This window comes from Nonlabens sp. Ci31, from assembly GCF_012974865.1.
Classification (GTDB): domain Bacteria; phylum Bacteroidota; class Bacteroidia; order Flavobacteriales; family Flavobacteriaceae; genus Nonlabens.
In genome coordinates this window covers 2,206,373-2,264,043 of the sequence record NZ_CP043633.1, presented here as the reverse complement: position 1 = coordinate 2,264,043, position 57,671 = coordinate 2,206,373, and the positions used below count along the sequence as shown (strand labels likewise).

Genomic DNA, 57,671 nt, shown 5'->3' with positions numbered 1-57,671 from the left:
CGCAACATCTTATCATTTTATTAAAACCGCTTTTTAACCACTAACCATGAAAAAAACAATACTACTACTCTTCCCTTTTATTTTGTTGCTATTTTCTTGCAACGATAAAACCGAGCATACCACTTCCAAAACAGAAACGAAATCCTCCTATTTCGATTATTCCAACAGCGATGACCAAAAAACAGGTGGCATCAAAATGATTCCTATAAAAACGCCCAAAGGCACTTTTAATGTCTATACAAAACGTGTGGGCAATAATCCTAAAATGAAAGTGCTATTGCTTCATGGAGGTCCTGGTGGCACACATGAGTTTTTTGAAAATTTTGACGGATATCTTCCCAACGAAGAAATCGAATACATCTATTATGACCAACTCGATTCTCACTACAGCGACAAACCAAATGATTCAACACTATGGACCATAGAACATTTTGTAGAAGAAGTGGAACAGGTTCGTAAAGCTTTGAATTTGGACAAAGATAATTTCTACTTATTAGGTCAATCTTGGGGTGGCATGTTAGCAATGGAATATGCGTTGAAATATCAAGAAAATTTAAAAGGTCTGGTCGTTTCTAATATGATGGCGAGCATTCCTGAATACGAAAAATATGCAGCGGAAGTTTTAGGGCCGCAACTACCACCAGAAGTTTATAAAGAAATCAAAGCCTTGGAAGCTGCGGAAGATTTCGGTAACCCACGTTATACCGAACTCGTGATGGAGCATTATTACACTAAACATGTACTGCATAAACCATTGGATGAATGGCCAGAGTTTGTCAATCGTGCCTTCTCACACCTTAATCCTAATATTTACATCTATATGCAAGGCTATAGTGAATTTGGGGTCACTGGAGATGCAACATTAAAAGGTTGGGATGTTTCTGGCAGGTTAAATGAATTGAAAATTCCAACCTTAATGATTGGTGGCAAATACGACACCATGGATCCAAAATATATGGAATGGATGAGTACCGAAGTGCAAAACGGAAGAAGTGTAACCACCAACGGAGCACATGTATCACAATATGATGATCCGGAAACCTATTTCTCTGGATTGATACAATTTATAAAAGAGGTGGATGATGGTTCCTTTTAAATTTTGAACAGATAACTGACTTACAACCAACTCACATGAAACTTAAAAAATCTTTAAGTATTGCTATTGCTTTAAGTATTTTGGGCATCACAGCCTGGGAAATCTATTGGCGTTCTCAAGGCTATTTTCCAGATCTAGACGATGATAAATACCTTTGGGTAAAAACACGAGCTCTTGTTGAAGATGCTACAGAAGATGATGTGGTTATCGTTGGTTCTTCTAGAGCACTTTTTAATATTCAGCTGGGTCAATGGGAGAAATTAACAGGTATTCAACCCATACAATTAGCAAATGCGGGAGCCACCCCTTTACCCGTATTTCATGATATTGTAGAAAACTCGAGCTTTAAAGGAACTGTAGTTGTAGGCGTAACACCACCACTTTTCTTTTCTACCACCTTTGAACAAGCACCACCTTGGAGTAGAGCATCATCACGATCAGAATTTTATAAAAATCTCACCTATGCTCAACGTCTTAATTATAGTCTATCAATTCCCCTTCAAAATTCATTAGCATTTGTGTCCAATGACGATGAAGCATGGATAGACGACATTAATCTAAAAGCTTTGCTTAAAACCATTCATCTGCCGCCTCGGACAGACAAACCTCAAGAACCTCCATTTAGAAGGTTTCAAGATATAGACATCAACAGAAATGTTAGGATGAAAGAAGAAATGGTGAGTGATACTGCCTTTGCAAATTCTATTAAAACAGTTTGGAAAACGTTACTATCTGGAGATATACCACCACCAGATAAAGAGGCAACCATCGAATACTTTCTGAAAGATGCTGAAAAGTTTACCTCAAGAGGTGGGAAAATTATTTTATTAAGAAATCCCTCAGATGGATTTTTTAAAGATTTAGAAAGTAAGGGCTTGCCTCGATCAGAATTTTGGGACGAATTAGTCACAAAAGCAAATGTACCCGCATATCATTACCAAGACTACAAGGGCTTAAGTGCCTTTAAAACCATAGAATGGTCTCACTTATCGGCTAAAGATGCAGATCAGTTTACAGAAAACTTTGTAAAGATCCTCCTAGAAGACGGGCTCATTACTAACCTTAAAAACCACTAGTTATGCTATTCAACTCATTAACTTTTGTTGTCTTTTTAGTGATTGTTTTGGCACTGTATTATTCAAAGATTCTCAGCTGGACAAGTAAAAAGGGCATGTTGCTCCTAGCTAGTTATCTTTTTTATGGACTTTGGAATCCGCCGCTAGTGATCTTATTATGGATATCAACTATGGTGGACTGGACTGCTGGAAAAAAATTAGCTGCAGAAGAAAGTCAACGCAAAAGAAAATTTTGGCTACTGTTAAGTCTGTTTGTTAATCTTGGGTTTTTAGCTTTTTTTAAATACCGGGATTTTCTATTAGACAATTTTACGAGTGCAGTAAATGCGTATGGTTATGGCTATGAGGCGCAACCTATGGATATTATTTTACCCATGGGTATTTCATTCTACACCTTTCAAACCATGTCTTACACCATCGATATTTATAAGCGAAAAATAGAACCCGCTCATACCTTTTTAGATTTTGCGTTGTACGTAACCTTCTTCCCACAACTCGTTGCAGGCCCCATTGTGAGAGCTCAAGATTTAATCACCCAATTTTATGAAGAAAAAAGAGCCAACTTTAACCAGTTTGCTTGGGGTACTTTCTTATTAACCATAGGCTTATTTCAAAAAATAGTTCTAGCAGACATCCTACTGGCCGATACTTCTGATCAAGTTTTTAGTTCAACAGCTATTCTTCATGGTGTAGACGCGTGGACGGGCACACTCGCATTTTCTGGACAAATATTTTTTGACTTTGCCGGGTACTCAACTTGTGCCATTGGAATAGCATTAATGCTGGGTATTGTGCTGCCAGATAACTTTAAATATCCATATGCTTCTATTGGGTTTTCAGATTTTTGGAGGCGGTGGCACATTACCCTTTCAAGCTGGTTAAGGGATTACATCTACATTCCCTTAGGTGGTAATCAACATGGAATAACCAGAATGTATGCTGCATTAATTATAACCATGCTCCTAGGTGGTTTATGGCACGGTGCGGCTTGGACATTTGTGATTTGGGGCGCTTTGCATGGTCTTTACCTTATAATGGAACGGTTGCTTAGGTCTAAAATTCATATAAAAATCAACGCTATTAACGGGATATTTCTCGCATTGCTTACCTATATCATGGTAAACTTTACCTGGGTGTTTTTTAGAGCGCGAGAGTTCGCTACCGCTAAAAATATGATTATATCCATGTTATTTATAAATGGTGAAGGAGAAAAAATCGTTGAAACATTTGATGTGATCAAAGTGTTTTTACTTATTTCCCTCTTATTTATGTGTCATTGGATGATGAGAAACACCTCTATGAAAGAAGTTTCATTAAAAGTAAACCCATGGATTACGGGTGTTTTCTGGGCATTCATGGTGTTTTTGATTGTCATCTCACAAGGAAGTGGTGAGCAGTTTATTTATTTTCAATTTTAATACTCACGCATCATTTATGAACCCCTTTAAATAAAGCACCATGAATTTAGGACTAAAAGAAAAAAATGCAATCATTACGGGAGGCAGTAAAGGCATAGGAAGAAGTATTGCCCTAGTTCTTGCAGAAGAAGGTGTTAACGTGGCTATTTGTGTACGTGGCGAGGAAGCACTTCAAACAACTAAAGAAGAGCTTCTTAAAAATGGAGTGAAAGTACATGCCCAGTCTTGTGATGTAAGCGATACTGAAAAGTTTAAAGCTTTTCTTGATGCAGTAAAAAGCAAATTTGCCACCATAGATATATTGGTCAATAATGCCTCTGCATTAAGTCTAGGTAAAGAAGATGCCGACTGGGAAGCTTCTATAAACATTGATTTGTTAGCCAGCGTACAAGCTACTAGAAAATTCGTTCCATGGATGATGGAGTCTGGTACTGGAAATATTCTCTTTATCTCCTCAGGTTCTGAACTTGAAGCGGGTTCTCCTGCGGCTTATGCTGCTGTAAAGGCAGCACTGATTAGTTATTCTAAAACCCTATCTGCACAATTGGCTCCTAATAATATCCGTGTCAATACAAATGCACCAGGTTCTGTTGAATTTAGTGGAGGACTTTGGGAAATGATTAAAGCACACGATCAATCTTTTTATCACCATACCGTAAACAGTATTCCCTTAGGCAGGATGGGAAGACCCGATGAAATAGCAAAAGTAGCGGCCTTTTTGGTTTCGCCATGTGCAAGTTGGGTTACTGGAACTTGTCTGTCAGTAGATGGAGGACAGCATAAAGGGAATTGAAAAAAACACTATTAAAACCAGTAAATTTAAAAACCAATATAATGAAAACAAAAAACAAAATGATTATTAAAAAAATATGCTCAGTAGCAGCTGGGTTATTACTAGTAACCTTATTGAATAGTTGCAATGATAAAACAGCTAAAGTCGATGAAATAAGCCCCAAAACTGAATTTAATTTAGATACCGCAAAAATAGAAATAGAAGAAGCAAATGCCAATTTCATGGCACTAGTTGCCGCTGGAGATTCTATAGGATTAGCAAATGCGTATACTATTGACGCAAAATTCATGGGCGCTGGAGCGCCGTCAGTAATTGGGAGAAAAGACATTCAAACGGCAATGGCAGGAATAGTCAATGCGGGCATTACAAAAGTGGATCTAAAACTCGAACATATTTACGGTACCGAAGATTTAATTGCTGAAGAAGGTGAACTTACTCTTTACGCGGGAGACATAGCAGTAGCAGAAGAAAAGTACATCGTCCTTTGGAAAAAAGAAGATGGGAAGTGGAAATTGTTTAGGGATATTTTCAATTCCAATGTACCTGTGGAATAGTAGGCGTTTGAATTTAATGCTTAAGGTATTTATATCTGAGTATCAATTTTTTTTGCAATCAGAAATATATCGATCCACTAACTTCCGTTGAAAAGGATTCAAGTAAATAACTGCTACAGGAAACACACTGGAGCTTAACCCTAAAATTAATTAAAGTATTCACCTTTTAACCCGATAAAAATGAAACTAAAAACAACAAGTTTATTATTACTAACTCTTGCGCTGAGTATAAGCCTTCAGGCGCAAACTGAGAAAGCCAAAGTAATGGAAACAACCAGCAAAGCAACTATTGAAGGACACATCTATTTCCTAGCAGACGACTTGCTTAAAGGCAGAGAAACAGGAACTGCCGAAAATAAAATCGCAGCCTCTTATCTGGCAAATACCTTACGTAGTTATGGAGTGAAACCTAACCCAAAAACAGGAACATTCTATCAGGATGTAGCCTTAAAACGCATCACCCCTCCTAATGATGTTGTGATAGCGATTAACGAGAAACAAATTGAAAATTACGCTTTAGTCTATCCATCTACTATTTCAACACGTACAGATGCAGTTTATTTAAACTACGGTCTAGAAGATGATTATGTAGGAAAAAATGTAAAAGGAAAAATCATTATCATAAAATCAGGAGATGCAGATGCTAGTAACGTTATGGCCGCATATGGTTTGAAAGGAAAAAAACAGGAGTTAGCCAGAGCAAATGGAGTCGCAGCAATCATTGAACTTATAGATACTGATAACGACACTTGGGAATGGATCGATCATAATTTTAATAGTTCACAATTAATGGTTGCAAACGAGTTGAATGAAAAAACTGGTACTAATGATGCTGAACTACCCGCCCATATCTGGGTATTAGATAAAGATCATGATATGGCTACTCGCTTTGTTACCATGAAAAGAATTTCATCATCAGTTAACATAGGCGATAAGAAAGAGGAAATTGTGATGTCTCAAAATGTGATAGGCGTTGTAGAAGGTACCGATCCCAAACTGAAAAAAGAATACATTATTTACTCAGGGCATTACGATCATGTAGGGATAGGAACACCAGACGAAACCGGAGATACGATTTATAATGGAGCTAGAGATAATGCCGTAGGAACGACAACGGTGTTGAGTATGGCTGAGAATTTAGCAAAATATCCGACCAAGCGATCTGCTTTATTCATCCTTTTTACAGGAGAAGAAAAAGGGCTTTTGGGGAGTGAATACTATGTGGAACATCCAGTATTGCCATTAAAGCAAATGGTCTATTGTTTTAATAGTGATAATGCTGGTTATAACGATACGTCATTAGTCACCATCATCGGTTTACCTAGAACCACAGCTGCACAACACATTAAAGATGCTGCAACTGCATTTGGCCTTACGGCTACTGATGATCCAGCGCCAGAACAGGGCTTGTTTGACCGTAGTGATAATGTTCATTTTGCAAAAAAAGGGATTCCTGCACCGACATTTTCCTTAGGCTTTACCGCTTTTAATGGTGATGTTACAAAATACTACCACAAACCAGGAGATGAAGCCGATACTTTAGATTACGATTATTTATTAAAGTTTTTTAGAGCCTATATTTTATCTGGAAGGTATATTGCTAACGACCCAAAAACACCTACCTGGACCGCTGGCGATACATATGAAGAAGCGGCAAAGGCACTTTACGGAAACTGATCTTGTTATCCCTCAATCATAACCATTAACCAACTATCAAAACCAACCAAAAATGAGAACAACGCAAACCTCATTAACCCCATTAAAAGCACTCGACCGTATTCAATCTTTAGATGTAATGAGAGGTATCGTGCTTTTTGGAATTTTATTGATGAACATCAATGGTATGGCATTGGCACATGCTTATGAAGATCCAACAATATCTGGAGGAGCTAAAGGATGGGATCTCTATACTTGGGTCACCACCAATATGCTTTTCGAAGGAACGATGAGGGCTTTATTCTCACTATTATTTGGAGCAGGAATGTTTATTTTTTTAGACCGTCTAGAAAAGAAAGGTGCTGGCATCAAGGCTGCTGATATTTACTTTAGACGTTTACTATGGTTGCTTCTTTTTGGACTCATACATGCCTATCTCCTATTATGGTATGGAGAGATTTTATTTAGCTATGCGCTTATGGGGTTTCTAGTGTATTCGTTTCGAAATATGGCGCCTAAAAAGCTAATCTTCATTGCACTCATTTTATTTTCAATTGGCACCGTTTGGAAATATGCCGATTATAAATCTGATGTTAAAATGATCGAAAACCTTGAATTGGTAGAACAATTCAAATCGGAAGGCAAAGCACTTACCGATGAATTAGAAGAAGCTACAGAGCAATGGGAAGACCTACAAAAAGAGCGTTCGCCTGAAGCCATTGCGGAATACAATTCCAACATGCAAAAAAATTATTTTGGCGTGGTGGCCTTTTTAGCACCTCAAAATTTTAATTTTCATAAGTATTATTTATTCCGTTACGATGTTTGGGATATTTTGAGCATGATGCTCTTGGGTATTGCTTTTTTTAAACTTAAGCTACTTTCTGCAGTAAAATCCTATCGTTTTTATGGCATTATGATGGGTGTGGGTTATGGCGTTGGATTAAGTGTTAATTATTATGAAGTTCAAATGATCATCGAGAACAACTTCTCGTTATTGAGTTTTTCAAAATCCAATATTACCTATGAATTAGGTCGCGTTGCTGTTGCCATGGGACATATAGGCGCCATCATGTTGCTCTGCAAATTACCTGTTTTATCGCTGTTGAAAAATGCCCTTGGTGCGGTGGGTAAAATGGCGCTGACCAATTATGTAATGCACTCAGTCATTGCTATGTTCCTATTTACAGGAGCTGGATTTGGCCTGTTTGGGGAGTTTCAGCGTCATGAACTATTGTACATCGTGTTTACCATCTGGATTTTTCAGCTCATTGCAAGTCCTATTTGGCTTAAGTATCACTATTTCGGCCCATTGGAGTGGCTATGGCGCAATTTGAGCTATCAAAAAAAGCATGCTTTAAAAAAGGAACGTTCAGAATATCAAAGCCTAAAATAGTACAAAGAAACATATGAAAGCCGCCCTCTTAAATACCAAAATTGTAAAATGAAAAAATTTCCAAATGCAATCGTCATCATTCTATCTGTGATACTATTCGCCTGGATACTTACATTTATTATCCCACAAGGCAGTTATGAAAGGACATTAAACGAAACAACCGAGCTAACAACTGTAGTATCGGATTCCTATAAACAACAAGAGTCACCACATCTTTCGACCTTCGATTTACTTCTTGCGATACCCAAAGGCATCGTAGGACGTGCCGATTTAGTGGTTCTAATACTTATACTTGGGGGTTGTTTTTACCTGATTGAGAAGACAGGTGCACTTCAACAAGGGCTAAATCAGCTTATTGTAATCTTAGCTGGTAAAGAGTCTCTCGCATTGGTTATAATTTCAATGCTATTTATAACTGCTGGCTTTACCATAGCCTTACAGGAAGAAATCATAGCCATGACTCCAATATTGCTATTGTTTGGACGTAGCATAGGGTACAATGCAAAAACGATTGTGGCCGCAAGCCTTGGGTCTGCTATCGTGGGTGCTTCTTTTAGTCCTTTCAACCCTTTTGGTGTCGTGATTGCACAAAAAGAAGCAGGTTTAGAGCTTCTTTCTGGATATGAATTTAGGCTAGTAGTCTTAGTTATTGCTTCCATGGTTTGGATTCTTTATGTGCTCCGATATAGCTCTAAAAATCGCATTGAAAAATCAATAAAAGAGGAAGTAACTGAAAGCTTAACTTTTAGAAATAAACTAATTTTAATATTTCTTGCCATTACATTTTCAGTGGTCACTTACGGATTGATTGCTTTAAGTTGGGGCTTTAATGAAATGTCTGCCTGCTTTTTTGTTCTAGGTTTGGTTAGTGGCCTTATTGCTGGGTTCAGCTTCAATAAAACGACTGAAGTTTATATTGATGGTTTTAAAGAAATGGTTTTTGCAGCATTAATTATAGGATTGGCAAATGGCGTATCGGTTATTTTAAAAGAGGGGATGATTATTGACACAATCGTATATGGGCTTTTCGGTCCTTTGCAGCATCTTCCGCCAGCACTATCTGCAGTGCTAATGATGGTATCTCATTCCATATTACATTTCCCAATGCCGAGCACCTCTGGCCATGCTATTTTGACCATGCCTATTCTAACCCCCTTGGCCGATTTGATTGGACTATCGAGACAAATTTGTGTACTGGCTTATCAATATGGTGCCATTATGATGGATTTAATTGTACCCACCAACGGAGCTACCATGGCCGTCATCGCCCTAGCTGGCATCAATTATAAAAACTGGTTAAAATTCATCGTGAAGCCAGTTTTAATAATGATGGGCATTGGCGCACTTGCGATTTTAATCGCCGTACAAATTGGCTATAGTTAAAAGCAGATGAATAATGATGATCTACATAATTCTTCTTTTAAAGAAAAGGAGGATAAAGTCGAAAATGGTCTGGATTACTACCCTGAAACACTTTTTATCGCTTGTGGCACTGAGTTTAGCGCTATGGCTTCGGCCCAAACAGATGACAGAAAAGCAGCTTAGACCGAAGCTAAAAACAGCATTGAGGGCCACATCGCCACATCTAATTTCTGGCCGACGATCTTCTGAAAGGCAGAGAAACTGGAACACCTAAAAATAAAATAGAGCGAAGCTTCTAACATTTTGACTTTCACAATATAATCCTGCCTCAAACGCCAAGACCACATGAAGATGTGATTGATAATTACTGCTTAAAAACCTAATTTAGTATCTGTTGTCGTTCAACAGTTTTAGGCTTCGTTTTAAAAGTGAGCGAAAGCTTATGAAACCATAAATGACATTATTTCTAATAAAAAGGATTTAGAGCCAACAAGAAAATAAACTCGTGAACTACCTAAAAATTTAAAACCAAAAACATGATGAAAAAAACAATTCTATTAGCTCTCGTTGCACTTATTAGTTCAACCGCGTTCGCTCAATGGAACTACCCAACAACAAAAAAGGTAGAAGTAATCGACACGTACTTTGGTGTAGATTATAAAGACAATTATCAATGGCTTGAAGATTTAAACAATCCCGAAGTAGAAACGTGGTTTAAACAGCAAGCCGAATTTTCTAACGCCACCATGAGCAACATTTCTGGAAGGGATGAACTCATTGCCGAATGGCGAAAACTGGATGCCCTACAATCAGAAACGTTTAGCGACCTGAAAAAAATAGGTCAACGCATTTTCTTTAAAAAACGAATGCCTGGCGATAAAGTAGGTAAAATCTATTACCGCGAATCAATGGACAGCCCAGATATACTGCTTTTTGACCCATTGAGTTTCAAAGAAGGTAAAACCTTGTCCGTCGAAAGTTTTATACCCAGTTATGATGGCAAAAAACTATTGATAGGCTATTCTGAAAGTGGTGCAGAAATTTCTATCCTTCAGGTTTTGGATATAGATTCCAATACCTTTTTGCCAGATCTTATTCCTGCTTCAGCTGGAGCGATGGGGTGGACTTTCGACGATAGTGCTTTTATGTATATGTGGATAAAATCTGCGGATAATAAAGATCCAGAAGGCCGATTAAATCCTAAAACCAAACTGCACAAATTAGGCACAGATTACAAAACGGATGTCGATTTTTTCAGTAATGAAGCCTATCCCAATTTGAACATTCCTTCCAAAGCCTATCCCTATATATCACTTTCGAAAAATGCAAAAGACTATGTGTTTGCAGGACAGGGAACGGTTGCCAAAGAATTAATACTGTATTATGCGCCAATAAGCCAATTTAATTCAGAAAATATAGAGTGGAAAACCTTATGTAAAGCAACGGATCAATTGATAAATGGTACACCAGACAATGGAGGTTTGCCAGAAGTTTTTGGCACTAAAGTATATGCCATTACCTATAAGGATGCCCCAAAATACAAGCTGATTGCAACCGATTTGAAAAACCCGGATTGGGCAAATGCAGAAACCGTCGTTGCCGAAACCGATATGAGTTTAACAGGATATACCCGTAGTAAAGATTATCTCTTACTCAATTATAGTGATGGGATCAATTCACATCTTTTTAAATTTAATCCCAAAACAAAGACAAATACAAAGATCACCTTACCCTTTATGGGAATTGCCAAGGCAAAATGTATAGATACCAAAACGAACGACTTTATCATAGACCTTACCTCTTGGAACAAACCGCTGACCGAATTTTCATTCGATGCCGATACTGAAAAATTTACGGCAAGTCCGTGGAATACACCTGTAACCTACCCTGCCGAATACAATGATTTGATTGTAGAAGAAGTAGAAGTAAAAGGCCACGACGGCGTGATGATTCCCTTATCGATTATCTATAAAAAAGGGACAAAAAAAGACGGTTCTAATGTTTGTTTTATGAGAAGTTACGGTGCTTATGGATATAGTATGGAACCTTATTTTAGCACTCTTTACAACGCACTGGTAACAAAAGATGTCGTGTATGCGGTACCTCACGTGCGTGGTGGTGGCGAAAAAAGCGAAGCTTGGTACAAAGCAGGGTTTAAAACTACAAAACCCAACACGTGGAAAGACTTTATAAGCTGTGCAGAATATCTCATTGAAGAAGGGTTTACCCAATCTTCAAAATTATCTGGTATGGGCACGAGTGCCGGCGGTATTTTAATATCGAGAGCTATAACCGAGAGACCAGATTTGTTTGCAGCAGCCATTAATAATGTAGGAACTTCTAATAAAATGCGAGGCGAATTTTCAGCGAATGGCCCTGTAAACGTTCCAGAATTTGGTACTGTTAAAGACCCAGTAGAAGCAAAAGCACTGTACGAAATGGATGGAATGCAACACGTTGTAGATGGTGTCAACTATCCCGCAGTAATCAATATAGCCGGTTGGACAGACTCGCGTGTTGTGGCATGGCAACCCGGCAAATTTGCAGCAGCCCTTCAAAATGCAACAGCATCCAACAAACCTGTTTTAATGAAAGTAAATTATGACAACGGCCACTTTACCGAAGACAGAGAAGTAACCTGGGCAAATTTTGCAGACCAGTTTGCCTTTGTGATGTGGCAAACAGGGCATCCAGATTTTCAGGTGAAAAAGTAGTTAAATAGAAACCCTTGTCAAAAACCAATTAAATAAGCATCTAACTAAACAAACCATGAAAAAACTAATCCTCTTTTTATTTTGTCATTTTGCTATTTCAGCATTTGCTCAATCGGTCGTAAAAGTTCCTCCTGCTGGGCTTGCCGCCATTCAGGAAAACGATTTAAAGAAAGATTTGTACGAGTTTGCAGGTACCTCTTTCAAAGGGCGTGCCGCAGGAACAATCAATGAATTGAATGCCGCTGTTTGGGTGGCGGAAAGGTTTAGAAGTATTGGTCTAAAACCTGCTGGCGATAACAATTCCTACTTTCAGTTTTTTGATATGTGGCGTAATCGAGTAGCCAGTACAAGTACGGTGTCAATTAATGGCCAGCCCCTTTCACTTTGGAGCGATGTAGCAATTGCCCAAATGGCACCAGCCCGTATAGGCCAACCCATTGTTTATTTAGGCAAAGCCTCCGAAATTGATTTATCAACTATGGACGTAAAGGGTAAGGTAGTGGCATTTGATGCCGTTCCCGGAATGCTTGTAAGCGGTATATCATTGCCTACTTGGCGGTATCAAAGATACATGATGAATACCTACGGAAATGCCTTGATAGAAAAAGGTGCCGTTGCATTAATCCTAATTGCTGATAACGACACTGAAACCGTTTGGCCCGACGCCGTAGAAAATTTTAAATTAGGACGATTTGATTTAGAGGGAGGAGCAAATGAAAAAGTTACGACAACCGTTCCTGTTTTTTGGGTGCACGAATCTGCAAAAAAAGAAATAGCCGAAAATAAAGCCGAACTAAAAGCAGATATCATCATTGAACGGTTCAGTTATCCATCTGTAAATATAGTCGGAGCTATTGAAGGGAGTGACCCTAAACTTTCAAAGGAATATGTGCTTTACAGTGGCCATACGGACGCTCATGGTATTAGGAACAGTATTGCCGGCGACAGTATTTACTATGGAGCCGATGACAATGGCAGCGTTAATGTAGCCATGCTTGCCGTGGCAAGAGCTTTTCAAAAAAAACCTGGCAAACGTTCGGTAATTTTTGTCGTTCATGGTGCAGAAGAGGTAGGACTTTTAGGTTCAAGATGGTTCTCGTCCCATCCAACCATACCTATCGAAACTATTGTAGCCGTATTAAATGGTGACATGATTGGCCGAAATGATCCTAACAGTGCCGCCGTATTGGGCATTCAACCACCGCACCTTACTTCAAATGATTTGGCTAAAATGGTACTTGAAGCCAATAATGAAGGTCCAAAATTCAAATTGGACTCCCTTTGGGATAGGGCAGACCACCCAGAAGGCTGGTTTTTCAGAAGTGATCATTTACCATATGCTAGGTTAGGGATTCCGTCGCTCATGTACACCACACTTTTACATCCTGATTATCATACTCCAAAAGACAACGCCGCCAATATTGATTATACCAAGCTAAAAAAAATGACCGAATGGATGTACCGTACAGGCTGGAAAGTAGCCAACGCGGCCCAACGTCCAGACCGAGTTCCGGATTTTAAATTGGAACGGTGAAATGCTTTTTAGTTCAAATAGTTGAGTAATTACCTTCTAGAAAAACAAAGTATGAAAAAGAACATTATTATTTTATTTGTGCTACTTCATCAATCTTTCTTTGCACAAAGTCAAACAAAGATTATAGATATGCACATTCACTCTTACACGGATAGTGACTTTGGAGATAGAGAACCTTCCCAAGATTATTATGGTAAAAAAGGCTCAAAAGATGCTGAATCACATCGAATAGAAACTTTTGCTGCATTTGAGAAATTCAATATAGTAAAAGCCATGGTAAGTGGTAATCCTGAAAGTGTTGAAAATTGGGTAGCAAAAGATGATGATCATCGTATCATAAGAGGAATTCTTATGTTTTCTCCAAATGATCATGAAATGGATTCAGTTAAGTTTGAGCAAATGGTAAAGGATAAAAAAATTGAAGTTTTCGGAGAAACCGCACCGTATTATGGAGGTACAACTTTAAGTGATTCTATTTGGCAACCTTATTTAAGAATTTGTGAAAAATATGATATTCCTGTTGCTGTGCACACTGGCGGCGGAGACCCAGGAGGTACTTATTCTTGGTCACCAAAAGCAAGATTAAAGTTAGGAGACCCATACTTAATTGAGGATGTTTTGGTGAAGTATCCTAAACTTCGAATTTATATGATGCATGCGGGCGGTGAAGATTGGCCAGAGCATGCCATTAGGCTTATGGCTTATTACCCACAACTGTATACAGATTTGGCAGTAATGCTATGGGTTGAACCTAACACACAACGCTATGTTAAGGAATTTCTCCAAAATATTAAAGAAGCAGGTTATTTAAATCGTGTAATGTTTGGTTCAGACCAAATGACATGGCCTTACGCAATAGAAAAGTCAATTAATTTTTTAAATAGTCTTGACTTTTTGACCGAACAAGACAAAGAAGATATTTTTTATAATAACGCTGCGAGATTTTTGAAACTGAAAGAATAACTGGGCAACTGAGTGCTGCATTCAAAACTAATTTAACCGAAACAATAAAAACACCATGACAAAAAACCAATCAAATAAATGAAATCAACACTAACAGCCCTTATTATTGGCTTTTTGCTCGCCAGTTGCTCACAGCCACAAACCTTTGATGTGCTCATCAAGAATGGACAGATAATCGATGGTTCAGGACAACCTTCTTATGTAGGTGATATAGCTATCAATGCTGATACCATTGCAGCCATTGGCAATTTGAAAAATGCAAAAGGTCGTCAAGAAATAGATGCCACAGGTTTAGTGGTTGCGCCTGGTTTTATTAATATGTTGAGTTGGGCTACAGAATCGTTGATCGAAGACGGCAAATCTCAAAGTGACATCAGACAAGGAGTGACCTTAGAAGTCTTTGGTGAAGGATGGTCTATGGGGCCAGTCACGGAGGCTTCAATAAAAGCTATAAGGGAGATTGGTTACGGAAATATAGTATATGATTTTGAATGGGAAACCTTGGGAGAATACCTTGAATTCTTAACGAAAAAAGGAGTTTCCCCTAATGTCGCCTCTTTTGTGGGTGCCACAACATTGAGAATAAATACTGTGGGATTCGAAGACCGAGCTCCGACCGATGAAGAAATGGAGCAAATGAAAAGCATGGTAAAAAAAGCAATGGAAGAGGGTGCCTTGGGCATTGGTTCATCATTGATTTACGCTCCCGCCTTTTATGCAAGCACAGAAGAATTAATAGAACTCTGTAAGGTTGCTTCCGCTTATGAAGGGATGTACATCTCCCATATGCGCAGTGAAGGCAATCAACTTCTGGAAAGTTTGGATGAGTTAATTCGAATTGCCGATGAAGCCAATATTCGGGCTGAAGTGTATCATCTAAAAATGGCAGGCAAGGATAACTGGAACAAATTTGATGCTGTGGTCTCCAAGATTGATTCTGCACGAGCAGCCGGACTGGATATCACAACGGATATGTATACCTACACCGCTGGGGGAACAGGTCTTAATGCTACCATGCCGCCATGGGTGCAAGAAGGAGGCTATGAAAAATGGGCCGAACGCCTGCAAGACCCAAAAATTAGAAAGCAATTGATAAAAGAAATGACCACACCTACCAATGAATGGGAAAATTATATGATGGCAGTCGAATCCTATGACGATATGCTATTAGTAGGTTTTAAAAACGACAGCCTGAAATATTTAACCGGAAAGTCGTTGGCGGAAGTGGCAGAAATGCGTAAAACATCTCCCGAGGAAACCGCAATGGATTTGGTCATTCAAGATGGTAGCAGAGTAGGAACTATATTTTTCTTGATGTCGGAGGAAAATGTAAAAAAACAACTCGCACTCCCCTATATGAGCTTCGGTTCAGATGAAGAATCTTCTGCACCTGAAGGTGTTTTTTTAGAGACGAGTAACCATCCTCGGGCGTATGGAAATGTCGCTCGACTTCTGGGCAAATATGTTCGCGATGAAAAAGTGATTTCTTTAGAGGAGGCTATTTACAAACTCACAACATTACCTGCTACGAATTTGAAAATCAAAAAACGCGGGGCTTTAAAGACAGGGTATTTTTCGGACTTAGCGATATTTAATCCAAATGAAATTCAAGACCACGCCACTTTTGAAAAACCACAGCAGTTCTCCACAGGGATGGTACACGTTTTTGTCAATGGAGTGCAGGTACTTAAAGATGGGAAACATACAGGTGCATTACCTGGCCAAGTAGTTAGAGGGCCTGGATATAAAAATTAAAAAGCCTATAACAATAAATAAACGGTATTGAAACGACTGTTTATTCTGGCGCTGGCAGTAATCGAACTAGCTCACGGACAAAGACTCGTAAACCGCAAAAAGCAAAAAATAAATCAATAATTAATTATCATAAAATGAAGACACACAACTATTCAATGCTAACATTAATCGCTGTTCTATTCCTTTGTTTGGGTTGTCAGTCAAATAGCGGAAGAGAGAACGCAGACTACAATCGAGAGCTTATACTTCAATACCATGAGGTTTGGAACACTGGACAAGTAGAAAAATTAAATGAAATATTAGCTCCTGACTTTGTATGTCATTATTTAACTGATCAGGAGTGGAAAGGCATTGCCGGATCCAAAACTGAAATCGTTAATTGGAGAGCGCTATTTCCCGACTGGCATGAAGAAGTAGTCGATATTATTATTGAAAAAGATAAAGTGGTAACACGCTATAATTCCACAGGAACACATTCGGGAACTTATGAAGGAATTGATTCGACTGGGACTAAAGTGATGATTGCTGAAATATCCATTTACCGAATTAAGGACGGCAAACTTGCTGAACAATGGTGCCTTATGGACGATTCAGCTTTAAAAACACAAATTCTCAATTATAAAGAACAATAGAAAAACCTGTTCACAACACCGAAGACAGATAAGTAAGCTGCGTAAATTTTGCAGACCAGTTTGCCTTTGTGATGTGGCAATATGGGCATCCAGATTTTCAAGTGAAACTTTAAAGAAGTAATAATATGAAAAGAAGAAAATTTATTAAAAACGCAGCATTAACTGGTCTTGGGATAACAACATTTGGGCTGCTGGGCTCAAATGGTAAAATGTTCTTTGGCGACAATCTCAAAGTAAACAGACAGCGTATTGAGGATCGGATTAAAGAGCTGGCAAAATTTGGACAAGACGAAAACGGCCACGGCTACAGAGTGGCTTATACCAAAGGAGACATTGAAGGAAGGGCGTGGTTTATGCAACTGATGAAGAATGCAGGACTTAACCCAAGTATTGACAGTGGTGGCAACATCATCGGCAAACGAAAGGGGAAAAAGCCTTCTCTAAAGCCAATTGCTTTTGGTTCGCATATTGACATGGTGCCTGATGGGGGAAACTACGATGGCACCTTAGGCTGTCTTAGTGCCTTGGAAGTCATTGAAGTACTCAATGAAAATAAAATGGTAACAGAACATCCTCTGGAGGTTATCATTTTCGCCAATGAAGAAGGAGGTCTCATTGGTAGCCAGGCAATGGTAGGTCAATTGACAGATGATGGACTAAAACAGATTAGCCAAAGTGGTTTGGTGATGGCAGAGGGAATAAAAGCAATAGGTGGTAACCCTGCTGACCTCCAAAGTGCGATACGCAAAAAAGGAGACCTGCATGCATTTCTTGAATTGCATATTGAGCAAGGGGGTATTCTTGAAAATGAAGGTTTGCAAATCGGTATAGTAGAGGGGATTGTGGGGATCTTAGATTGCCAGATTACCATAGAGGGTTTTGCAAATCATGCAGGCACAACGCCTATGAAGTTGCGGAAAGACGCCTTATTAGCTGCTTCCAAATTAATCATTGCTGTAAACGAAGTAATTAACAGTGTCCCAGGCAGTCAAGTGGGCACGGTAGGAAAAATCAATGCGCTACCTGGTGCATATAACGTAGTACCGGGCGAGGTTACACTGGGCTTGGAGATACGCGATTTATCGTGGGAAAAGATTGAAATGCTGTTGAATGAAATTGAAAAGCGCGCCACTTCCATAGCAACTGAGTCTAAGACAAAAATTAGTTTTGTCCGTGAAGCAAGTTTTGTGAAACCCGCCTTGACAGATAAATCACTGCAACAAAAAATTAATGAATCAGCACTTTCTCTTGGCCTTAAAACAAAGTTGATGCAGAGCGGTGCCGGCCATGATACGCAACAGATGTCAAATATTGCCCCGGTGGCCATGATCTTCGTTCCGAGCGTAGGTGGCATCAGCCATTCTCCCAGTGAATTTACCACAGCAGAAGACATGACAAATGGAGCTAATGTATTACTAAAAACAATAATGTCAGTTGACAGAGAATAAAGCTGGCCTGCACACAACACAGTTTTTCTGCAATGATGGGTAAAAGTATGAGTTATTATAAAAAAAACAATGTTAATTATGAAAATTAAAAAAACAGCAATAGCACTTATCACAACGATAAGCCTATGTACCGGTCAACTGCTTGCCCAAACAAGCAATTACAGTGAACTCATTGCCAAAAGTGCCGATAAAATAGAGCAAAAGGTGATTGCCTGGCGACACGACATTCATCAAAACCCGGAATTGGGAAACCGGGAATTTCGTACAGCAGAACTCGTTGCCAAGCATTTACAATCCTTGGGTATTGAGACACAAACAAAAGTGGGCATTACAGGCGTGGTAGGTATTTTGAAAGGTGACAAACCTGGGCCCGTTATAGCCCTTAGAGCCGATATGGATGCCTTGCCTGTAGAGGAAATCAATGACTTGCCTTTTGCTTCAAAAGTAAAAACCATTTACGAAGGCAAAGAAACAAGCGTAATGCATGCCTGCGGTCACGATGCCCATGTGGCCATATTGATGGGTGTTGCCGAAGTCTTGGCAGGAATGAAAAAAGACTTAAAAGGAACCGTTAAGTTTATCTTTCAACCCGCAGAAGAAGGTGCACCCAAAGGGGAAGAAGGCGGAGCGGAATTAATGGTAAAAGAAGGTGTATTAGAAAACCCAAAGGTCGATGTGATTTTTGGTTTGCACGTGGACTCGGCAATAGAAGTTGATAAAATAAGTTACCGTCCAGCAGGGTTTTTAGCTGGTGCAGCAGATTTTAAAATTACTGTAATCGGAAAACCCAGTCATGGTGCTGATCCATGGTTTTCGGTGGACCCTATTTTTGTTTCAGCACAAATTATTACCAGCCTGCAGCAAATTGTAAGCAGAAATGTAAATATTACAGAAAACGCTGCTGTGGTTACCATAGGATCCATACACGGAGGAAACCGCAATAATATTATTCCTGCTCAGGTAGAGATGTTGGGTACAGTTCGCACCCTTAGTAATGATGATAAAACATTGGTGTATAATCGTGTAAAGCAAATAGCAGAAAAAACAGCGGAAGCAGCCGGTGCAGAGGCCATTGTAGAGCTCCCTTACACGGGATACAGTCCGGTAACCTTTAATAACGTTGCACTCACAAATGCTGTACTTCCTTCTTTGCAAAAATCGGCTGGAATTGACAATGTACTTTTAGTGCCTGCAATAACAGGAGCAGAAGATTTCTCCTTTTTTTCTGAAAAGATACCTGGTTTCTACTTTATGATCGGTGGCATGGCCAAGGGTAAAGACCCGAAACTAGTAGGGCCTCATCATACACCCGAATTTATTATTGAAGATACTGCATTCAAATTAGGGGTAATTACGTTTTGTAATTTAGTATTTGATTATAAGGATTTAGATGAAAAATAAAAAAGCAAACATCCCTAAATACGCCATTATAATAACAGCATTGGTGTATCAAATGGCACAGATGAATTCACGTTTGACACGTGAAAAATAGGCTTAAATACCTTTGAAGAGAAATAAATTAAAAAAATGAAACAAAACTTAATATTACCCATAATTGCAATAACGCTTTTGCTAGCAAGTTGCAAAAAGAACCAAGAGACCTCAACAGCACCAACTTTAGAAGTCTATGCAGACTCACTATTTCAAACCAGCATTGACAGTGCTCAAATAGCAGGAGCTTCAATTTTGATTTTTCATAAAGATAAAATACTATTAAATAAATCCTACGGCTTTGCAAGTTTGGAACTATCTACTCCAATGCCCACGGATGGTATTTTTGATATTGGCTCTGTGACCAAGCAGTTTACTGCAGCAGCCATTCTGAAGCTAGTGGAAGCAGAAAAGCTCTCTTTAGACGATGATTTTACCGATTACCTGGAGTTCGATACCAAGGGAAGAAAAATCACTATTGCTCAATTGCTTGACCATACCTCGGGTCTTGCAAAAGCTCCTAATGGTAAGGATGAGTTCACTCAAATGTCTTTTGATGAATTTCCACACAGGCTTACGGTGCAATTGGTAGCACCTAAAGAATTTTTACATGAGCCTGGTGAGGCATTAATTTATAATAATGTCGCTTTTGTTTTTTTAGGACTAATTATTGAAAAAGTAACAGGGCAAACCTACGAAGATTATTTAAAAGAAACATTTTTTGATCCTTTAGGAATGAGTAGTACCTCTTTTGGTTCTAATACCACAGTAGTAAAAAATAAAGTGAATGGCTATAATTACGACCCGAACGGCCTTCAAAAAATGAGTTTTCTGAATTATTATATACCCTATTCTGCTGGTTCATTTGTAAGTAGCTCCGAATATTTACTCATTTGGACACGCGCATTACACAATGGCAAAGTGCTTTCAGAGCCTATGTATCAGTCTATGGTTAGTCCCGGCAAATTAAATGATGGTACTACGGTTCGTTATGCGAAAGGCTTGGCCAATTTCTCTAATTATGGACATAAAGAAATCTCTCACGGAGGAGCCATTGCCGGCTTTTCTTCTTTCGTGCAATACTATCCTGAGGTTGATTTATACATCATAACTTTAGTAAACACCATTGGGCCAAAAAAAACAGGACGGTTTTTTGGATATGAAACCGCTTGGGAATTACTGGACAAGCAGGAATATGAACAAGCTACCTTAGATTTTGATACCATCGACATCCAAGGCACATACATTGGGCAAACAAGAGGTGGCAGAGACACAGACGGCAAACAATCCATAGAAATCAATTCCATCAAAAATGGAATTACCCGACAAGTAATGGGAGAAGAAAAAATAGACACCTTAAAAGTATATGTTGGCAGCAATACGTGGATGGACGGAAACGATAAAATCACTATAGAAAATAACGAGTATCGGGTGGATAAAATCTATAATTATTACATCCTTAAAAAGGAGAAGTAACTAAAGACCATAGAAGAAATATAAATCTTAAAATAAAACAAAAAATGAAAAAATATTATTTCACCTTATTGCTTTCCTTTTCAATCACTTTTGGGTTTTCTCAAGAAGCTAAAAAGGATTACACAGATGCTTTCAAACTGGTAGAGGTATGGTTAGAAGCCCAAAAAGATTTTGATAACATACCAGGTTTAACAGCTATTGTAGTGGAAGATCAAAAAGTACTTTGGTCAGGAGCTTTTGGTTTAGCCAATATTGAAAAGAACATTAAGGCAGAAGCATCTACACTTTGTAGTATTTGCTCTATATCCAAGTTATTCACTTCAGTTGCCATTATGAAACTTTACGATGAAGGTAAACTTCGATTGGATGACAATGTGAGCGACCTACTGCCAGCTTATAACCTTCAACAGAAATATCCAGAAAGTGGCCCCATTACCATCAGGTCCTTATTGACCCATTCTTCAGGACTTCCTAGAGAAGCTGATTATCCATATTGGACTGGGCCTGATTTTTCATTCCCAAGCAAAGCACAAATCAATTCCAAGCTAAGCGAACAAGAAACGCTTTATCCAGCTTCTACCTATCTTCAATACAGTAATCTCGGACTTACCCTTTTAGGTGAAATAGTAGAAAAAATATCTGGAGTTCCGTATGAAGTTTATGTTCAAAAAAATATTTTAGACCCCCTTGGACTTACAGATACTCGAACTGTAATGCCCGAGCAATTATACGGAAAACAATTAGCTATTGGCTACAGTGCAATATCAAGAACCGGTAAGCGTGAAAAAGTTAATTTCTTTCAAGCTAATGGAATGACTCCAGCTGCGGGCTTCTCTTCAAATGTACAAGATTTAGGGAAATTTGCTTCATGGCAATTCAGATTGAGGAATTTAACAATTACAGAAATATTAAAACCATCAACTCTGAAATATATGCAAAATGTACATTGGACAGATCCTAATTGGAAAACAACATGGGGACTAGGTTTTATAGTTGAAAAAGATGCTGACGGGAATACATGGGTTGGACATGATGGAACGTGCCCAGGATATAATACGATACTCAATATAGATTTTAAAAACAAATTAGCTTTTTCGGTGATGATTAATGCAAATGGAATTAGACCAGAAAAATATGTAAATGGAATCAATGGAATCATTAAAAAAATAGAAACGCCTAAAAAGCCACAGCCTACAAGCGACAAGATAGAAAAGGTAAACCTACAAGAGTTTGTTGGTTATTATAGTCCAATGCCATGGCGAAGCGAGGAATATATCTCAACATGGGGCGATAAATTAGTAATGCTCCCGCTACCAGCAGACAATCCATCAAAAGCCATGATTTTATTCAAACATATAGAAGGAGATACATTTCGGAGGATAAGAGATAATGAAGAATTGGGGGAAACCCTTGTTTTTGAAAGAGATCAAAATGGTAAAATTATTCAATTTGAACGCCATGGGAATTATTCAAGGAGATTGGAAAGGTAAAAACGATAAAATCACTATAGAAAATAACGAGTATCGGGTGGATAAAATTTACAATTATTACATCTTTAAAAAGGAAATTGAGTAACGAAAGTAGCACAATTACAAATTTTAAAACAAAATGAAAATGAAAAAAGCAATCGTCCTTCTCATTTTAATTCAAAGTTCTTTACTTGTAAATGGGCAAGAAAACAAGGATTTTTCTCTGTCTTTTAATCACTTAGCATTGTCAGTTAAAGACGTAAATGTATCAGCTAAATTTTACACAGACGTTTTAAATTTGGAAATAATTCCATTGCCCCCAGAAGCTAAAAACGTAAAATGGATTTCATTAGGAGATGGAAAAGAATTACACCTATTATCAATTTTCAAAGAGGAGATTAAGACAAATAAGGCTATTCATCTTGCTTTATCTACAGCAAATTTTGATGAATTTGTTCAGAACCTTACCAAAATGAATATTACGTATTCTGACTTCCCTGGTAATCTGAATAAGATAAACATTAGACCTGATGGAATAAATCAAGTGTTCTTTCAAGACCCGGATGGCTATTGGATTGAAGTAAATAGCATTAATGAATAAAATAAAGCCTATGCTTTACCACACGATTTACTTATTGAAACTTTAAAAAAATACAATCGACTTAAAGAATAACGATGTATAACACAGTTTAGCGATAATTAAAACCAATCAAAATTTAAAAATGAAAATGAAAAAAATACATCTCACGCTTTTACTTAGTTGCCTGTTTGCACTAAGCAGCTATGGACAACAATTTAAAGCAAGTTACGAGCCATCAGTATATGACAAACCATTTACAGGACATGTAGTTGTCTATATGTCAAAAGATAATAAAGAACCAAAAAACGGGATGGTCGGCCTAGAAAGCTTTCCAGTTTTTTCGGTAGCTGTAAAAAATATAAAAGCTGGTGAAACTATTACTATAGATGACAAAGCGAAGTCTTACCCCATAGTATTATCTGACATTGAACGCGGAGACTATTATGTTCAAATTGTATGGGATAGAAACCTAGGCGGACGATCCATAGCAGAAAGTCCTGGAAACTTATTTAACCCTTCTGAAAAGATCACCATCACAAAAGACACCAAAGAAATTTTTAGTGTGGCTGCAACACAAATGATTCCAGAGCTTCCTGACTTTAAGGAAACTGAATTTGTAAAAGAATTAAAAGTACCCTCTGCATTACTCAGTAAATTTCATGGAAAATCAATGATGGTTGATGCAGCGGTTATTCTTCCAAAAGAATATTACACAGAACCAGAAAGAACGTTTCCCATACTGTTTACCATTTCTGGTTATGGTGGAGATTACCACAGGTATTCTGGCAATGATATGCCCAGTGCTGAAATGGATAGTATCCCTGTCATTCAAGTATATCTGGATGGAAATTGCTCCTTAGGACATTCTGTATATGCAAACAGCGATAACAACGGACCATGGGGCGACGCCTTAACCACAGAGTTTATTCCTTTACTTGAAAAAAACTTTAGAGCTAATGGTGCTCGCTTGTTAACGGGTCATAGCAGTGGTGGATGGACCGTTTTATGGCTTCAAACGCAATACCCAAAAGTATTTGATGGCTGCTGGTCTAGTGCTCCGGATCCTGTTGATTTCAGAGCTTTTCAAAGAGTAAATTTATACGAAGATAAAAACATGTTTTATGATACAGATGGCTCTCGATTTTTAGTAGCAACAATTGGAGGTTTTATACCTTGGGGTACTATGAAACAGGTGTATGAGATGGAACATGTTGTATATCGTGGTGAGCAAATGAATTCTTTTGATGCGGTATTTAGCCAAAAAGGAACGGATGGCTTGCCCAAAGGTATTTGTAATGCCAAAACGGGAGTCATAAATCCTGACGTGGTATCGCATTGGAAAAAATATGATATTTCCCTAAATCTTAAAAATGATTGGGATGCTTTAAAGTCTGAATTAAATGGGAAAGTCCGCATTTCTATTGGCAATCAAGACAATTTCCTTTTAAACTATGCCGTAATGTCTTTAGAAAAACAGATGAAGGAGCTGAACTCAACATTCCAATTTGCCTATTACCCAGGCGATCACTTTACAGTTTGGACACCCGAATATGAAAAAGCAGGAATGCAATTTCTAAAACAGAAATATGCAGCATGGCTTGCAAAATCTAGTGGAGAAAAAAATTAACTACAAACAGAATTTAAAATTTTAGTTAATGAAACAATTTTTAAAAAGAGTTCTAACATTATTAATCATTGGGTTTCTAATAATTGGTTGTACCGAAAAAACTTCCTTTAAAGAAGATAATCCTTCTGAAATCGCAACCAAAGAACTAGATACAGCATTCAAAAAAATGTGGAAAAACGTAACACTCACAAATGCCGCAAACTATTTTGAAACTGATGTTTCAGACACTTTTTTCACGGTAAATGCAGATGGTATTATTCAAAATAAAGAACAATTTCTTGTAGATACTGAAAGACAGATAATGCTGGAAATTTTAGATTTCAAATTCTTTGACCAACAGATAAAAGTATTTAGCGATGTTGGGATTATCAACGGTAGAATTCAAGCTTTTTCAGAAGACATTTATGTAGGCGAAATTTTTTATACGGCAATATTTGTAAAGTATGGCGACACTTGGAAATATGAAAATTGGCAAGGCACATGGACAAAAGATTCGCCGCCGCCACCGTCTTTTGTTGGAGAGAAGTAAAGAAATGTTTAAAAAAATGAAAAGGAATTTACAAACCGAATATGTCTTGCCCCTCCCGATAGCTATCGGGACTAAAGGGTGGACATATTCTAAAGTTAATAACAAGAATTTAAATATCAATCTTTTAAAAAAAAAATTCAATAATTCAGTTAAAAATTTACACTAGCCAAAAACATAAAAAATGAAACATCTTCTACAATTAATAGCTTTCACCTTCATCATTACGGCCTGCGCCGACAAAAAAAAGGAACCAGAAAAAACAGAACTACCCCCAATTTCAGAAGTCTATGACAGTTTTTATGAAGGCAGTTTAGCGTTAAACCCATTGTACGGAAATCGTAACGGTATTAACAGGTATTTAGATAGGATGCCCAATAACCTTACAGATGAATTTAGAGCTAAAGAAGTTGCCCTTTATCAATCACACCTCGATAAAATTCAGCAATATGATAGAGCCCTGCTCAATGCATCAGACCAAATTAATTATGATGTAATCGTTTGGTATTGTAAAAACAGACTGGCGGTCAACCACGATTTTGTAAAGTATCTACCCATAGACCAAATTAATTCGCTTAATCTGTACGTACCTCAACTGGCTTTGGGCAGCAGCTTTCAACCTTTTGCAACAGTCCAAGATTATGATAATTGGGTTAAAAGAGTAAAAGATTACACGGTTTGGTTAGATACTGCACTAGTAAATATGAAGGAAGGCATCACGCTAGGTTATGTGCATCCAAAAGCTATCGTATTAAAAATTATTCCTCAATTTGAGGAAATGGCGAAAGGTCCTGTAGAAGAGCATTTATTTTACAGCCCTGTTAAAAACATGCCTAAAGAGTTTACACAAGCTGAAAGGTTAGCCATTGAAACTAGGTATCAAAAAATGATTGAAGAAGATATTATCCCGAGGTATCAAAAATTAGCTGAATTTTTCAAAACGGACTATTTAAAAGCTGCCCGATCCACTTCTGGCATTGGCACATTGCCCTCTGGACTAGACTACTATAAAAATCAGATTGAATACCATACCTCAACAAACCTTTCAGCAGATTCTATATTCAATTTAGGAAAATCTGAGGTGGCAAGAATTAGAAAAGAAATGGAACTCGTTAAAAAGGAAGTCGGTTTTAAAGGCAGCTTACTCGAGTTTTTTAATTACGTGCGTGATAATAAAGCCTTGATGCCATTCACAGATCCGCAACAAGTGTTAGATAATTTTGAGAACATTCAAAAACGCATGGCACCCCAACTCGAGAAGTTGTTTGACAAAAAACCCAAAACAGCTTTTATGATAAACCGCACCGAGGCATTTCGTGAAAAATCGGCTAGTGCGGAATATTATCCTGGTAATCCTGATGGCTCAAGACTGGGTGTGTTTTATGTTCCTATACCAGATGTCATTTCTTATAATAGCCATATGGATGAGGCTTTGTTTTTACACGAAGCCATTCCGGGTCATCACTATCAAATGATGCTTGCGTTAGAAAACGAGCACATTCCTGCATTTAGAAAGTTTACATATTCTGGAGCCTATTCAGAAGGCTGGGGTTTGTATGCTGAATCGCTTGGAAAAGAATTGGGATTATACGACGACCCCTATCAATATTTTGGTATGTTGAGTGAGGAAATGCATAGAGCGATACGATTGGTAGTAGATGTTGGCCTTCATCACAAAGGCTGGACGCGAGAAGAAGCTATAGCCTACTCACTTGAAAATGAATCTGCGTCGGAAGCCAGTGTGATCGCTGAAATAGAACGCTATATGGTAATTCCAGCACAAGCACTATCCTATAAAATAGGACAACTTACCATTTTAAAATTACGCAAAGAAGCCGAAACTACTTTGGGTGATTCTTTTGATATTAAAGCGTTTCATAATACAATTCTTGACGCTGGTGATATGCCACTTTCTGTATTAGAACAGCGGGTTCGTTCGTGGATTCAACTAGAAAAATCGAATTAATTTATTAATCAACACATAAAATGAAAAACATCTTATTCTTTATCTGCATTATTGCAACATTTCAACTTACTGCACAATCCATATTACCACCCGTTCAAGATTGGCACGGGAAAAACGAATTGTTAATTGTAAAAGCTTCAAATCCGTGGATAACACCAGCCGAACAATCTGATTTTGTTATTACGCCAACGTATGATGAAACGATGACTTGGTTAAAGAAACTAGCCGATGCTTCGCCTTTAATCGCTATGGTTTCCATTGGTAAAAGTCCAGAAGGAAGAGCTATTAATATGGTAATTGCTTCTACCGATAAAAATGTTTCGGCTGCTGCTTTAAAAAAATCTTCAAAACCTCTTTTATTGGCGCAAGCCGGAATTCATTCGGGTGAAATTGACGGAAAAGATGCTGGAATGATGTTGCTGCGTGATATTGCTTTTGGGAGTAAAAAAGATTTAATAGACAAAGTCAATTTTTTATTTATTCCAATTTTAAATGTGGATGGACACGAAAGAAGTTCTCCGTATAATAGACCCAACCAACGTGGACCGCAAAATATGGGTTGGCGTACCAATGCACAAAATTTAAACCTCAACCGAGATTATACCAAAATAGATACCGATGAAATTCGCGCGGTTATCAGTGTGATTAATGAATACGACCCTTTATTGTATATGGATCTGCATGTTACCGATGGTGCAGATTATCAATACGACATTACTTTTGGCGGATTGGATGGATTGGGATATTCAAAATCAATTTCAAATTGGTTGGCTAAAACTTATAAAAATCAAGCTGATAAAGACTTAAAAGCGGCTGGGCATATTCCGGGGCAATTGTTGTTTGCCGTAAATAATAGTGACTTTTCGAAAGGAAATGTCTTAATGACCGGAGATCCACGATTTTCTGATGCGTATGGTGATGCGCGGCACACGGCAAGTATTTTAGTTGAAAATCATTCTTTAAAACCATACAAACAAAGAGTGCTAGGAACTTATATTTTACTAGAAAGCACTTTGAACATTTTGGCAAAAGAAGGAAATTCATTAAAAGAAAGTACAATAGCAGACAGAAATAAAAGAGAATTAAAACTACCTATGAAATTTAAAGTGCCACAAATGGATGCCAATGTAGCATTTGAAAATTTATCAAATGCTACAATTAAAGAACAGCTAACCGTAGCTCCTGATAGTCTAAAATTAGTAGGAATTGAGGCCAAAATTGTAAAATCAAAAGTTACCAATACCGATTATGTTGCGTGGACGGGCAAACCGCAAACCATGACCATTGTCAATTATAAAGCGTCAGAAGCAATAGATTTTGTGGTTCGTCCGAAAGGATATTACATTCCTGTTTGGTGTAATGAAGTTATCAAAAGATTGAAATTGCACGGCATTAAAATGGAAACTCTTAAAGAACCAAAAGTAGTAACGGTAGAAATGTATCGCATACAAGACGCCAAATTCCAAAATGAATCAGGTGAAATTCTTCCTTTTGAAGGTCACATGCAAGTAAGTGGTTCCGCTGTTCCAGAAACTAGAAAAGAAACCTTTCCAGCGGGTTCTGTTTATATTTCAACAGACCAAACTTTAGGAGATTTAGCGATGTTGTTACTCGAACCTAAATCTGCCGATTCCTTTATAAGTTGGGGATTTTTTAATGAAATTTTTCAACGTACAGAATATATTGAAGGGTATGTTATGGAACCAACCATTACAAAAATGCTTAAAGATTCTCTTGAATTGCAAAAAGAATTTGAGGATAAGAAAGCGTCTGATACTGTTTTTGCTAATGACCCTGATGCCATCTATATTTGGTTTTATAGCAAAACAAAATACTATGACGAAAGGTATTTGTTGTATCCAGTTGGAAGAGCATTATAATTCAGAAAAAAAATAGCTAATATTTTAAAAAAGAAAAAAAATGAAGCAACTACTCGTATTTGTTCTAGCAACAGTTTTACTTGCAACAAGCTGTCAATCCAAGAAAGAGACCTCAACTGCATCACCTCTGGAAGTTTATGCAGACTCACTATTTAAAGCAAGCATTGATAGTGCCCAAATTGCAGGAGGTGCCATTTTAGTATTTCAAAAAGGTAATATGCTCTTGAAAAAAACGTATGGCTACGCAAGTTTAGAACTTTCTACACCTATGCCTGAAAATGCAATATTTGATATTGGCTCGGTCACCAAACAATTCACGGCAGCCGCAATCCTAAAATTAGTTGAAGACAAAAAATTGTCATTGGATGATGATTTTACAAAATATCTAGACTTTGACACCAAAGGAAGAAAAATTACGATTGCTCAATTGCTTGACCATACTTCGGGTCTTGCACAAGCTCCTAACGGTAAGGATGAGTTCACTCAAATGACTTTCGATGAATTTCCTCATAAGCTTACGGTGCAATTGGCAGAACCGAAAGAATTTTTACATGAGCCAGGAGAAGCATTAATCTACAACAATGTCGCTTTTGTTTTTCTGGGTTTGATTATTGAAAAAGTAAGCGGACAGACCTACGAAGACTATTTAAAAGAGACCTTTTTTGACCCTTTAGAAATGCATAGCACGCCTTTTGGCTCCAATACAAAAGTGGTTAAAAATAAAGTGAATGGTTATAATTATGACCCAAACGGCCTTCAACAAATGAATTATCTGAATTATTACATACCCTACTCTGCTGGTTCGCTATCAAGTAGCACCGAGGATTTACTTATCTGGACGAAGGCTTTACATTCTGGTAAAGTTTTATCAGAACCTATGTATCTATCAATGATTACTCCAGGCAAATTAAATGATGGTACGCCTGTAAGGTATGCTAAAGGCTTGGCCAATTTCTCGGATTATGGTCACAAAGAAATTTCACATGGTGGCGCCATTGCCGGATTTTCATCTTTCGTACAATATTTCCCTGAAGATGATTTATATATCATAACTTTAATAAACACCATCGGACCAAAAAAAACAGGGCGTTTTTTTGGATATGAAATCACTTGGAAATTACTGGACAAAAAGGAGTACAAACAAGCTCCGTTGGATTTTGATACCAACGCCACCCAAGGCACATACACTGGGCAAACAAGAGGTGGTAGAGAATCAGATGGCAAACAATCCATAGAAATCAAATCCATAGAAAGTGGAATTACCCGACAGGTCAAGGGAGAAGAAAAAATAGACACCTTAAAATTCTATATCGGCAACAATACTTGGATGGAGGAAAACGATAAAATCACGATAGAGAATGGCGAGTATCGGGTGGATAAAATATACAATTATTATATCCTTAAGAAGGAAAAATAAATAGCTAAATGCTCGCAATATATTATATGCATTAAAACGCATATTACATGAATCATTAGGCTTAATTATGAACAGCCCATAACAATCAGAAAAACTAACCATAAAAATTTAGTCATGAAAAAAATAGTACTTTTTATTTTATTACAATTAGGAATTTTACCAACCTTCGCGCAACACAACCATAGTGAACAGTCTAAAGAAATAAATCATGTGATGGCATGTAGAAGTGGCGTCAATTATATTGAAAATCTTCCTGCACCAAAACTCATGAACGGTGTTGGGTCTTCAACATTAAAAATAAAAACGTCGTCAGAACTGGCGCAAAAGTATTTTAGTCAAGGCGTTAGTCAATTGCATTGTTTCTGGGACTTTGAGGCCTATAGGTCATTTAAGGAAGCTATACGGCTTGATTCTACCGCAATCATGCCCTATTGGGGAATTCTTCACACCATTTTATTTATTGATAATAAAGAGTTTGATGAAGAAAAGAAAGTAGCTGTAGAAAAACTTAAAGAATTAAGTAAAAAAGCGGAAGGATATGAAGCGCTTTACAGCAAAGGAATTCTTGATTTTGTTGAAACAAAAAACCCAGAAGGTTATTTACAACAGTTAGAAAATATCGTTCATCAATACCCACAAGATGTTGATGCAAAACTTTTTTTGGCCCTATTTAACATGTCTGGATATGATGAACATATGGACCCCAAAAAAGGGACAATCTACAGTGAATATTTGTTGAGAAGTCTTCTCATTTCAAATCCAGAAAATCTTGGCGTGCATCATTATTGGATCCATCAAATGGAAAACTGCTGCCCTGAAGAGGCTTTAGCGAGCGCTCATAAACTAGCAGATTTAGGTCCAGAATCAGGACATATCGTCCATATGCCTGGACACATCTATTATAAATTAGGTGATTATAAAATGGCACATGATCAATTCATAAAAGCTATGAAAGTGGACTCAACGTATATGGCCGAACAAAATATTAAGGAAATCGATAACTGGAATTATATTCACAACCTTAATTATTTGTTGGCTAATTGCGCACAAGATGGGCGTTATAAAGAGGGTCTGTATTACGCAGAAAGACTTGAAAAAATGGTCGCCTTTGCAGATAGAATCGAAATGCATCGAGGCGCCTACTTTTATCAAGGCATCATTACCCCTGCAATTATGGAGATGCGCTTTGGCTTTTGGGATAAAGCAGTTAAAAAATTTGAAGCAATAACTGATAAAGATTCTTTGTATGGAGCTGCCGCAATGGATTACAAAACTGCATTTTCCTTATTTTCTTCGGGTATGTCTGCTTTAAAAAAGAATGATATTTCTAATGCAAAATTAAAATTAGATCAACTGGATGCCCTGTTTTGGCGAAATTCACAACTAGAGAATGAAAAAGATAGGCTAAATCCATTCCAATTGAAAACACTGCTCGTCACTTCCATTGAACTAAAAGGAAACATTTTAATTGCTGAAAAAAAATATGATGAAGGAATAGAAGTCCTAATAAAATCGGTTGAAATGGAGAAAGATTTAGGCTATTCAGAACCTCCATATTACCCAAGACCAACGTTGATAAGTTTAGCAGATGCTTATGCTAAAAATGGTGATTATGAAAAAGCCGAGTCTAGTTTGGAAGCAGTACTTAACAAACATCCAAATAGTTCTATAGCGTATTGGGGACTTTTGAAACTTTACAAAAAGATGAAACAACAGGATAAATATGCAGCGATTAAATCAAAATTTGATACTATAACGCAATATGGTGATAAAGATATTTTTGAATAGGATTAACGAAATCATCTTTATTCTTCATTAAAAAAACCAACAGAATATGAAAAAAATACAATTAATCTACATCCTATGTTGCTGTCTTTTCACAGTAAACGCACAGAACAATACTGATATCATTATCGGTAAAATTGACAGTTTAAATTCCACAATTTTAAATGAACAACGAAAGATATGGATTCATGTCCCAGAAGGCAGTTCGAGTGAACTGTTTGAACAAAAAAAATACCCAGTGGTTTATCTGTTAGATGGAGATGCTCATTTTACTTCAGTAGTTGGGATGATTCAAAACTTAAGTTTTGGCGTTTGGCCAGAAATGATTGTGGTTGGGATTCCTAATACTAATAGATGGCGAGATTTAACACCTACAAAGGCAAAGCTTGATCCATCTATGATGGTAGACAGTACGATGGTTGCAAATTCTGGCGGTGGAGAAAATTTTATGTCTTTTATCGAAAAAGAGTTAATTCCTTATATAGATTCCAAGTATCCTACCGATTCCTATCGCATGCTTATTGGGCATTCACTTGGAGGGCTTATCGTTTTAAATACCTTAATTGATAAGCCCGATTTATTTAATTCCTATGTTGCAATTGATCCATCGATGTCGTGGGACGATAAAAATTTGCTTAATAAAATTAAGAAAACACCATTAGATAAAAAATTTCGAAACAAAAAGCTGTTTTTAGGAATTGCAAATACGATGAGCAAAGGCATGGATACGGTAACTGTACAAAAGGATACCACTAAAACAACCGCACATATACGTGCTATTTTGGAACTTAATACCTACCTCAATAATGACACACAAAAACAATTATCATATAAAGGAAAATATTATAAAGACGACAGCCACGGTTCAGTACCTCTAATCACTGAATATGATGCCATGCGCCATTTTTTTGATTTCTATGAACTAAAACTTGATGAGCAAGATTATTTGGATCCTACAAGTGATATAGTAGCCAAATATGAAAATCACTACAAACGATTATCAAAAGAGTTTGGCAGAGAAATGAAACCTGAAGATGATATGGTGAACGGGTTAGGATATCAGTTTATGAATATGAAACACTATGAAAAGGCGAAACAATTTTTTAAACTCAATGTGAAAAATTATCCTGAAAGTTTTAATGTCTATGATTCCCTAGGCGATTTATATGTGGCAACTGAAAATAAAGAAAAAGCGATTGAAAGTTATAAAAAGGCATTAGCATTAACCGAATATCCACAGACTAGACAAAAATTAAATAAACTAATGGAGTAAAAATAAAATTAGCGTACAACATCGTGCATAAAACATAAAACGTTGTACCTCATTAACACAAAAAAAAATCATTCAAAATGAAAAAAGAAATTATACTTTTAATAACTCTTCAATTATCTATTTACTCACTATTTGGGCAAAATATAACCGGAAAATGGTATGAAATCAAAAGCAAGAATAGTAGTTTAGAAGTCAGCATTGACCAAAACAGTAACAATTATTCTGGAACTTTCAGTTGGAAGTGGGGCAATTGGATCAATAAGATAAATGCTCCTATCGATCAAGTGTTGATAAAGAACGATTCACTTTTATTTGAAATAACGCATGCTAATGCTACGTACAATTTCAAATTAAAAAAGGATGATAAAACAGCTAACTATGAAGGTTTTGTTTACAACAAAACACGTCAATTAAGTGCTTTATCCTTCAGTCGGAATCCTATAGAACGGGATATGAAGATGAAAGCTGAAGCTGAAAAAATATACACAAAACAAGATACATTAAGAGGTGCAATTACTCCAGAAAGAGCCTGGTGGGATTTAACGCACTATACACTGGATTTTGAATTAGATATTGAAAATAAACACATTAAAGGATCTAATACTATAACATATACCGTAATAGAACCTAAAAATATCATGCAAATTGATTTGCAACCTCCTTTAAAAATCACTAAAGTTCAGCAATCTGGAACACCTTTAACTTTTAGGCAAGAAGGGAATGCTTATTTCATTCAATTAAATGAAAATCAGGTAATAGGATCTTCAAAAGAAATTGAGGTTTTCTATGAAGGCAACCCAAAAGAAGCACCAAGACCACCTTGGGATGGTGGTTTTACGTGGAAGCAAGACGCAAACGGGAAGCCATTGGTTTATACGTCCTGTCAAGGAGAAGGTGCCAGTCTTTGGTGGCCAAATAAAGATCACATGTATGATGAACCAGATAATGGTATGACGATTCGTATAACTGTTCCTAAAGATTTAATGGCTGTTGCCAATGGAAGACTAACTGCAACAGAAAAAAATAAAAATGGAAAAACAACTTATGAATGGACGGTAGTAAACCCAATCAACAACTATGGCGTTAGTCTAAACGTGGCAGATTATGTCCACTTTTCTGATACCTACAAGGGTAAGAACGGCGCACTTGAATGTGATTATTATGTATTACCAGAAAATTTGGAAAAAGCCAAAGTACAATTCAAACAGGCGCATTTGATGCTAGAAGCCTTTGAACATTGGTTTGGACCCTATCCATTTTATGAAGATGGTTATAAACTAGTAGAAGGTGTTGGCATGGAGCATCAAAGTTCTATAGGATACTGGGGATACCAAAATGGAAGTCCGCGTGATGGTTCGGATTCTTCAGGTTCAGGTTGGGGTTTAAAATTCGATTATCTGATCATCCACGAATCTGGTCATGAATGGTTTGCTAATAATATTACGTACAAAGACATGGCAGACATGTGGGTGCATGAAGGATTCACAACCTACTCTGAAGCCTTGTATGTGGAGTATCATTATGGGAAAAAAGCAGGAGAAGAATATATAAAAGGAATATCCCAACGTATTAGAAACGACACGCCAATTATTGGTGACTACGACGTTAATGATACAGATTACACAAATGATCTATACATTAAAAGTGCTACCTTTTTAAATACCTTGAGGCAAGTCATTGATGATGATGAAAAATGGCGAGGCATTCTAACCGGTTTAAATACAGAATTTTATCATAAAACCGTAACTACATCAGAAGTTGAAAATTATATTTCGCAACAGTCTGGTTTAGACTTAACAGCATTTTTCAATCAATACTTACGCACTACTGAAATACCAACTTTAGAGTATTACTTTAAAGATAACGTGGTTTCATATCGCTGGATAAATACTGTTCATGGATTTGATATGCCGCTAAAAGTAAAACTCGATAACCAAGAGCAATGGATTTATCCGACAACCAATTGGACAGAAGAGTACACAAAAGACACCAAAAAAGAATTGACTATTGATCCTAATTTTTATGTGGCTAGTTTTAAGAATATGGATAATTAATTACTGATAAAAATTCACTTTAAATGCATCAATAATTCTAAATAAATACAAATAACTCACCACGTAATTTCACGAAACTAAAACCAACCAAAATGAAACAAATTTCAAAAAGTCTTCTAACAATCACAATTGCCGGATTTCTGACCATAGGCTGCAACAATCAAACTACAGCTGACAAAAACTCGGATGACAAGGACGTTACTGAATATTCGCAAACAAATGATTCTGAAACCTCAAAGAAAGAACTTGAAGTGGCCTTTAAGAACTTGTGGCCAAATGTAACTTTAACAAACGCTGACGAATTTTTCAAAACAGGCGTTTCCGATGATTTTTATACCATAAATGCCGATGGCATTGTTCAAAACACAGCACAATTATTGGCAGATAAAAAGCGTCTTGAAATGCTTGAAATATTGGATTTCAAATTCTTTGACCAAATCATAAAAGTCTATGGCAATGTTGGAATTATTAATGGAAGACTACAAGCGTTTTCAGAAGGAACGTATGTTGGTGAAGTTTTGTACACTGCCATATTTGTCAAGGAAAACGAGGTGTGGCTTTATAAAAACTGGCAAGGGACATGGTCTATAGATTCGCCGCCTCCTCCTTCTTTTATTTTGGTAGAGTAATTATGAATACCTCCTAAGTTCAACCATAACAGATTAAATATGGCTGATTTATGAGTAACCTTTTAAGTATCTAATTGAATGATTAATTTTTTCAGAAAATTACGTTTGAGTTCGCTTTCGCGAAAGCGATTTCCTAAGTATATGCTCTATGCCATTGGGGAAATAGTACTTGTGGTTATTGGGATATTGATTGCACTCTCCATCAACAACTGGAATGAAAACAGAAAACTGAAACAACAAGAACGTACTTATTACTGTAAGATAAATGAAGACCTTTCTAATGATCTTTTAAATCTTGAAAAATCTAAAGTATCGCTTGAAAAAAGAATAGTAGTGATAGATCGATTTTTAATTAATCTTTTAAAAATCCAAGAAGATAAATCGGTATTGCTTGAAGATTATTTAGCTGCGGTAAGATCATATCGCTTTATTCCTTCCAAAGCTGCCATAATTGATATTACATCCTCTGGAAAATTAGAAGATCTCAAAAATCAAGAGTTGAAAAACTCGATTTTGAATTACTATTCTGAATTAGACAACTCTTTACAAATTATTGAAGCGAACGTTAACGTCTTAACAAGAGTGTCAGAATATAGCAATAACACAGACTTTGGAATTCAAGAAGTACCTTTCTATAAAAATGTCTATAGCAAAGAGTTACAGTCACTATTAAAAAGTGTAGAGTGGCAGAAAGATTCTAATCATCCCATTTTCATTGAATTTAAAAACCAAATGAATTTAGCCATCATAACTTGTGATCGCGAGAAACAGTTAATTGAAAACATAAAGGAAAGAGCACAAACTTTAATTCAAAAAATAGAACCCTTTTGTTTATAAATTATTGATATGATAAAAATCTTTAGAAAAATGAGATACCACCTCATGGAACAGAATAAAACTGCTAAGTACTTCAAATATGCCATTGGTGAGATTATTCTCGTGGTTGTTGGGATTCTTATTGCATTACAGATTAACAATTGGAATGAAAACCAAAAGCAAAAAAAGCAACTCGATGCCATTTATACCACAGTGGCGCAAAATCTTAAAACTGATCTTAAAAACATAAAAGTACCCATTGAATTTTTTGAAACCTTGGACAGCACACTTACAAACATATTGACTAAAAACTATTCGACCTCCTTTTTAGACTCTATAAACGAAACCAATTATTTGCAGTGCATCCCTTGCAAAAGCAATATCAATATGTATGAGCCTTTTGAAAAGCAAGATAATGGGTTTGAATTATTAAAAAAATTGAGTTAGTCATATAGTTTCCGTATCTTGTTATCATTAATAACACGGGTTATGGAAGTATTTAAAGGTCAAAATATACTGAGTTTTGTGAAAGAACTGCCAGATGATGATACTTGTAAAGCATATTTAGCAAAAATAAAATGGCAGGATGGTTTTACATGTACAAAATGTGGTCACACTAAGGGCTGTGAAAAATCTGGTTATAGATATCACTGTTACAGTTGCAATCACGTTGAAAGCGCCACTGCAAACACCTTGTTTCATAAGGTTAAATTTGGTTTGCAAAAGGCATTCTGCGTTGTGTTTGAAATGAGTACTAGTACCAAGAGTGTTTCCAGTGTTCAAATGGGAAAGCGATTTGATATCCGTCAAGGTACCGCTTGGTATTTCATGCAGAAAGTTAGAAAGTCAATGAAAAGCAGTCAAAAATATCCTCTAACCGAAATAGTTCATGTAGATGAATTTACCGTAGGGGGAAAAGAACAAGGCAAGCAAGGTAGAAGTTACGATTCAAAAAAGAAAAAAGCAGTGATAGCGGTAGAACTGAGCGCCGAACATAAAATCAAAAGAGTTTATGTGAAGTCTATAGATGATTACTCAGCTAAATCACTAACTCCAATATTTGAAGAACATATAGATCCCTCTGCAAAAATAGTTACCGATAAATGGAGAGGTTATGCTCCACTTAAAAAGAATTATGATATAGAGCAGAAGCTAAGTAATAACGGAAGTAATTTTAAAGAACTACATGTTGTAATTATGCAGTTAAAATCTTGGTTGAGAGCAATACCTACCCATGTTAGTAAATGGCATGTGCAAAGCTACTTTGACGAATTCTGTTTTAGAATTAATCGATCTCAATCCAAACAGAGCATATTCCATAAAACAATAGAAAGAATGGTAATAGCTAAACCAATTTAGCATAAAGATATAAAACAGATGCTAAGTGTGTAACTCAATAAAAAAATATGAAAATAACGAGTCTATCAAAGGAAACGAATTTTCACAAGACATCATTCAATTTTACATTACGCAAGGAAACGGATTGACCACATTTCGTGATCTTCTCATCAAAGAGACATACTCCAATTTAAAATATTATGAGCAATTCTCTTGGTATTCAGATTATTCTTTAGGCAATTATAATCCTGAAGCGATTGCCTATTTCCTTAACGACCAAATCTATAAAAACAGAGCCGCCAACTTTAAAATTTTTATAGGCAGAAATTATTTGAAAAGACTAAAAGAATATGAAGCATCTGCTACAGATTTCATTAGCAAGATTGAAGAAAGACGTAAAGAATTACAATAAATATAAACTAATCCATGATAAAATTCTTTAGGAAAATCCGCCAAAATATGATTAAAGAGAACAAAGCTTCCAAATACCTACTTTACGCTATTGGCGAAATATTTCTTGTAGTCATTGGGATTTTGATTGCTCTACAAATTAACAATTGGAATGAGAATAGAAAAATGAACCATCAGAAAAATTCATATCTCAAAAGATTAATTCAAGAAAACAAAGAAGATCTCGTCACTTTTACAAATGAAATAGAACGCCTTCAAAACAACAATACTATAATAGTCAATTTAAGCAACGCCTTCAAAGACAAAAACTGTAGTGATTCACTATTGGTTAAAAGCGCAAATAACTATTTGATATTTGGTACACTTTATCCAACCGTTATTCCTTCCACTTCAACATTTGAAGATCTATCTAATACCGGAAATTTAAGTGTTATTAAGAACACCGAATTAAGAGACCAAATTGTAAGTCATTATAAGAATTACGAATTTATGAAATGGACCTTTAAAATAGATAGTGATTGGGCTATACCTATTGATGCAGCGCTTTTTACCGATACAGATGCTCTGAGATTCGATTCTAACAAGACTTCATTTCTTTTTCCTGATGCATCTATTGAAATGCAAGCTAAAGAATTAAGAGAAGAACAAGCCATATACACTCGAAATGCCGCAATTCATTATTGGATAAATGATCATTCCATTAACTATCTAAAAAAAGTAAAAGAGGAGACTTTAGATTTTATTGGTCTTTTGGAAAAAGCTAATAAAAACGAAAGACTAACAAAAAATGATTAAATTCTTCCGAAAAATTCGCCAAAATATGATTAAAGAGAACAAAGCTTCCAAATACCTACTTTACGCTATTGGCGAAATATTTCTTGTAGTCATTGGGATTTTGATTGCTCTACAAATTAACACATGGAATCAAGAACGCATCTTAAAAATTGAAGAAAAAGGCATTGTAAAAAGCTTACATAACGAATATTTACAAAATAAAAAGCTCATAACAACAAGTATTACACAATCCGAGACCTGCATACATACCCTTAAAAGCATAATGAATCTTATTGGTAAAGACGAAGAATTCACTAGGAAAGCAAATAGCGATAGTTTACTATTTTATGCATTTGACCCTCCAATTTTCAGACCATCCGAGAATACAATTTCCGGACTTATCCAATCAGGACGTTTAGAGTTAATTCAAAATAAGGATTTGGTAAATTTAATATATGAATGGGGACGCACCATGAAAGCCTTAACCGATAATTCAAAACGCGTAATGATTAATCTTGATGACCGAGTATTTCCTTATTTATCAAAACATTATTCCTTAAAAGATATGGACGCTTATGGTGAACTACAATGGGAAAACAAAACCATTTTAGCGATAGATAAACTGAAAATTTTTGAGGATATTGAATTTGAAAACATTACTGACGATTTTATATATAGAGTACTCTACAATAAAAACAAGCTCGTAGAATTAGAAACCATTATCGATAGTATTTTAAAGGAAACTGAACAATGATTAAACTCTTCAGAAACCTGCCTCGCCGGCAGGCAGGCATCCGCAAAAATCTTCTCTATGAAGGCAAAACTACAAAACCTGCCTGCCGGACAGGCAGGTATTTTAAATATGCTATTGGGGAGATTGTGCTTGTGGTTATAGGGATTTTGATTGCCGAAAACCTTGCCCCAACCCTAAAGGGAGGGTTTTCTAAATTAGAGATATGAAAAAAGATAAGTTGATAATATCCGGAATGCACGATGGAGCCACACCATCGGTTTTTAGGAACGCTGCCAAATTGAGAGATTCAATGACGGAAGCTGAATTGAAATTATGGGAATATTTGAAAACCAAACCATTGGGTTTCAAAGTGAGGCGGCAGCATCCCATAGCAGGATTTATTTTGGATTTCTATTGTCACAAATTAAGATTGTCCATTGAAATTGATGGTGGTTATCATCTTAAATCCGAACAAAGGATAAAAGATAAGGAAAGAAGGATTTATTTGGAAAAGTTAGGCATTTCTGAAATCAGATTTACCAACCATCAAGTTTTAAAGGAATATGAAAAAGTAATACACGATGTTAATTTCAATTTGAGCGCTGGCACCCTTTGTTGCATCCGACGAGGCTTTTTGGCCGAGAGGAATGCATAAAGGCGAGCGTCGGTAAATATTATAACTATGATAAAACTCTTCAGAAACATCCGCAAAAATCTTCTCAATGAAAGTAAAACCACAAAACCTGCCTGCCGGACAGGCAGGTATTTTAAATATGCTATTGGGGAGATTGTGCTTGTGGTTATTGGGATTTTGATTGCCGAAAACCTTGCCCCAACCCTAAAGGGAGGGTTTTCTAAATTAGAGATATGAAAAAAGATAAGTTAAAAATATCAGGCATGCACGATGGCGCAACACCTTCAGTTTTTGAAAATGCTCAAAAACTGCGTGACCATATGACTGAAACAGAACAAAAAATATGGGAATTTCTTAAGATGAAACCAATGGGCTATAAATTCAGGAGACAGCATCCACTTGCTGGATATGTTCTTGATTTTTATTGTCACAGATTAAGATTATCCCTTGAAATAGATGGTGGATATCATATTCAAAAAGAACAGAAAGAAAAAGATGTTGAGAGAACAATATATTTGGAAAACATGGGGATTTCAGAAATCAGATTTACTAATGAACAAGTTTTAAATGATTATGAAACTATAATTGAAATTATTAACTCCAAACTGTTCGCTGGCACCCCTTTCTTGCATCCGACGAGGCTTTTCGCCAAGAGGAATGCATAGGGCGAGCGCAGGCAATTAACAGCAAAATCTAAATTAATGAAATGATCAAACTCTTCAGAAACATCCGTCAAAAACTTCTCGCAGAAGGAAAAACATCACGTTATCTCAAATACGCCATAGGAGAAATCATCCTCGTGGTCATTGGGATTTTGATTGCATTGCAAATCAATAACTGGAACCAAAATCGTTTAAATGATACCAAAGAACAATTCACACTGTCTTCTATCAACAAAGAATTTAAAGAAAACAGAGTGCAGCTCGACACCGTATTATTTTATCATAAAAATGCGTATGCGAGTACTAAAAAGCTCATCTCTATGTTTCCCATTTCGATAGAGCGAGACAATTTAGATAGCATTTCAAAATATTTAGGTGAATCCCTTTCTGCTTGGACCTTTAACCCATCACAAGGTTCAGTAAATAGTATTATAAATTCATCGTCATTAGATCTTATACATAATGATGAGTTACGTGACATTTTAGTGTCATGGCAAGATTTGGTTATAGACTTTCAAGAAGATGAAACTACTAGTAAAAATGCTGTCATTAACCAAATAGACCCATTTTTAGCACAACATCTTGATTACAATTTTAATTTCACAGATAAGCGAAATAATCTAAAAATATTAGAATCTCTAGAGTTTGAGTACTTAATAAATATTAAGCTCGCCACATTATTTAGTATTTTAGATAAGGGATCAGAATTGAAGGAGTTAGAGCATAATTTAAATAGAATCATAGAACTCACGAAAGCCAAAAAATAAAGATTTATGATAAAATTCTTCCGAAAAACCCGTCAAAATCTCATTAATGAAGGCAAAACAGCCAAGTATGTCAAATACGCCATTGGCGAAATAATCCTTGTGGTCATTGGGATAATGATAGCACTTTCCCTAAATAATTGGAATACAGATAACGCTAACAAAAAGATCGTTTACAAAAACAGTAAGACCTTAATTCAAAATCTAGAAAAAGACAGCGTTTATATTGAAGAGAAAATACTAAAGATACAGGCACAAGAGGATGAACTGTTTAATCTTCAAGAGCGCTTATCGAGCAGAGAAGCAACGGTAGACACCCTTTTAAAAATTGCACGATATGAGTTTAATCCTCTTACTCCAACAATTAATTTTAAAAATGAAAATACGTACAAAACAATGGTGCTTTCTGGCGAGATCAATCTATTTGATAGCGATCTTACGCAAGCCATTTATGACCTTTATAGAAAACATGAGTACTTTGAAACCATAAGTGAAGATAATTTTAAATCGTATGTTGAAGCCATACAAAACTATCAGGAGAGCTTTCCAATTAAAAATAGAAATAATACCATAAATGGTCCTTTACAAGATATGTTATGGCAGGATGTAAACGCCAAAGAGTTGATTGCTAAATTCAATAAACTTACGGTTAGTAAGCGAATAGGCTATGAAAGGAAAGCTGGTTTAGAAGATCTACTAAAAGGAAACTCTGCCTTACTTGTAGAACTGCGAAAAATTGAAAACCGATGATTAAATTCTTCAGAAAAATAAGATATAACCTCATGGAAACAGGAAAAACAGGTAAATACTTCAAATATGCCACTGGCGAAATATTCCTTGTGGTTATTGGGATTTTGATTGCCGAAAACCTTGCCCCAACCCTAAAGGGAGGGTTTTCTAAATTAGAGATATGAAAAAAGATAAGTTAAAAGTATCAGGCATGCACGATGGCGCAACACCTTCAGTTTTTAAAAATGCTAAAAACTGCGTGACCATACGACTGAAACAGAACAAAAAATCTGGGAATTTCTTAAGATGAAACCAATGGGCTATAAATTCAGGAGACAGCATCCACTTGCTGGATATGTTCTTGATTTTTATTGTCACAGATTAAGATTATCCCTTGAAATAGATGGTGGATATCATATTCAAAAAGAACAGAAAGAAAAAGATGTTGAGAGAACAATATATTTGGAAAACATGGAAATTTCAGAAATCAGATTTACTAATGAACAAGTTTTAAATGATTATGAAACTATAATTGAAATTATTAACTCCAAACTGTGCGCTGGCACCCCTTTCTTGCATCCGACGAGGCTTTTCGCCGAGAGGAATGCATAGGGCGAGCGCAGGCAATTAACAGCAAAATCTAAATTAATGAAATGATCAAACTCTTCAGAAACATCCGTCAAAAACTTCTCGCAGAAGGAAAAACATCACGTTATCTCAAATACGCCATAGGAGAAATCATCCTCGTGGTCATTGGGATTTTGATTGCATTGAGCATCAATACGTGGAACGAAGAGCGAAAAGAGAAAGCAATCGTTGAAAACGTATTGAAAAACATACGAGTAGATCTACAAGCAGACACCACAAAGTTTGCTCGAGACTTAAAAAGAATTCCACCGATGCTAGTAGATTCAAAAGCCTTACTCAACAGTACATTTCCTGACACGTTATCAGCAAACGCATTGTATGAATTGCTTCCCTATTCGGCATTCAACTATCAGGTAAAGGATCAAAGTTATGAAAAGGTAATAAGCGCAGGGATTACAGACTTTTTTGAATACAATACCCTATTTGAAAAAATTGATAATTATTACACCATTGATTCTAATGCCTATAACGTCATTACAAAATGGGACTCTGACGACAATATCGACGACGGTAAACTATGGCTAACAATGGATTTTGAAATTGATATTTATAAGGGAGATTTTTATAAAGAAAATGATATTCAATTTGTACAGAATGAAGTGAACAGAAAAGCTGTGTTTCTAGAGAAATTACGAGAACCTACCACTAGAAATGCCATAAAAATGAATACGTATCGCAAAATGAGAATGATAAAAACCTTAACCGAAATGAAACAAAACGCAACCCAAATTATTCTAGAAATCAATCAACAATTGGAAGAGTAAAATGAGTACAGAATGAATAACCACCAACCTTAAAACCAATGACAAAGCTATTCCGCAGCATCCGTAAAAACCTTCTTAATGAGGGCAAAACTACCAAGTATTTCAAATATGCCATAGGTGAGATTGTGCTTGTGGTCATCGGGATAATGATTGCATTGAGTATTAATAACTGGAACAAGCAACGCGAGGATAGGGAATCTGAAAAAACCGTGATATCAAACCTTAAACGCAGCCTAATCAACACAGAACGCCAATTAGAGCAAGTAAGTAGCGATTACAAACGAAATCTTGAAAACATGGATTTTATTACAAATCATTTGAATTCTAGACTTCCTTTATCTAATGAACTAAAAGAAAAATGGATAAGTGTTGAATCCTATCCTGAACCCTTATTTGAAATAGGTATTTATGAGAATTTTAAAAATAATTCCCTACATCTCATTCAAAATGATAGTCTTAAAACTGCTATCATTCAGTTTTATGAAGCTCAATTGCCATCGTTAAGTGAAAAGTTGACTGGAAATATAGAAACTATCTCAAATGTTGCTCTTATTCCACTAAATGTTCAAAATTTCACCTACGGCGGTGGTCAAATGAATCCTAATGATTATGAACTTTTACTGGATAACCAGCAGTATCTCAACGCTGTTTCTTACATGCGTGGTATTAAAGCATTTACTTCAAGTGCCATACTTCAACTTCGGGAACTGCTGAAATCCATAGTAGATGCTGTCACTAAATATCAAAATGAAATAAAATGATAAAATTCTTTAGAAAACTTCGTAGGGGTTCGCTTTCGCGAAAGCGGTTTCCCAAATATCTTCTCTACGCTGCGGGCGAGATTTTCCTCGTGGTGGTTGGGATTTTGATTGCGTTGTATTTAAATAACCTTAATGAGATCCATAATTCACAGGCAAAAGCAGACATCTTATTAGAAGACGTCTTAAATGAGCTCAACGTCAATATTGCGACGATTGAAAATCAAATAGACTTTTTTCATAAAAAGGATAGTGTCTTTTGGGCAGTAAAACAAAACCGTGTGACTATGCAAACTTATACAGACCCTTCGCACCCAGAATTTATTGATATGACTACTTTATTTACTCAATTTCAATTAACAAATGATGCTTACCGGCTTTTAATTGCAAATAGGGAAAACATTCCTGTAGGTTATAAGCCCATAATAAAGAAATTAAACGCCTTAGATTCAAAACTCAAAGCAAGGCTTGATGATTTTGATGCAGAATTATTGGATGCCGTCAAGACTAATATAAAATTCTATTCAGATAACTATTCCTGGTTCTCAGACGATACAGCAATTGGAAATGAAGATTATTATAACTAGATGTTAGAAGACTACGGTTATAAAAATAAAGTTTACTTTTTTAATGGACTGGCAATTAGAAATCACCTTGGCGTAGCACTAGCATACCGCTCAAACGCCATTAATTGCTATACTGAAATTGCCACGTTATTAAATAAAGCTGACGTAAAGCCCAGTTTTACATATACAGACCAACAGTTACAACCATTTATTGGTAGTTATGAGGCCTTAGCAAATACATTAAATGATTCTGTATTTAAAAGCACTTGTTTACCAAATAAATTTAAAATCTACAAGGAAAACGAAAAACTTTTGTCAAAAATAGAGAGCGATAGTGTAGGTGTTGAAGTCATTCCGTTTTCTAAAAATCAAATGGTTACTCAAACTAGAAATTTCTTTACATGGTCTGTTATAGCAAATGATACGATTATAGAGAGCAATAGTAAAATTAAATACAAAAGGCTGTGATTAAATTCTTTAGAAACATCCGTAAAAACCTTCTTAATGAAAGTAAAATGACCAAATACTTCAAATATGCCATAGGAGAGATCGTACTTGTGGTTATAGGTATTCTTATTGCCCTTCAAATTAACAATTGGAATCAAAATCGACTGGAAATGCAAGAAGAGCAAATTGGTTTAAATCAGTTTTACAAAGATTTTGAAGCCAATGACAGCATTATAAAAAAAGGGGTGACATTTTATGATAAAGGTTTAAAATTCAATACTATCATATTGAAACATACAGGTCCAAATGTAACTTTGCCAGAAGATAAGACAACAAGAGATTCCCCTTTTCAGTTTTCACACCCTAAAATTAATTTAGTATATGGTTCCTTAAATATTTCTTCTCAACAAATGTGTATATTGACAGACCAAGAATTAAAAGTAGCTTTGTCTAAATTTCCCGGTATTTACTTTAATTATAAAGAAGTTGAAAATGAGATAAAAGATCTTACCGTAAAGCAAAGGCTTATTAGTAAAAAATATCTCTCTATAATTGCTTTTGATCCAGATTTTGATCAAAAGAATTTTAAATCTGATTTCATGAACTTATTAAGAGATCGCGAATTCCAAACACAGCAGTTGATAAAAAGTGGAATAGCAGGGATGCACTTAGAGAACTAGATGTATTAAATAAACAGAATCAATTAGTTCTAGAATTAATTAAAAACAATCTTCAAACTGTGAAAAATGATTAAGTTATTTAGAAACGCACGCCAGAAAATGATAAAAGAAAATAAAGTGAGTAAGTACCTACTCTATGCCATAGGTGAGATCATTCTTGTGGTGATCGGGATTTTAATTGCACTAGCTATAAATAATGGAAATGAAGATAGAAAGTCTCGAAAACAAGAAGTTAATTACCTGAAAAACCTAAAATCAGATATTGAATTAGAGCTTAAAAGCAACGACAGCATCATTACATATAGAAAAGCAGCAGCCCAAGCTGCTGCGCACCTTCTCGACTTTAAAACACTGGAAACAGCTTCTGATATGATGGAACTAGAAATGAATATCAACCAAGTTTTTGCTAGGGTCATCTTTATACCTACAAATAATACTTACAAAGAATTATTAAGCTCGGGAAATCTCAATTACATTACTAATGAATCCATTAAAAATCAATTATTAGAACTAGATAAAATGTATGTATCCATAAATAATAGGGAGCACCACATGTATCGAGAGTACGAGGAGTATCTTTATAATGTTACCATAAATAATGTCCAAATATTCAACTCCTTAGACGTTCAAAAAACAGCTGCAACTGGAAAACTAACTTTTGTTCACCCGTCACAAATTGAAGTAGATAAAGTAATTCCTGAGCACAACGAATTATTAAAGAAAACCAAATTTAGAAATGGTCTTAAACTTTCTGCGAGTAACAATATAGGAATTAGAGGTGCTCACCAAGAGATGACCACTCTTCTTTTAGAATTAAAGGAGTTGATAGAAAAAGATTTGAAAAAAGATGGTAGTGCTAATTAATTGAAAAACACTTGAATTATGATATGCTACTGCATGCACATGATTTACATTTATGTTGGAGCCAACTATTTTTGGAAAAAAGTAGTTGTCTACTCAGACCTCACTCGTCTAAGAAGGGTACGTATTCTAGACTGTGAATCGCTTCGATACGTGGCAAATTCAAAGTATTTCTATTATATGGACTTCATTAGGTTTGAAATTCTTTTCAGAACTCAACTCTATAAAAATACCATGAAAAAAGGACTGTTTCCTGTCATCGGTTCGCAAAAGTTTATCTATAAAAAGCCATTAAAGCGATGGACTAAATTGAGCATCACATTGCCTGTCGAAGCATGGAATGAAAAGTGGGTATATCACACACAAACCTTTAAGCAAAAAGGTGAAGTCTATGCCGTAGGATTTACCAAAGTAGCTTTTTGAAAAGATAAAAAAGCACAGAGTATGATAGAAATAGTACGTAATTGCGGCGTACAAATAACAAAAACACCGCCTTTAGAAATCCTAAATATGTTTGAAAATGATTATGATATCATTAAAAGTATTAACTGATTTTTAATTGATTCCTGACCTATCATTTTTAGTAGAACAACTGGTATAAGTCCGCTTTCGCGAAAGCGGATATGCAACAAATCCTATTGATTCATATACTTCTATAGTTTCCTTACTAGAGCAAAAATGACTACCAAAACATCCATTGTCTCAACAGGATCACCTCTAAAGTTCTCGCAGATTATAGCTCAATACCACATGAAGATGTGATTGACAATTCTTTATTCCATACTTAATTTAGCACCTATAATACATACATCCCTAAATGTGTATGAAATGAAATTCATTTCCCTGAAGGATTTGAAATTATATGGTCACGTCATAAATATCATGTAGCGGTAAAAAAGATTTCATTAAGGCAATAGTTATTAAAAACATTAATTATTAAATCTATATATTATGGGAAAAGTAGGGATCATAGGTGGATCTGGCTTTATAGGAAGTTATGTTACCAAACAGTTTTTAAACAATGGCTTTGAGGTCAAAGTGTCTTCAACTGACATTTCAAAAAAAGAAAAGTACCAACATTTAAAAAAACTCTACAACTCAGATCGATTGAGCATAAGCGAGCTTAATATAGAAAACAAAGAGCAACTCAAATCCTTTGTTGAAGATTGTGACATTGTCATTCACAGTGGTACGCCTTTCCAACTAGATACTGAAGATCCAAAGCGTGATTTGTTTGACCCAACTATAAAAGGTACAGAAAATTTCTTAGAAGTAATACGCAATGCACCCAAGGTAAAAAAGGCAGTTTTAGTCGCTTCAGTTGCCGTTTGGAATACTAATTTCCCCTTACCAGCAGAAGGTAAATCAGCATCAGATAATTTTAGTGAGAAGGACACTCCTTTTATGAGTGAAGAAAGTCATCCTTATGCACAAGCTAAGTTTATTGCCAACCAGGCCGTAAATGCTTTTATTGAAAAACATCTTGATTTAGATACTGAAATTGTTAGTGTATCGCCCGTAGGCGTTATGGGAAAATCACTTTCAGATCGAGAAGACTCTACCTCAACAGGACTTCAATTCTTATTTAAAAATAAGATCGCTCCTAATCCATTTATTCAAATGTGTTATGATCTAGATGTGGAGTTTGCCCTTGTTAATGTGAAAGATGTTGCGCGAGGCATTTACAAAGCAGGAACACTTAAGGGTTTACACGGTAAGAATTACCTGCTATCTAGTGAGAGTTATTGTGTCTCTGATATGACATTAATGCTCAACAACAAGAAACCAAAAAACAAAGCAAAGATCATCTACCAAAATGAACTAGCAGACCGAGAACTGGGTATACCATTTCAATCGATACAGAAAACTTTCCAGCAGTACAATTCCTAATCTAAAATTCTAGTATAAAATCATGAAATCAACTTTAAAACTCGTGTTCATGCAGCGTTATTAATAGGAACAGCTTGCAATAATGCCACTCAAAAAGTCGAAGCTAATATTGAAAATTATAGCACGGTATGGGACAATATTTTAAACAAAGGACAAATAGAGCTTATTAATGACACCCATTTTGATACTGAGCTTATAATGGTATTAAGTCCACAGAATATTACGGGAATTGAATCTTTTAAAGAATATTATCAAAATTACCTAACTGGTTTTTCTGATATTGAATTTACTATAATCAATGTTTTTGGACAAGATGAAAATATCGTAAAACAATGGAGTTTTAAAGGTAAGCATACTGGTAGTTTTTTTGGAATACCTGCTACTCAAAAAATGGTAGATGTACAAGGTGTTACAATTGTAAAAATGAAAGATGGTAAAATTGCCCAAGAACAAGATTTTATGGATAACATGGTGTTTTTTGAACAGCTAGGAATAGTTTCTGATCCTAAAAACACCCAAGTGATTGATCAACTTTACGATGCTTTTGCCACAGGAGATATGCCTACCGTTCTTAGCCTGATGGATCAAAAAGTGGAATGGAACGAGGCAGAAAGTAATTCTCTATCTGATGGTAATCCCTATATAGGTCCAGAAGCAGTTCTAAATGGCGTTTTTGCTCGTATAGGTGGCTTGTATGAATCATTTTTAGTAACAGATGTTGAACTTCATGAAATGAATAATAACAAAGTTCTTGCGACATTGCGTTATAAAATTAAAGCAAAAAATGGAGGTGAAGAATTTGATGTACAGGTAGCACATTTATGGACCCTTACTGATGGAAAGATTACTGCATTTCAACAATATGCAGACACTAAAAAACTAGCAAATGCCGAAGAGTAATTGATGGAAAATTCGAATATCTTGACTTATTCTGCTTTTATTTTATTTTCTGAAAATAGAAATTCATCCTGAGATAGCATAGGGCGAAAGCGGAACAAAACAATCTTATAACTAAATTCATTTTTGTTTATTAATAAAAGTAATGAAAAAGCCGGCTTCTTGAAAAAGAATACGGCTTCTTTTTATGACACGATCAATATTCAATTAATTATTTTTTGTTAGAAACTTTATGGTTTGAGAAACGTGATTAGTTTATCCCCCAATAAGTTCGGAGTAATATTTTAAATTTCAATTAATCCCTATTGCATAAGCTGTATTGCGTGTTCCGAAAGCTGAAAACAGATTACTATTGAACATTGTGCTCGTATTATTTACTCCTTTTTGCCAGTTTGCATTAATGAAAATTGTTCTGTTTACCGTACAAGGTAAAAATTTAAAGGCTCTCTTGGCGGGTATAAATCTCTCTACAGCAAAGCCTCCTTTTATACTGCTAGAACTTTATCTACCATTGCTCAATTAGTAGTCTTGTTTTTTAAACCTAATGATATAATATGTATCGCATTACTGTTACATAAAAAGGACACTCATTATCTTATTCCATACGAAATTATTGCTTTCATAATAACCAAAGCGATCTATCCTTATAACGCAATTAATGAGCTCAAAAGTTACACTACTTTATGATCTTGTATTAATTACTATATTGTAAATTGATTTTAAGTTAGTTAGTTATTATTCAGCGTTATAATTCTTATATTTTGAATCAATTTATAAAGTTGAAATCAACTTGTTTTTTTTAAGTTCTTGTACTTCTGTTTCGTATCTTCATTGGATAATTAATAAAAAAAAAGATGAAAAGTTTTATTTTAAAATGGTACCCAATTATTTTAGCATTCCTTTGTTTACTGTATTCAGTAGGCTATGGAGTATTAGGTATGACCGCAGAGGCTCAATATTCAGCGCACTGGCCAGGCACAATTTTATTGTTTGCAATAGCAATTAGACAAAGAAGAACAACATGAATTTAGGATTCTTTTTAGTAGGAGGCATCATATTTGCCACTTATATGGGTCTGACATTTTGGAATATTTTCTACTCTGCCAAGAAGCAAAAAGAAGAAAATTATCCGAATAAGAAGAAAAGTATCGTTCATAAAGATGTCACATCTTCTAAAGAAGGTCCTTTTACTACAGATACAATGCCTTCCAAATGACAGAGGTGTAGATGGCTGTAGTCGGTTATAAATTGAAGTGAATCAGATCTTAGCAGCAGTTGTTATTTGAGCATTTATTTAGCGCTTAGAATATTCTAAGAAATCATATTCATCTTGCTCACAAACCTGTTATAGTGCTTTTATGCGATCACTTAAATTACGAGTTAATGAAATCTGTTCCCATTCATAAAAGCATGACGTATCTAGAAATAGTTGACATGATCTAGATGTTATTGGATGATATTCTTATTGTCATCTAAATATTTCATCCATTTGTATCCTTTACAATAATAGAACAGCTTCTCTTATTTTATAAGAGAAGCTGTTTTTATTTTTGACTAGTCCCTTAATTAAAATTGTAAGTATGTGTCTTCCTAAGCAACACTTTTTAAAAAAGTAATACCTGTTTTAATAGCAGTATAAAATACCAAAACTATTCTATTAAATTTTTTAGTTCTGTGTGCTGTATTTATTTTAAAGCCTTGCTGAACAAGAACTCTCTTTCTAAAACTTCAATCACTTATTCTTAGATAAGCAAATTTAAAGGTCGCAATTACAAAAGCACTTATAACGGCTCCTAAATAACAACAATCACTGCATACTCACTAACAAGATCTATTCCTAATTCTGTAAATCACAAAACTAGAATTAACCCTATTAGATTTTTTTATTTAATTATTCTGATTCATTAGAAAAGTCAGAAGCTGATTTATATCAGCTTTTAAACCATAGCATCACACTATTTTTGAATGCATTGATGTAACCTTATAACAAAAGATAATGAAAAATATAATTGTCCCCGTAGACTTTTCAACACCTTCAGAAAATGCGCTTAAAGCGGCAGTACGAATTGCAAAACAGCATCAAGCGCGGCTTATTATAGTGCACATGTTGGAATTTCAAGAGGTAAATTTATCTAAGGAAGAAAAATCTGAAGAGGGGCGCTACCTCATCGAACTCACTCAAAAACGTTTTGACAAATTTCTAGATAAAAATTATTTAAAAGGAGTTTCTATTCAAACTGCGGTACGCAACTATAAAGTCTTTAGCGAACTGGATCAGGTAGCAAAAGAACATCATGGAGATCTTATTGTTATGGGATCTCATGGAAGTAGTGGTATTCAAGAAGTCTTTATAGGCTCCAATACCGAAAAAGTAGTCAGGACATCACATATTCCTGTTCTCGTGATTAAAGGAACTCAAGGTTTTACACCGCATAAAGGAGTCTTTGCATGTGATTTTAAACTAGAGAGTAAAGAAGTTTTTATAAAAGCGATGGACCTATTTAAAAAACTACAAATAGAAGTTTCCTTATTGTTTGTAAACTTGCCAGCTAGCAATTTTCAAAGTACAAACCAAATCATAAATCAAATCGCCCGATTTTCTGATACCCTAACGGATGCTTATAAATTCTCCCCTGCAGAGGTTACTATTTTTTCAGATTTCAGTGTGGAGAATGGAGTGTTTCATTTTGCCGAAAAGAAACAAGCTGATATTATAGGCATCCCAACCCATGGCCGCAAGGGATTATCTCACTTCTTTTCTGGCAGTATAGGAGAGGATATGGTCAACCACTCTTCCTTACCAGTAGTAACTTTTAAAATCTAAAACAAAAAACAGCCCTTTACTCAAAGCCTTCTATTAAATTATAGAGGGCTTTGTCATTTATAATTTTGATGCGCTTGCCCTCTGTATGGATCCAGCCTGCCTTTTTAAACGCGGTTAATTGTCTTATACAAGCCTCTTTTGCAGTACCCACTAGGTTTGCAATATCTTCACGAGTGAGAATCATCTTTATAAAGCCCTCTTCATCTTTACCAAAATTATCTTCCAGATACCGCAGTGTCTCTGCAATGCGTTGTTTTACATTTTTTTGCGCCATGTTAACGATCACATCGTCTGCAAATTTGAGATCATTAGCAAGTTGTACCAATAGCGCATTTGTAAATTTAATATTGTTACTGATGTTATCTTTCAAGTGATTTTTAGAAATGAAACATACATTCATATCACTCAGAGCCACAGCACTTAAATTAGTAGATTCTTCTGTTATAACAGATCGCTGCCCTAACAATTCCCCTTTTGAAGCAATTTTTACAATCTGATCTTTACCGTTATCACTCCTTTTAGAAAGCTTTGAAAAACCATCTCTTACACAATAAACACCATTGAGTTTATCTCCTTCATTAAAAATGGCCTCCCCTTTCTTAATGATCTTGGTCTCTTTACTATCAGAAATACGTTTGAGTTCTTCCTTGGTAAGTGCCTTTAACGTATTTAGTTGTCTTACGATGCAATTCTCGCACCTTCCTTCTTGATGGTCTGTCATTATTAATAAATAAAAATCAAAGATACTGGTTTTAGTAGCTTACAAAAAATAAGCAAAGTAGCACTACCTCACGGACCAATAGCTCTAGTTATAAAGTACAGCCTTTACAAGAGTGAGTTATGCTTTTGCTGTCTATCAAAAGCATGCCGTTTAATTTTAAAGACTGACAAATGTCATCTTTTAAAAACTCTTAGTGAATCATATTTGCAATAGGTAAGATCATACCAAATTTATAAATTATGGAAAATTGTTTCCACTGCGGAGACGCGTGTCGCACATCGTTGATTTCTTACAAGGACAAAGCATTTTGTTGTCATGGATGTAAGACCGTTTATGATATTTTAAAGGATAATGATCTTTCCTATTATTATGCATTGGAGAAAACTCCAGGAACTACACCGGGAACACAAGAAGGTAAGTTTGACTTTTTAGAAAATGAAGATATTGTTTCCAATCTGCTCGAATTTAATGAGCAAGGCACGCAAGTGATCTCCTTACTTATACCCTCTATTCACTGTAGTTCCTGTATTTGGGTGTTGGAGAACTTACAGAAGTTACAACCTGGCGTGACCACTTCACAGGTTAATTTTCCAGAAAAGACAGTGAGAATAACCTTCTCTTCAAAAGAGTTGAGTCTTCAAGATCTCGTTAATTTATTATCGAGAATAGGTTATGAACCCTATATCTCTTTAGATGACGCAAGTGCTAAAAACCCTTCTATAGACAGAAGTCTGCTCTACAAATTAGGTATAGCAGGTTTTGCCTTTGGAAACATTATGTTTCTTTCCTTTCCTGAGTACTTTGAGGTAAATGAGTTTTGGCTAGATAAGTTTAAGTATGTTTTTCGCTGGTTGATACTTTTCTTTAGCCTTCCTGTAGTTTTCTATTCTGCTCGTGATTATTTTACCTCAGCCATAAAAGGCTTGCGCAGTAATATATTGAACATAGATGTGCCTATCGCTATGGGAATCACCGTGCTTTTCTTGAGATCTTTCGTTGATATTTTGATGGATTGGGGCTCTGGTTATTTGGACAGTATGACGGGTCTGGTGTTCTTCTTGCTATTGGGTAAGTTCTTTCAACAAAAGACGTATGCTTTTCTTTCTTTTGAGCGTGATTACAAGTCCTATTTCCCTATCGCGGTTACTAGATTATTTCAAAATAAAGCTGGTGGCCATACTGCTGAAGTTCCTATTGAGCAGAGTCGAAGTGCGAAAGGGGAACAACAAATCCAAGTCAACGAGTTGGAAAAAGGAGATCGTATTTTAATAAGAAATAGTGAATTACTGCCGGTAGACGGCGTTCTCATCAATGGAAACGCATTGATCGATTACAGTTTTGTAACTGGTGAAGCAGAGCCTGTGTCAAAAACCTCTGGAGACTTACTATTTGCTGGAGGGAGGCAGCTGACTGGATCTATAGAAGTAGAAGTTTTAAAAACCGTAGAGCAAAGTTACTTAACCCAATTATGGTCCAATGAGATCTTTTCAAAAAAGGGCAAAAGCCTATTTCAATCGCTTACAGACCGTATAAGTCAGCGATTTACCATGACCCTTTTACTTATTGCGGTTGTTGCAACAGTAATTTGGTTATTTATAGACGCGACAATGGCGCTCAACGTGTTTACCTCTGTATTGATTGTGGCCTGTCCCTGTGCGCTTGCTCTGGCTGCGCCATTTACTTTGGGGAATTTGCTCCGCATTTTTGGACATCATAAATTATACATGAAAGACAGCGCTAGCATTGAGCAACTGGCTCATATAGATCTGGTAGTTTTTGATAAAACAGGAACCTTGACCACAAATTCAAAGAACACGATTACATATGAAGGAATTGAATTAAGCGATCAAGAAAAGTCCTTATTGACCAGTACACTGCGTTCCTCCAATCATCCTTTAAGCCGTTCCCTTTATGAACTACTGGATAAAAATAACATTACTACCCTAGATACGTTTCAAGAAGAAATAGGAAAAGGAATTACTGGAACTTTAAATAACCAACATATAAAAGTAGGCTCTTATGAATTTTTAGGTGCTACTGAAGTGCAAACAGCTATAAATACAAATCAAAACACAGCAGTTCATGTATGCTGTAACGATATTTATAAAGGCTGTTTTATTTTTTATAATGAATACCGTCCTAGCGTAAAAGAGGTTTTTGATAGCTTGAAGAAAACAGCTCAAATTGTCATTCTTTCTGGAGATAATGATGGGGAACGGCAACATCTTTCCAGTTGGTTGCCTGACAACACTACCCTACTTTTTAATCAAAAGCCAGAAGACAAACTTAATTTCATTAAAGAAAAACAACAATCTGGTAAAACAGTTTTAATGATAGGTGACGGACTTAATGATGCAGGTGCACTGGCACAAAGTAATGTAGGTATCACTATTTCAGAAAACATCAATGTCTTTTCGCCTGCCTGTGATGGTATACTTGATGCTTCTCGTTTTGAAGATATCAGTACATTTTTATCCCTTTCTAGAAATGGATTAAAAACGATTAAATACGCATTTATTTTTTCACTTTTTTACAATTTTATAGGACTCGGCTTTGCGCTCACTGGTCACTTAACACCAATCGTTGCGGCAATATTAATGCCCTTGAGCTCTATAAGTATAGTCATTTTTACTACTTCTATTACTTATTTCTTAGGTGAGAAACTTAACTCTAAAAAAACCTAATCATGAATCTATCATCACAACAGGGCCCTCCAATAAACAAGCACCTAGAAAATTGTTTTTTGATGCCCGCCTTTTCCGAAAATAGACTGATCACACTGTTTTATTCTTCTTTAAAAAAAGGCGCCAGTGCTGCTCCACTTCATGGGTGTACAGAAAAGATTCAAAATGAAATTAATGAATTAGAGAAGTTAGTGTACAACAGTCATTATCTCTGCCCTACTTTACACCAATCGGTAGTTTCAAAAATCCTTTCCTACGATGAGGCGATTCTGGCAGTTGAAAAATATATCAGCGTAAATGAATTCGTATGGCCTAAAGAGCATGACCTATATCGTAAAAGACTACAAAAAATCCAACAAAGGATACAAATAGTCTTGTTATACCTCCATGTCTAGTTCGATTTCACACCATAGCCTTCAATCAATAGACTAAAGTTTGGAAAGCTGATAAAAGTCATCTTTTTGTTGAACCTTCAACAATAGATTTGCAATATAATTAAAACAGTTATGAATATAATATATATGCTTTTAGCGATTAGTGTTGTTGTAGCACTTGCCTTT

At 36.0% G+C, this 57,671-nt stretch carries 57 protein-coding genes (1 of these 57 cut by a window edge); 56 read left to right on the top strand and 1 reads right to left on the bottom strand.

The genetic code is table 11. From position 1 onward, the window contains the following. Positions 1-46: 46 nt before the first annotated feature. From F0365_RS09990 to F0365_RS09735, 53 genes are all read left to right on the top strand, one after another. Complete coding sequence (locus F0365_RS09990) at positions 47-1,096, top strand: proline iminopeptidase-family hydrolase (RefSeq protein WP_169933554.1); 1,050 nt, start codon at positions 47-49, stop codon at positions 1,094-1,096. 35 nt (positions 1,097-1,131) lie between these two features. Then, on the top strand, positions 1,132-2,172 hold the full coding sequence (locus F0365_RS09985) for a hypothetical protein (protein WP_169933553.1): 1,041 nt from the start codon (positions 1,132-1,134) through the stop codon (positions 2,170-2,172). 2 nt (positions 2,173-2,174) lie between these two features. Beyond that, positions 2,175-3,590 (top strand): MBOAT family O-acyltransferase, encoded by a 1,416-nt coding sequence (locus F0365_RS09980; protein WP_169933552.1) that lies wholly within the window; start codon positions 2,175-2,177, stop codon positions 3,588-3,590. 40 nt (positions 3,591-3,630) lie between these two features. Then, positions 3,631-4,383 carry an SDR family NAD(P)-dependent oxidoreductase gene (locus F0365_RS09975; protein WP_169933551.1) on the top strand — a complete coding sequence of 251 codons (753 nt, stop codon included), beginning with the start codon at positions 3,631-3,633 and terminating at the stop codon, positions 4,381-4,383. A 41-nt stretch (positions 4,384-4,424) separates the two neighbouring features. Continuing rightward, positions 4,425-4,937: a YybH family protein gene (locus F0365_RS09970; protein ID WP_169933550.1), complete on the top strand. Its 513-nt coding sequence runs from the start codon at positions 4,425-4,427 to the stop codon at positions 4,935-4,937. Between the two features lie 180 nt (positions 4,938-5,117). Beyond that, the gene (locus F0365_RS09965; protein ID WP_169933549.1) at positions 5,118-6,614 is read left to right on the top strand and encodes a M28 family peptidase; all 1,497 of its coding nucleotides are present in this window, start codon (positions 5,118-5,120) and stop codon (positions 6,612-6,614) included. 52 nt (positions 6,615-6,666) lie between these two features. Next, positions 6,667-7,989 (top strand): DUF418 domain-containing protein, encoded by a 1,323-nt coding sequence (locus tag F0365_RS09960; protein ID WP_169933548.1) that lies wholly within the window; start codon positions 6,667-6,669, stop codon positions 7,987-7,989. 48 nt (positions 7,990-8,037) lie between these two features. Beyond that, the gene (locus tag F0365_RS09955; protein ID WP_169933547.1) at positions 8,038-9,372 is read left to right on the top strand and encodes a YfcC family protein; all 1,335 of its coding nucleotides are present in this window, start codon (positions 8,038-8,040) and stop codon (positions 9,370-9,372) included. Between the two features lie 6 nt (positions 9,373-9,378). Beyond that, the gene (locus F0365_RS09950) at positions 9,379-9,534 is read left to right on the top strand and encodes a hypothetical protein (RefSeq protein WP_169933546.1); all 156 of its coding nucleotides are present in this window, start codon (positions 9,379-9,381) and stop codon (positions 9,532-9,534) included. A 353-nt stretch (positions 9,535-9,887) separates the two neighbouring features. Beyond that, the gene (locus tag F0365_RS09945; protein WP_240961596.1) at positions 9,888-12,065 is read left to right on the top strand and encodes a prolyl oligopeptidase family serine peptidase; all 2,178 of its coding nucleotides are present in this window, start codon (positions 9,888-9,890) and stop codon (positions 12,063-12,065) included. A 55-nt stretch (positions 12,066-12,120) separates the two neighbouring features. Further along, the gene (locus tag F0365_RS09940) at positions 12,121-13,599 is read left to right on the top strand and encodes a M28 family metallopeptidase (protein ID WP_169933545.1); all 1,479 of its coding nucleotides are present in this window, start codon (positions 12,121-12,123) and stop codon (positions 13,597-13,599) included. Positions 13,600-13,650: 51 nt separating this feature from the next. Beyond that, positions 13,651-14,562 carry an amidohydrolase family protein gene (locus F0365_RS09935; RefSeq protein WP_169933544.1) on the top strand — a complete coding sequence of 304 codons (912 nt, stop codon included), beginning with the start codon at positions 13,651-13,653 and terminating at the stop codon, positions 14,560-14,562. Between the two features lie 78 nt (positions 14,563-14,640). Further along, complete coding sequence (locus F0365_RS09930; RefSeq protein ID WP_169933543.1) at positions 14,641-16,317, top strand: N-acyl-D-amino-acid deacylase family protein; 1,677 nt, start codon at positions 14,641-14,643, stop codon at positions 16,315-16,317. Positions 16,318-16,451: 134 nt separating this feature from the next. Then, positions 16,452-16,949 (top strand): ester cyclase, encoded by a 498-nt coding sequence (locus tag F0365_RS09925; protein WP_169933542.1) that lies wholly within the window; start codon positions 16,452-16,454, stop codon positions 16,947-16,949. Positions 16,950-17,074: 125 nt separating this feature from the next. Further along, a complete protein-coding gene (locus tag F0365_RS09920; RefSeq protein WP_206071274.1) occupies positions 17,075-18,397 on the top strand; it encodes a Zn-dependent hydrolase in 1,323 nt (440 codons plus the stop codon). A gap of 78 nt (positions 18,398-18,475) precedes the next feature. After that, entirely contained in the window at positions 18,476-19,798 is a 1,323-nt protein-coding gene (locus F0365_RS09915; RefSeq protein ID WP_169933541.1) for an amidohydrolase, read from the top strand. A gap of 126 nt (positions 19,799-19,924) precedes the next feature. Continuing rightward, the gene (locus F0365_RS09910; protein ID WP_169933540.1) at positions 19,925-21,304 is read left to right on the top strand and encodes a serine hydrolase domain-containing protein; all 1,380 of its coding nucleotides are present in this window, start codon (positions 19,925-19,927) and stop codon (positions 21,302-21,304) included. A 44-nt stretch (positions 21,305-21,348) separates the two neighbouring features. Continuing rightward, a complete protein-coding gene (locus F0365_RS09905; protein ID WP_169933539.1) occupies positions 21,349-22,794 on the top strand; it encodes a serine hydrolase domain-containing protein in 1,446 nt (481 codons plus the stop codon). A gap of 124 nt (positions 22,795-22,918) precedes the next feature. Further along, positions 22,919-23,374 carry a VOC family protein gene (locus F0365_RS09900; RefSeq protein WP_169933538.1) on the top strand — a complete coding sequence of 152 codons (456 nt, stop codon included), beginning with the start codon at positions 22,919-22,921 and terminating at the stop codon, positions 23,372-23,374. A gap of 127 nt (positions 23,375-23,501) precedes the next feature. Then, complete coding sequence (locus tag F0365_RS09895; RefSeq protein ID WP_169933537.1) at positions 23,502-24,980, top strand: alpha/beta hydrolase-fold protein; 1,479 nt, start codon at positions 23,502-23,504, stop codon at positions 24,978-24,980. Between the two features lie 28 nt (positions 24,981-25,008). Next, the gene (locus tag F0365_RS09890; protein ID WP_169933536.1) at positions 25,009-25,509 is read left to right on the top strand and encodes a hypothetical protein; all 501 of its coding nucleotides are present in this window, start codon (positions 25,009-25,011) and stop codon (positions 25,507-25,509) included. 181 nt (positions 25,510-25,690) lie between these two features. After that, positions 25,691-27,472 carry a DUF885 domain-containing protein gene (locus F0365_RS09885; RefSeq protein ID WP_169933535.1) on the top strand — a complete coding sequence of 594 codons (1,782 nt, stop codon included), beginning with the start codon at positions 25,691-25,693 and terminating at the stop codon, positions 27,470-27,472. A 20-nt stretch (positions 27,473-27,492) separates the two neighbouring features. Further along, positions 27,493-29,352 (top strand): M14 family metallopeptidase, encoded by a 1,860-nt coding sequence (locus F0365_RS09880; protein ID WP_169933534.1) that lies wholly within the window; start codon positions 27,493-27,495, stop codon positions 29,350-29,352. Positions 29,353-29,392: 40 nt separating this feature from the next. Then, entirely contained in the window at positions 29,393-30,769 is a 1,377-nt protein-coding gene (locus F0365_RS09875) for a serine hydrolase domain-containing protein (protein WP_169933533.1), read from the top strand. A 114-nt stretch (positions 30,770-30,883) separates the two neighbouring features. After that, positions 30,884-32,557, top strand: coding sequence for a tetratricopeptide repeat protein (locus F0365_RS09870; protein ID WP_169933532.1), 1,674 nt, complete (start codon positions 30,884-30,886; stop codon positions 32,555-32,557). Between the two features lie 46 nt (positions 32,558-32,603). Further along, positions 32,604-33,827 (top strand): alpha/beta hydrolase-fold protein, encoded by a 1,224-nt coding sequence (locus tag F0365_RS09865; RefSeq protein WP_169933531.1) that lies wholly within the window; start codon positions 32,604-32,606, stop codon positions 33,825-33,827. A gap of 77 nt (positions 33,828-33,904) precedes the next feature. After that, complete coding sequence (locus tag F0365_RS09860) at positions 33,905-35,881, top strand: M1 family metallopeptidase (protein WP_240961595.1); 1,977 nt, start codon at positions 33,905-33,907, stop codon at positions 35,879-35,881. A 92-nt stretch (positions 35,882-35,973) separates the two neighbouring features. Beyond that, positions 35,974-36,510: a nuclear transport factor 2 family protein gene (locus tag F0365_RS09855; RefSeq protein WP_169933530.1), complete on the top strand. Its 537-nt coding sequence runs from the start codon at positions 35,974-35,976 to the stop codon at positions 36,508-36,510. 78 nt (positions 36,511-36,588) lie between these two features. Further along, a complete protein-coding gene (locus tag F0365_RS09850) occupies positions 36,589-37,347 on the top strand; it encodes a DUF6090 family protein (protein WP_169933529.1) in 759 nt (252 codons plus the stop codon). Between the two features lie 30 nt (positions 37,348-37,377). Then, positions 37,378-37,773: a DUF6090 family protein gene (locus tag F0365_RS09845; RefSeq protein ID WP_169931757.1), complete on the top strand. Its 396-nt coding sequence runs from the start codon at positions 37,378-37,380 to the stop codon at positions 37,771-37,773. 42 nt (positions 37,774-37,815) lie between these two features. Further along, entirely contained in the window at positions 37,816-38,685 is an 870-nt protein-coding gene (locus tag F0365_RS09840; protein ID WP_169933528.1) for an IS1595 family transposase, read from the top strand. 25 nt (positions 38,686-38,710) lie between these two features. Further along, positions 38,711-39,076 (top strand): hypothetical protein, encoded by a 366-nt coding sequence (locus F0365_RS09835; RefSeq protein ID WP_169933527.1) that lies wholly within the window; start codon positions 38,711-38,713, stop codon positions 39,074-39,076. 14 nt (positions 39,077-39,090) lie between these two features. Continuing rightward, positions 39,091-39,870 (top strand): DUF6090 family protein, encoded by a 780-nt coding sequence (locus F0365_RS09830; RefSeq protein ID WP_169933526.1) that lies wholly within the window; start codon positions 39,091-39,093, stop codon positions 39,868-39,870. After that, a complete protein-coding gene (locus tag F0365_RS09825) occupies positions 39,863-40,603 on the top strand; it encodes a hypothetical protein (RefSeq protein WP_206071273.1) in 741 nt (246 codons plus the stop codon). Before F0365_RS09830 ends, F0365_RS09825 begins: the two co-directional genes overlap by 8 nt. A 202-nt stretch (positions 40,604-40,805) precedes the next feature. Continuing rightward, a complete protein-coding gene (locus tag F0365_RS09820; protein WP_206071272.1) occupies positions 40,806-41,237 on the top strand; it encodes an endonuclease domain-containing protein in 432 nt (143 codons plus the stop codon). 27 nt (positions 41,238-41,264) lie between these two features. Continuing rightward, positions 41,265-41,453: a hypothetical protein gene (locus F0365_RS09815; RefSeq protein WP_169931756.1), complete on the top strand. Its 189-nt coding sequence runs from the start codon at positions 41,265-41,267 to the stop codon at positions 41,451-41,453. Then, entirely contained in the window at positions 41,450-41,881 is a 432-nt protein-coding gene (locus F0365_RS09810; protein ID WP_240961594.1) for an endonuclease domain-containing protein, read from the top strand. The genes F0365_RS09815 and F0365_RS09810 overlap by 4 nt, the downstream gene beginning before the upstream one ends. A 41-nt stretch (positions 41,882-41,922) precedes the next feature. Further along, entirely contained in the window at positions 41,923-42,645 is a 723-nt protein-coding gene (locus tag F0365_RS09805; RefSeq protein ID WP_169931755.1) for a DUF6090 family protein, read from the top strand. Positions 42,646-42,651: 6 nt separating this feature from the next. Beyond that, positions 42,652-43,392 (top strand): DUF6090 family protein, encoded by a 741-nt coding sequence (locus F0365_RS09800; RefSeq protein WP_169933524.1) that lies wholly within the window; start codon positions 42,652-42,654, stop codon positions 43,390-43,392. 32 nt (positions 43,393-43,424) lie between these two features. Beyond that, positions 43,425-43,556 (top strand): hypothetical protein, encoded by a 132-nt coding sequence (locus F0365_RS16665; RefSeq protein ID WP_262889048.1) that lies wholly within the window; start codon positions 43,425-43,427, stop codon positions 43,554-43,556. Continuing rightward, positions 43,553-43,681, top strand: a complete 129-nt coding sequence (locus F0365_RS16660) for a hypothetical protein (RefSeq protein WP_262889004.1) — start codon at positions 43,553-43,555, stop codon at positions 43,679-43,681. The genes F0365_RS16665 and F0365_RS16660 overlap by 4 nt, the downstream gene beginning before the upstream one ends. Continuing rightward, positions 43,678-43,983: an endonuclease domain-containing protein gene (locus tag F0365_RS09790; protein ID WP_240961593.1), complete on the top strand. Its 306-nt coding sequence runs from the start codon at positions 43,678-43,680 to the stop codon at positions 43,981-43,983. Before F0365_RS16660 ends, F0365_RS09790 begins: the two co-directional genes overlap by 4 nt. 41 nt (positions 43,984-44,024) lie before the next feature. Beyond that, entirely contained in the window at positions 44,025-44,783 is a 759-nt protein-coding gene (locus F0365_RS09785) for a DUF6090 family protein (RefSeq protein ID WP_169931753.1), read from the top strand. 38 nt (positions 44,784-44,821) lie between these two features. After that, positions 44,822-45,544: a DUF6090 family protein gene (locus F0365_RS09780; RefSeq protein WP_169933523.1), complete on the top strand. Its 723-nt coding sequence runs from the start codon at positions 44,822-44,824 to the stop codon at positions 45,542-45,544. Continuing rightward, entirely contained in the window at positions 45,541-46,128 is a 588-nt protein-coding gene (locus F0365_RS09775; RefSeq protein ID WP_169933522.1) for a hypothetical protein, read from the top strand. Before F0365_RS09780 ends, F0365_RS09775 begins: the two co-directional genes overlap by 4 nt. Next, complete coding sequence (locus F0365_RS09770; RefSeq protein ID WP_169933521.1) at positions 46,129-46,575, top strand: hypothetical protein; 447 nt, start codon at positions 46,129-46,131, stop codon at positions 46,573-46,575. It begins immediately after the preceding gene. A gap of 47 nt (positions 46,576-46,622) precedes the next feature. Further along, positions 46,623-47,234 carry a DUF6090 family protein gene (locus F0365_RS09765; protein ID WP_206071353.1) on the top strand — a complete coding sequence of 204 codons (612 nt, stop codon included), beginning with the start codon at positions 46,623-46,625 and terminating at the stop codon, positions 47,232-47,234. 66 nt (positions 47,235-47,300) lie between these two features. Then, positions 47,301-48,098: a DUF6090 family protein gene (locus tag F0365_RS09760; protein ID WP_169933520.1), complete on the top strand. Its 798-nt coding sequence runs from the start codon at positions 47,301-47,303 to the stop codon at positions 48,096-48,098. Positions 48,099-48,137: 39 nt separating this feature from the next. Further along, positions 48,138-48,518: an acyl-CoA thioesterase gene (locus F0365_RS09755; protein WP_169933519.1), complete on the top strand. Its 381-nt coding sequence runs from the start codon at positions 48,138-48,140 to the stop codon at positions 48,516-48,518. 528 nt (positions 48,519-49,046) lie between these two features. Next, positions 49,047-49,985: an NAD-dependent epimerase/dehydratase family protein gene (locus F0365_RS09750; RefSeq protein WP_169933518.1), complete on the top strand. Its 939-nt coding sequence runs from the start codon at positions 49,047-49,049 to the stop codon at positions 49,983-49,985. Between the two features lie 27 nt (positions 49,986-50,012). After that, positions 50,013-50,885: an ester cyclase gene (locus F0365_RS16550; protein ID WP_317169847.1), complete on the top strand. Its 873-nt coding sequence runs from the start codon at positions 50,013-50,015 to the stop codon at positions 50,883-50,885. 1,018 nt (positions 50,886-51,903) lie between these two features. Next, positions 51,904-52,098, top strand: a complete 195-nt coding sequence (locus F0365_RS09740) for a hypothetical protein (protein ID WP_169931751.1) — start codon at positions 51,904-51,906, stop codon at positions 52,096-52,098. Positions 52,099-52,878: 780 nt separating this feature from the next. Beyond that, positions 52,879-53,706, top strand: a complete 828-nt coding sequence (locus F0365_RS09735) for a universal stress protein (protein WP_169933517.1) — start codon at positions 52,879-52,881, stop codon at positions 53,704-53,706. A 16-nt stretch (positions 53,707-53,722) separates the two neighbouring features. Here the strand turns inward: F0365_RS09735 and F0365_RS09730 are convergent, their stop codons facing one another. After that, positions 53,723-54,427 (bottom strand): Crp/Fnr family transcriptional regulator, encoded by a 705-nt coding sequence (locus F0365_RS09730; RefSeq protein WP_169933516.1) that lies wholly within the window; start codon positions 54,425-54,427, stop codon positions 53,723-53,725. 239 nt (positions 54,428-54,666) lie between these two features. On the opposite strand from F0365_RS09730, the gene F0365_RS09725 reads away from it, so the two are divergent. The 3 genes from F0365_RS09725 to ccoS form a co-directional block, all read left to right on the top strand. Beyond that, positions 54,667-57,111 carry a heavy metal translocating P-type ATPase gene (locus tag F0365_RS09725; protein WP_169933515.1) on the top strand — a complete coding sequence of 815 codons (2,445 nt, stop codon included), beginning with the start codon at positions 54,667-54,669 and terminating at the stop codon, positions 57,109-57,111. A 2-nt stretch (positions 57,112-57,113) separates the two neighbouring features. Beyond that, a complete protein-coding gene (locus F0365_RS09720; RefSeq protein WP_169933514.1) occupies positions 57,114-57,506 on the top strand; it encodes a hypothetical protein in 393 nt (130 codons plus the stop codon). 111 nt (positions 57,507-57,617) lie between these two features. Further along, positions 57,618-57,671 carry the 5' portion of a cbb3-type cytochrome oxidase assembly protein CcoS gene (ccoS, locus tag F0365_RS09715; RefSeq protein ID WP_169933513.1) on the top strand. The gene runs 159 nt beyond the window's last position, so only the first 54 of its 213 coding nucleotides appear in the window; it begins with the start codon at positions 57,618-57,620; its stop codon lies off the right edge, out of view.

Bases quoted from the DNA above. Each gene is read 5' to 3' on its own strand.
- F0365_RS09905 (WP_169933539.1), top strand. From the start codon at position 21,349: ATGAAAAAATATTATTTCACCTTATTGCTTTCCTTTTCAATCACTTTT.
- F0365_RS09830 (WP_169933526.1), top strand. From the start codon at position 39,091: ATGATAAAATTCTTTAGGAAAATCCGCCAAAATATGATTAAAGAGAAC.
- F0365_RS09915 (WP_169933541.1), top strand. From the start codon at position 18,476: ATGAAAATTAAAAAAACAGCAATAGCACTTATCACAACGATAAGCCTA.
- F0365_RS09985 (WP_169933553.1), top strand. From the start codon at position 1,132: ATGAAACTTAAAAAATCTTTAAGTATTGCTATTGCTTTAAGTATTTTG.
- F0365_RS09780 (WP_169933523.1), top strand. From the start codon at position 44,822: ATGACAAAGCTATTCCGCAGCATCCGTAAAAACCTTCTTAATGAGGGC.
- F0365_RS09875 (WP_169933533.1), top strand. From the start codon at position 29,393: ATGAAGCAACTACTCGTATTTGTTCTAGCAACAGTTTTACTTGCAACA.
- F0365_RS09935 (WP_169933544.1), top strand. From the start codon at position 13,651: ATGAAAAAGAACATTATTATTTTATTTGTGCTACTTCATCAATCTTTC.
- F0365_RS09855 (WP_169933530.1), top strand. From the start codon at position 35,974: ATGAAACAAATTTCAAAAAGTCTTCTAACAATCACAATTGCCGGATTT.
- F0365_RS09815 (WP_169931756.1), top strand. From the start codon at position 41,265: ATGATAAAACTCTTCAGAAACATCCGCAAAAATCTTCTCAATGAAAGT.
- F0365_RS09900 (WP_169933538.1), top strand. From the start codon at position 22,919: ATGAAAAAAGCAATCGTCCTTCTCATTTTAATTCAAAGTTCTTTACTT.
- F0365_RS09755 (WP_169933519.1), top strand. From the start codon at position 48,138: ATGATTTACATTTATGTTGGAGCCAACTATTTTTGGAAAAAAGTAGTT.
- F0365_RS09890 (WP_169933536.1), top strand. From the start codon at position 25,009: ATGAAACAATTTTTAAAAAGAGTTCTAACATTATTAATCATTGGGTTT.
- F0365_RS09770 (WP_169933521.1), top strand. From the start codon at position 46,129: ATGTTAGAAGACTACGGTTATAAAAATAAAGTTTACTTTTTTAATGGA.
- F0365_RS09955 (WP_169933547.1), top strand. From the start codon at position 8,038: ATGAAAAAATTTCCAAATGCAATCGTCATCATTCTATCTGTGATACTA.
- F0365_RS09750 (WP_169933518.1), top strand. From the start codon at position 49,047: ATGGGAAAAGTAGGGATCATAGGTGGATCTGGCTTTATAGGAAGTTAT.
- F0365_RS09945 (WP_240961596.1), top strand. From the start codon at position 9,888: ATGATGAAAAAAACAATTCTATTAGCTCTCGTTGCACTTATTAGTTCA.
- F0365_RS09880 (WP_169933534.1), top strand. From the start codon at position 27,493: ATGAAAAACATCTTATTCTTTATCTGCATTATTGCAACATTTCAACTT.
- F0365_RS09805 (WP_169931755.1), top strand. From the start codon at position 41,923: ATGATCAAACTCTTCAGAAACATCCGTCAAAAACTTCTCGCAGAAGGA.
- F0365_RS09925 (WP_169933542.1), top strand. From the start codon at position 16,452: ATGAAGACACACAACTATTCAATGCTAACATTAATCGCTGTTCTATTC.
- F0365_RS09980 (WP_169933552.1), top strand. From the start codon at position 2,175: ATGCTATTCAACTCATTAACTTTTGTTGTCTTTTTAGTGATTGTTTTG.
- F0365_RS09910 (WP_169933540.1), top strand. From the start codon at position 19,925: ATGAAACAAAACTTAATATTACCCATAATTGCAATAACGCTTTTGCTA.
- F0365_RS09730 (WP_169933516.1), bottom strand. From the start codon at position 54,427: ATGACAGACCATCAAGAAGGAAGGTGCGAGAATTGCATCGTAAGACAA.
- F0365_RS09960 (WP_169933548.1), top strand. From the start codon at position 6,667: ATGAGAACAACGCAAACCTCATTAACCCCATTAAAAGCACTCGACCGT.
- F0365_RS09975 (WP_169933551.1), top strand. From the start codon at position 3,631: ATGAATTTAGGACTAAAAGAAAAAAATGCAATCATTACGGGAGGCAGT.
- F0365_RS09760 (WP_169933520.1), top strand. From the start codon at position 47,301: ATGATTAAGTTATTTAGAAACGCACGCCAGAAAATGATAAAAGAAAAT.
- F0365_RS16660 (WP_262889004.1), top strand. From the start codon at position 43,553: ATGAAAAAAGATAAGTTAAAAGTATCAGGCATGCACGATGGCGCAACA.
- F0365_RS09865 (WP_169933531.1), top strand. From the start codon at position 32,604: ATGAAAAAAATACAATTAATCTACATCCTATGTTGCTGTCTTTTCACA.
- F0365_RS09930 (WP_169933543.1), top strand. From the start codon at position 14,641: ATGAAATCAACACTAACAGCCCTTATTATTGGCTTTTTGCTCGCCAGT.
- F0365_RS09735 (WP_169933517.1), top strand. From the start codon at position 52,879: ATGAAAAATATAATTGTCCCCGTAGACTTTTCAACACCTTCAGAAAAT.
- F0365_RS09965 (WP_169933549.1), top strand. From the start codon at position 5,118: ATGAAACTAAAAACAACAAGTTTATTATTACTAACTCTTGCGCTGAGT.
- F0365_RS09950 (WP_169933546.1), top strand. From the start codon at position 9,379: ATGAATAATGATGATCTACATAATTCTTCTTTTAAAGAAAAGGAGGAT.
- F0365_RS09785 (WP_169931753.1), top strand. From the start codon at position 44,025: ATGATCAAACTCTTCAGAAACATCCGTCAAAAACTTCTCGCAGAAGGA.
- F0365_RS09820 (WP_206071272.1), top strand. From the start codon at position 40,806: ATGAAAAAAGATAAGTTGATAATATCCGGAATGCACGATGGAGCCACA.
- F0365_RS09740 (WP_169931751.1), top strand. From the start codon at position 51,904: ATGAATTTAGGATTCTTTTTAGTAGGAGGCATCATATTTGCCACTTAT.
- F0365_RS16665 (WP_262889048.1), top strand. From the start codon at position 43,425: ATGGAAACAGGAAAAACAGGTAAATACTTCAAATATGCCACTGGCGAA.
- F0365_RS09825 (WP_206071273.1), top strand. From the start codon at position 39,863: ATGATTAAATTCTTCCGAAAAATTCGCCAAAATATGATTAAAGAGAAC.
- F0365_RS09895 (WP_169933537.1), top strand. From the start codon at position 23,502: ATGAAAAAAATACATCTCACGCTTTTACTTAGTTGCCTGTTTGCACTA.
- F0365_RS09850 (WP_169933529.1), top strand. From the start codon at position 36,589: ATGATTAATTTTTTCAGAAAATTACGTTTGAGTTCGCTTTCGCGAAAG.
- F0365_RS09970 (WP_169933550.1), top strand. From the start codon at position 4,425: ATGAAAACAAAAAACAAAATGATTATTAAAAAAATATGCTCAGTAGCA.
- F0365_RS09790 (WP_240961593.1), top strand. From the start codon at position 43,678: ATGAAACCAATGGGCTATAAATTCAGGAGACAGCATCCACTTGCTGGA.
- F0365_RS09870 (WP_169933532.1), top strand. From the start codon at position 30,884: ATGAAAAAAATAGTACTTTTTATTTTATTACAATTAGGAATTTTACCA.
- F0365_RS09800 (WP_169933524.1), top strand. From the start codon at position 42,652: ATGATAAAATTCTTCCGAAAAACCCGTCAAAATCTCATTAATGAAGGC.
- F0365_RS09860 (WP_240961595.1), top strand. From the start codon at position 33,905: ATGAAAAAAGAAATTATACTTTTAATAACTCTTCAATTATCTATTTAC.
- F0365_RS09725 (WP_169933515.1), top strand. From the start codon at position 54,667: ATGGAAAATTGTTTCCACTGCGGAGACGCGTGTCGCACATCGTTGATT.
- F0365_RS09840 (WP_169933528.1), top strand. From the start codon at position 37,816: ATGGAAGTATTTAAAGGTCAAAATATACTGAGTTTTGTGAAAGAACTG.
- F0365_RS09765 (WP_206071353.1), top strand. From the start codon at position 46,623: ATGACCAAATACTTCAAATATGCCATAGGAGAGATCGTACTTGTGGTT.
- F0365_RS09940 (WP_169933545.1), top strand. From the start codon at position 12,121: ATGAAAAAACTAATCCTCTTTTTATTTTGTCATTTTGCTATTTCAGCA.
- F0365_RS09810 (WP_240961594.1), top strand. From the start codon at position 41,450: ATGAAAAAAGATAAGTTAAAAATATCAGGCATGCACGATGGCGCAACA.
- F0365_RS09920 (WP_206071274.1), top strand. From the start codon at position 17,075: ATGAAAAGAAGAAAATTTATTAAAAACGCAGCATTAACTGGTCTTGGG.
- F0365_RS09885 (WP_169933535.1), top strand. From the start codon at position 25,691: ATGAAACATCTTCTACAATTAATAGCTTTCACCTTCATCATTACGGCC.
- F0365_RS09775 (WP_169933522.1), top strand. From the start codon at position 45,541: ATGATAAAATTCTTTAGAAAACTTCGTAGGGGTTCGCTTTCGCGAAAG.
- F0365_RS09990 (WP_169933554.1), top strand. From the start codon at position 47: ATGAAAAAAACAATACTACTACTCTTCCCTTTTATTTTGTTGCTATTT.
- F0365_RS09845 (WP_169931757.1), top strand. From the start codon at position 37,378: ATGAGATACCACCTCATGGAACAGAATAAAACTGCTAAGTACTTCAAA.
- F0365_RS09720 (WP_169933514.1), top strand. From the start codon at position 57,114: ATGAATCTATCATCACAACAGGGCCCTCCAATAAACAAGCACCTAGAA.